This is a genomic window from Clostridium sp. D46t1_190503_E9 (assembly GCF_015555225.1).
GTDB lineage: Bacteria > Bacillota > Clostridia > Clostridiales > Clostridiaceae > Clostridium.
This window is the reverse complement of the sequence record NZ_JADNKB010000004.1, coordinates 233,979-291,649: the sequence shown is the minus strand read 5'-3', so window position 1 is coordinate 291,649 and position 57,671 is coordinate 233,979. Positions and strand designations below refer to the sequence as shown.

At 27.0% G+C, this 57,671-nt stretch carries 49 protein-coding genes (2 of these 49 cut by a window edge); 10 read left to right on the top strand and 39 right to left on the bottom strand.

Features of this window, described 5'->3' with window-relative positions; all coding sequences use genetic code 11:
* The 13 genes from I2E83_RS06685 to I2E83_RS06625 form a co-directional block, all read right to left on the bottom strand.
* Positions 1-541, bottom strand: the 5' portion of a protein-coding gene (locus I2E83_RS06685; protein WP_195263814.1) for a Crp/Fnr family transcriptional regulator. 113 nt of this gene lie to the left of the window's left edge; the window shows 541 of its 654 coding nt (coding positions 1-541); the start codon lies at positions 539-541; its stop codon lies beyond the left edge, outside the window.
* A 100-nt stretch (positions 542-641) separates the two neighbouring features.
* Positions 642-875, bottom strand: a complete 234-nt coding sequence (locus I2E83_RS06680) for a glutaredoxin family protein (protein WP_195263813.1) — start codon at positions 873-875, stop codon at positions 642-644.
* A 314-nt stretch (positions 876-1,189) separates the two neighbouring features.
* Positions 1,190-1,513: a hypothetical protein gene (locus I2E83_RS06675; RefSeq protein ID WP_195263812.1), complete on the bottom strand. Its 324-nt coding sequence runs from the start codon at positions 1,511-1,513 to the stop codon at positions 1,190-1,192.
* An 11-nt stretch (positions 1,514-1,524) separates the two neighbouring features.
* Complete coding sequence (locus I2E83_RS06670; RefSeq protein ID WP_195263811.1) at positions 1,525-1,935, bottom strand: YbaN family protein; 411 nt, start codon at positions 1,933-1,935, stop codon at positions 1,525-1,527.
* A gap of 31 nt (positions 1,936-1,966) precedes the next feature.
* Entirely contained in the window at positions 1,967-2,257 is a 291-nt protein-coding gene (locus tag I2E83_RS06665) for a nitrous oxide-stimulated promoter family protein (RefSeq protein WP_195263810.1), read from the bottom strand.
* 88 nt (positions 2,258-2,345) lie between these two features.
* The gene (locus I2E83_RS06660) at positions 2,346-4,016 is read right to left on the bottom strand and encodes an ABC transporter ATP-binding protein (RefSeq protein ID WP_195263809.1); all 1,671 of its coding nucleotides are present in this window, start codon (positions 4,014-4,016) and stop codon (positions 2,346-2,348) included.
* A 2-nt stretch (positions 4,017-4,018) separates the two neighbouring features.
* Positions 4,019-5,773, bottom strand: coding sequence for an ABC transporter ATP-binding protein/permease (locus I2E83_RS06655; RefSeq protein WP_195429182.1), 1,755 nt, complete (start codon positions 5,771-5,773; stop codon positions 4,019-4,021).
* Positions 5,774-5,899: 126 nt separating this feature from the next.
* Positions 5,900-6,178, bottom strand: a complete 279-nt coding sequence (locus tag I2E83_RS06650) for a DUF2325 domain-containing protein (RefSeq protein ID WP_195429180.1) — start codon at positions 6,176-6,178, stop codon at positions 5,900-5,902.
* 354 nt (positions 6,179-6,532) lie between these two features.
* A complete protein-coding gene (locus tag I2E83_RS06645; protein WP_195263806.1) occupies positions 6,533-7,171 on the bottom strand; it encodes a DUF3793 family protein in 639 nt (212 codons plus the stop codon).
* Between the two features lie 605 nt (positions 7,172-7,776).
* Positions 7,777-13,791 carry an alpha-N-acetylglucosaminidase TIM-barrel domain-containing protein gene (locus I2E83_RS06640; RefSeq protein WP_195429179.1) on the bottom strand — a complete coding sequence of 2,005 codons (6,015 nt, stop codon included), beginning with the start codon at positions 13,789-13,791 and terminating at the stop codon, positions 7,777-7,779.
* Between the two features lie 547 nt (positions 13,792-14,338).
* Positions 14,339-15,025 (bottom strand): metallophosphoesterase, encoded by a 687-nt coding sequence (locus I2E83_RS06635; RefSeq protein WP_195263804.1) that lies wholly within the window; start codon positions 15,023-15,025, stop codon positions 14,339-14,341.
* A gap of 132 nt (positions 15,026-15,157) precedes the next feature.
* Positions 15,158-15,412, bottom strand: coding sequence for an EscU/YscU/HrcU family type III secretion system export apparatus switch protein (locus tag I2E83_RS06630; RefSeq protein ID WP_195263803.1), 255 nt, complete (start codon positions 15,410-15,412; stop codon positions 15,158-15,160).
* Between the two features lie 66 nt (positions 15,413-15,478).
* Positions 15,479-17,524: a hypothetical protein gene (locus tag I2E83_RS06625; protein ID WP_195429178.1), complete on the bottom strand. Its 2,046-nt coding sequence runs from the start codon at positions 17,522-17,524 to the stop codon at positions 15,479-15,481.
* Between the two features lie 188 nt (positions 17,525-17,712).
* Between I2E83_RS06625 and I2E83_RS06620 the strand changes: the two genes are divergently transcribed.
* From I2E83_RS06620 to I2E83_RS06605, 4 genes are all read left to right on the top strand, one after another.
* Positions 17,713-18,735, top strand: coding sequence for an Ig-like domain-containing protein (locus tag I2E83_RS06620; protein ID WP_195429177.1), 1,023 nt, complete (start codon positions 17,713-17,715; stop codon positions 18,733-18,735).
* Positions 18,736-18,760: 25 nt separating this feature from the next.
* Positions 18,761-19,813 (top strand): tetratricopeptide repeat protein, encoded by a 1,053-nt coding sequence (locus tag I2E83_RS06615; protein WP_195429176.1) that lies wholly within the window; start codon positions 18,761-18,763, stop codon positions 19,811-19,813.
* A gap of 248 nt (positions 19,814-20,061) precedes the next feature.
* Positions 20,062-20,745, top strand: a complete 684-nt coding sequence (locus tag I2E83_RS06610) for a response regulator transcription factor (protein ID WP_195429175.1) — start codon at positions 20,062-20,064, stop codon at positions 20,743-20,745.
* Between the two features lie 2 nt (positions 20,746-20,747).
* Complete coding sequence (locus tag I2E83_RS06605; RefSeq protein ID WP_195429174.1) at positions 20,748-22,199, top strand: HAMP domain-containing sensor histidine kinase; 1,452 nt, start codon at positions 20,748-20,750, stop codon at positions 22,197-22,199.
* 107 nt (positions 22,200-22,306) lie between these two features.
* On the opposite strand, the gene tyrS is transcribed toward I2E83_RS06605, so the two are convergent.
* The 5 genes from tyrS to I2E83_RS06580 all read right to left on the bottom strand — a co-directional run bounded on the left by tyrS (position 22,307) and on the right by I2E83_RS06580 (position 28,734).
* Positions 22,307-23,527: a tyrosine--tRNA ligase gene (gene tyrS, locus I2E83_RS06600; RefSeq protein ID WP_195429173.1), complete on the bottom strand. Its 1,221-nt coding sequence runs from the start codon at positions 23,525-23,527 to the stop codon at positions 22,307-22,309.
* A 929-nt stretch (positions 23,528-24,456) separates the two neighbouring features.
* Positions 24,457-24,870 carry a hypothetical protein gene (locus tag I2E83_RS06595; RefSeq protein WP_195263796.1) on the bottom strand — a complete coding sequence of 138 codons (414 nt, stop codon included), beginning with the start codon at positions 24,868-24,870 and terminating at the stop codon, positions 24,457-24,459.
* A 126-nt stretch (positions 24,871-24,996) separates the two neighbouring features.
* The gene (locus tag I2E83_RS06590; RefSeq protein WP_195263795.1) at positions 24,997-26,076 is read right to left on the bottom strand and encodes a diguanylate cyclase; all 1,080 of its coding nucleotides are present in this window, start codon (positions 26,074-26,076) and stop codon (positions 24,997-24,999) included.
* A 127-nt stretch (positions 26,077-26,203) separates the two neighbouring features.
* Positions 26,204-27,322, bottom strand: a complete 1,119-nt coding sequence (locus I2E83_RS06585; protein WP_195429172.1) for a Ger(x)C family spore germination protein — start codon at positions 27,320-27,322, stop codon at positions 26,204-26,206.
* Positions 27,319-28,734, bottom strand: a complete 1,416-nt coding sequence (locus I2E83_RS06580) for a spore germination protein (protein ID WP_195429171.1) — start codon at positions 28,732-28,734, stop codon at positions 27,319-27,321. Before I2E83_RS06580 ends, I2E83_RS06585 begins: the two co-directional genes overlap by 4 nt.
* Positions 28,735-28,968: 234 nt before the next feature.
* On the opposite strand from I2E83_RS06580, the gene I2E83_RS06575 reads away from it, so the two are divergent.
* From I2E83_RS06575 to I2E83_RS06565, 3 genes are all read left to right on the top strand, one after another.
* Entirely contained in the window at positions 28,969-30,063 is a 1,095-nt protein-coding gene (locus I2E83_RS06575) for an endospore germination permease (RefSeq protein ID WP_195429169.1), read from the top strand.
* Between the two features lie 171 nt (positions 30,064-30,234).
* Positions 30,235-30,390, top strand: coding sequence for a zinc-ribbon domain-containing protein (locus I2E83_RS06570; protein ID WP_195263791.1), 156 nt, complete (start codon positions 30,235-30,237; stop codon positions 30,388-30,390).
* Positions 30,391-30,596: 206 nt separating this feature from the next.
* The gene (locus I2E83_RS06565; RefSeq protein ID WP_195263790.1) at positions 30,597-30,743 is read left to right on the top strand and encodes a hypothetical protein; all 147 of its coding nucleotides are present in this window, start codon (positions 30,597-30,599) and stop codon (positions 30,741-30,743) included.
* Between the two features lie 19 nt (positions 30,744-30,762).
* Here the strand turns inward: I2E83_RS06565 and I2E83_RS06560 are convergent, their stop codons facing one another.
* The 6 genes from I2E83_RS06560 to I2E83_RS06535 all read right to left on the bottom strand — a co-directional run bounded on the left by I2E83_RS06560 (position 30,763) and on the right by I2E83_RS06535 (position 37,305).
* On the bottom strand, positions 30,763-31,593 hold the full coding sequence (locus I2E83_RS06560) for an ABC transporter substrate-binding protein (protein WP_195429167.1): 831 nt from the start codon (positions 31,591-31,593) through the stop codon (positions 30,763-30,765).
* Between the two features lie 555 nt (positions 31,594-32,148).
* Complete coding sequence (locus I2E83_RS06555; RefSeq protein ID WP_195263788.1) at positions 32,149-33,078, bottom strand: prenyltransferase; 930 nt, start codon at positions 33,076-33,078, stop codon at positions 32,149-32,151.
* Positions 33,079-33,918: a carbohydrate ABC transporter permease gene (locus tag I2E83_RS06550; protein ID WP_243249584.1), complete on the bottom strand. Its 840-nt coding sequence runs from the start codon at positions 33,916-33,918 to the stop codon at positions 33,079-33,081.
* A complete protein-coding gene (locus tag I2E83_RS06545; RefSeq protein ID WP_195429165.1) occupies positions 33,899-34,780 on the bottom strand; it encodes a sugar ABC transporter permease in 882 nt (293 codons plus the stop codon). The genes I2E83_RS06550 and I2E83_RS06545 overlap by 20 nt, the downstream gene beginning before the upstream one ends.
* Positions 34,773-36,047 (bottom strand): extracellular solute-binding protein, encoded by a 1,275-nt coding sequence (locus tag I2E83_RS06540; protein WP_195429163.1) that lies wholly within the window; start codon positions 36,045-36,047, stop codon positions 34,773-34,775. The genes I2E83_RS06545 and I2E83_RS06540 overlap by 8 nt, the downstream gene beginning before the upstream one ends.
* A gap of 1 nt (position 36,048) precedes the next feature.
* Positions 36,049-37,305 carry an ABC transporter ATP-binding protein gene (locus tag I2E83_RS06535; protein ID WP_347708056.1) on the bottom strand — a complete coding sequence of 419 codons (1,257 nt, stop codon included), beginning with the start codon at positions 37,303-37,305 and terminating at the stop codon, positions 36,049-36,051.
* 393 nt (positions 37,306-37,698) lie between these two features.
* On the opposite strand from I2E83_RS06535, the gene trpS reads away from it, so the two are divergent.
* Complete coding sequence (gene trpS / locus I2E83_RS06530) at positions 37,699-38,709, top strand: tryptophan--tRNA ligase (RefSeq protein ID WP_195429161.1); 1,011 nt, start codon at positions 37,699-37,701, stop codon at positions 38,707-38,709.
* 53 nt (positions 38,710-38,762) lie between these two features.
* Here trpS and galU read toward each other — a convergent pair whose 3' ends face one another.
* From galU to I2E83_RS06505, 5 genes are all read right to left on the bottom strand, one after another.
* Positions 38,763-39,632 carry a UTP--glucose-1-phosphate uridylyltransferase GalU gene (galU, locus tag I2E83_RS06525; RefSeq protein WP_195429158.1) on the bottom strand — a complete coding sequence of 290 codons (870 nt, stop codon included), beginning with the start codon at positions 39,630-39,632 and terminating at the stop codon, positions 38,763-38,765.
* 219 nt (positions 39,633-39,851) lie between these two features.
* A complete protein-coding gene (locus I2E83_RS06520) occupies positions 39,852-40,742 on the bottom strand; it encodes a UDP-3-O-(3-hydroxymyristoyl)glucosamine N-acyltransferase (protein WP_195429156.1) in 891 nt (296 codons plus the stop codon).
* Positions 40,743-40,763: 21 nt separating this feature from the next.
* A complete protein-coding gene (locus tag I2E83_RS06515) occupies positions 40,764-41,870 on the bottom strand; it encodes a glycosyltransferase (protein WP_195429154.1) in 1,107 nt (368 codons plus the stop codon).
* Between the two features lie 30 nt (positions 41,871-41,900).
* On the bottom strand, positions 41,901-42,923 hold the full coding sequence (locus I2E83_RS06510; protein ID WP_195429152.1) for a glycosyltransferase family 2 protein: 1,023 nt from the start codon (positions 42,921-42,923) through the stop codon (positions 41,901-41,903).
* A 61-nt stretch (positions 42,924-42,984) separates the two neighbouring features.
* Entirely contained in the window at positions 42,985-44,139 is a 1,155-nt protein-coding gene (locus I2E83_RS06505) for a glycosyltransferase (RefSeq protein ID WP_195429150.1), read from the bottom strand.
* Between the two features lie 297 nt (positions 44,140-44,436).
* On the opposite strand from I2E83_RS06505, the gene brnQ reads away from it, so the two are divergent.
* Positions 44,437-45,708, top strand: coding sequence for a branched-chain amino acid transport system II carrier protein (gene brnQ / locus I2E83_RS06500; RefSeq protein ID WP_195429148.1), 1,272 nt, complete (start codon positions 44,437-44,439; stop codon positions 45,706-45,708).
* A 253-nt stretch (positions 45,709-45,961) separates the two neighbouring features.
* Here the strand turns inward: brnQ and I2E83_RS06495 are convergent, their stop codons facing one another.
* The 10 genes from I2E83_RS06495 to I2E83_RS06450 form a co-directional block, all read right to left on the bottom strand.
* Entirely contained in the window at positions 45,962-46,987 is a 1,026-nt protein-coding gene (locus tag I2E83_RS06495; RefSeq protein WP_195429146.1) for a hypothetical protein, read from the bottom strand.
* Positions 46,968-47,864 carry an ABC transporter ATP-binding protein gene (locus tag I2E83_RS06490; RefSeq protein WP_195429145.1) on the bottom strand — a complete coding sequence of 299 codons (897 nt, stop codon included), beginning with the start codon at positions 47,862-47,864 and terminating at the stop codon, positions 46,968-46,970. The genes I2E83_RS06495 and I2E83_RS06490 overlap by 20 nt, the downstream gene beginning before the upstream one ends.
* Before the next feature lies 1 nt (position 47,865).
* Positions 47,866-48,249, bottom strand: coding sequence for a GntR family transcriptional regulator (locus tag I2E83_RS06485; protein WP_195429143.1), 384 nt, complete (start codon positions 48,247-48,249; stop codon positions 47,866-47,868).
* Positions 48,250-48,270: 21 nt separating this feature from the next.
* Positions 48,271-48,879: a hypothetical protein gene (locus I2E83_RS06480; RefSeq protein WP_195429141.1), complete on the bottom strand. Its 609-nt coding sequence runs from the start codon at positions 48,877-48,879 to the stop codon at positions 48,271-48,273.
* A gap of 372 nt (positions 48,880-49,251) precedes the next feature.
* Positions 49,252-50,658 (bottom strand): O-antigen ligase family protein, encoded by a 1,407-nt coding sequence (locus I2E83_RS06475; protein ID WP_195429140.1) that lies wholly within the window; start codon positions 50,656-50,658, stop codon positions 49,252-49,254.
* A 4-nt stretch (positions 50,659-50,662) separates the two neighbouring features.
* Positions 50,663-52,003, bottom strand: a complete 1,341-nt coding sequence (locus tag I2E83_RS06470; RefSeq protein WP_195429138.1) for an ABC transporter substrate-binding protein — start codon at positions 52,001-52,003, stop codon at positions 50,663-50,665.
* A gap of 81 nt (positions 52,004-52,084) precedes the next feature.
* Positions 52,085-53,167 (bottom strand): Gfo/Idh/MocA family oxidoreductase, encoded by a 1,083-nt coding sequence (locus I2E83_RS06465; protein WP_195429137.1) that lies wholly within the window; start codon positions 53,165-53,167, stop codon positions 52,085-52,087.
* Between the two features lie 14 nt (positions 53,168-53,181).
* Positions 53,182-53,787, bottom strand: a complete 606-nt coding sequence (locus I2E83_RS06460; protein ID WP_195429135.1) for a sugar transferase — start codon at positions 53,785-53,787, stop codon at positions 53,182-53,184.
* Positions 53,788-53,804: 17 nt separating this feature from the next.
* Entirely contained in the window at positions 53,805-55,673 is a 1,869-nt protein-coding gene (locus I2E83_RS06455; protein ID WP_195429134.1) for a nucleoside-diphosphate sugar epimerase/dehydratase, read from the bottom strand.
* Between the two features lie 111 nt (positions 55,674-55,784).
* Positions 55,785-57,218 (bottom strand): oligosaccharide flippase family protein, encoded by a 1,434-nt coding sequence (locus I2E83_RS06450; protein WP_195429133.1) that lies wholly within the window; start codon positions 57,216-57,218, stop codon positions 55,785-55,787.
* Between the two features lie 177 nt (positions 57,219-57,395).
* On the opposite strand from I2E83_RS06450, the gene I2E83_RS06445 reads away from it, so the two are divergent.
* Positions 57,396-57,671: the 5' end (the start) of a hypothetical protein gene (locus tag I2E83_RS06445; RefSeq protein WP_195429132.1), read on the top strand. Its footprint extends 567 nt past the window's final position; 276 of the gene's 843 nt are visible here — the first part of the coding sequence; its start codon is at positions 57,396-57,398; its stop codon lies off the right edge, out of view.

Below are 57,671 nucleotides of genomic sequence, written 5' to 3'. Positions count from 1 at the left end.
CAGCAATTTTTTCATGAGTTGTATAAATTATTTTTCCACCATTATTATCATTCATTTTTTCTTTAAAATAATTTATAATTCTATTTTCTATACTGTCAAATGTAACTTTTTCTAATCCTTCTACTACGGTTTCAAACTTATTGTATAAATTTTTAAATATATATTTTAAGAAGCTACTATTATCTAATAAATGTCTCTTAAAAAAATCCATTGGTAATAAAGCAATCACTGCATTTTCTTCTACCTCAGAAAATGAAGTTTCTTCTGATTCAGTTAAAGCACATAATATTGTGTTAAAACAATTATCTCCCTTACCCAATCTATATAAAGTTATCTCTTTTCCATCATCACCAAGTTTATAAATTCTTATTCTACCATCTAATATAAAAGAAAATCCTATACAACTTTGTTTATTATTAAACATACTTTGTCCAACTTCATAGGTATTTACAATAACCCTCTTAAAAAATTCTTCTAATACTTCTTCACTTAAATCAGTTAAAAACGGATAATTTTCTATAACCTTTTTTCTTAACTCCATACTCTTACCTCATAAAATTCTTAAAAATAAAAAAAGTAAAACTAATTCTATTTTAGCTTTACTTTTTTTCTTTATCAATGTTTTTGATAATTATTTAATATTATAGTCCTAATAAATTATCTATTGTGTTTTTATCAAAACCAACAACTATTTTCCCGTTTATATCCAAAACAGGAACTCCCATTTGTCCACTTTTATTTACCATTTCCATAGCTGCTGCTCTATTTAATCCTACGTTAACTTCTTCATAATTTATATTCTTACTCTTTAAATAATTTTTTACTTTTGTACACCATGGACAAGTATTAGTTGTGTAAACTTTTATATTATTCATTTCTATTTCCTCCAATAATGTATTATTTACTCTATGATATAAGTATATTCTCATTCTTTAAATTTGACTGTAACAAAGTCACAAAACTAATTTTTCTATAAAAAAACATACTTTTCAGATATAAAAGTACGTTTCTATAAATGTATATTTTTCTAGCCTTAACCTATTTCTAAAATTAAAGCTATTCATATATAGCTTTAAAAATATAGTCTTCTTGAAATCTAAATATTTAAAGCTATTTAGATTTTCATAAACACTATACTTATTTTGATACCCCAAATTTAAGTAACATATTTATTTGTAATTATTTAAGATTATTTTAATATAGCTATAACTGTAAATAGATAAACAAAAAATCCTACAGTACAAATAATATGAGGTTTCTTATATGTCTTAGGCTTTTTAGTTGAAAAGTATCCTGTTACTCCAATAGCAATCATTATTCCAGTAAAACCAATATATTTTATGAAATCATCTTGACCTATTTTTTGTATTAATGCAAAGCACATTGCTAATACAGATATAGTCCCAAGATAAATATGCGTTTTTACAAAGTTTATCTTCTTTATTTTAAATATCTTAGGTATATAATAAAATAATAATGATAACATAAATAGCGATGATGATATTCTTTCCATTGTTCCTCCAACTAATTTTCTTGTGTTAATTTTCTTATTGCTTTTTCTTCTGCTGTTATAGTTTTTATTCTAAAGATGAAATAATAGAATTTAAATAGTATAAGTACTACTATCACACCCTTCATGAATAAGCTATCTATAAGTATTAAAGGAAATGCTAACATGAAATCTGCAAATGCTAAGATACATATTTTCTCCTTTAGTGTCATAGTTCTTTCTTTTACAAAGGATTCTAAGTGATTTTTATATAGCTTTGTTCCTATAAACCAAGTATTAAATCTATCTGATCCCTTTGCAAAACAATATGATGCTAATAGTAAAAACGGTGTTGTTGGAAGTATTGGAAGTACTACCCCTATAGCACCTAATACTACTGAAATTAGTCCTACTGTTATATAAATATATTTTTTTATTGACTTCATAATAATATCTCCTCTTCAATTATTATTTAAGTTAGTACGTAATATGCCTAATTAACTCTATTGGATTATATATAATTAGTCTTGGACCAGAAAACCTCATAACCCTCTTAATTTTCTCTTTCATATCCTTTTTATAACAATGTATTGGACATTTACCACAAGTACTCTTTTCTTCACCAAATTTACAATAAGTAAGTCTCTTCAAAGCATATTCAAGCAATTCGCTACATTCAGCGCATAACTCTTTTTCCTTATGCTTCTTTTTACAATATATTTTTATCATAAGCTCTATTGTCTTTTTTTCTCTTTCAATCTTAGTCATATATCCCCCATGAATTTAATAATCATTATCAAGTACTTCTTTAAATTAAGAGGACTTTTACATCCTCTTAAAATTAAATTTACTTACTTTAACTTATCTTAATTTGCTTATTTTCTAATTTATATACCTTATCACAAATAGCTGTTGTAGATTTTCTATGAGAAATTAATATAATAGTTTTTTCTTTACAATTTTCATTTATAGCTTTTAATATTTCCCCTTCATTTAAAGCATCTAAATTACTAGTTGGCTCGTCTAATACTAATACATCACTATCTTTTAAGAAAGCTCTTGCTAATCCAATTCTTTGTTTTTCTCCAGAAGATAAATTCCCTCCAAGTTCTGAAACCCTAGTTTCATATCCTTTTGGAAGACTTAATATAAAATCATGAATTGAGGCTTTCTTTGCTGCTTCTATTATTTCTGCTTCAGAAGCGTTTTTATTTCCTACTTTTATATTTTCTCTTATTGATTCATTAAATAAATATGTTTCTTGGCTAACTAATGTTTGAGAACTTCTTAGTGATTCTGTATTAATATCTTTTATATCTATATTATCTAATTTTATATCCCCGCTATTAACATCCCAAAATCTCATTATTAGTTTTATGAATGTACTCTTACCAATTCCACTTTCCCCTATTAATGCAATCTTGTCTCCCTTTCTTATGTTTAAAGATGCATTATTGAATATCATTTCTTTTCTATTTGGATATGAGAAGCTTACACTTTTATATTCAATATCATTTCCTTGTATGTCTTCTTTACCACTTACTTCTTCCACTTGAGGTTTTTCATCTAAAAGAGCAAAGATTCTTTCTGCACAAGCAAAAGTTTGAAGTAATGTATTTGATAAATTACTTAAAGCAACTACTGGTCCAAAAGATGAAGCTATTATTACTATTGAAACTATAGCAGTAGTAAAACTTATATTCCCTGATAAATATTCGCTTGTCCCAATTAGTACAAAAGTTAATATTGCAATCATTATTGTAATATCTGTTGTTGCTCTAATTACTCCTTCATGCTTTTTTATTTTTTCTAAACTCTTATTAAGTCTAATTGAATTTTCATTTATCTTATTTAACCTTTCTTTACCATTTTTAAATAATAATACTTCTTTTAATCCTCTTAATGAATCAAGAATATAATTATTACTTTCACCGAATATATTTCTATAATTTACTCCAGCTTCTTTTGCAAAACTTGATGAAGCATAAGGTATTACAAAACCAACTATTAAAAAGAATATAGCAGCTAACACACCAAATACTGGTCTTATATTAAATAAAATTATTGATATAATTGAGTTTGTAATTATAGCAATTGAAATTGGTGCTATTGTATGTGCATAAAATACTTCTAATAACTCTATATCAGAAGTTATTAATGCAATCAAATTTCCTTTTTCTTTTCCTTCTAATTTTGCTGGTGCTAATTTTCTTAATACAGTAAATATCTTATCTCTTAATATATACAGTATTTTAAAAGCTATATAATGCCCTGATAGTTGTTCTCCATATCTTAAGAACCCTCTAAAAAGTGCAGAAATAGCCATAACTATCATTGCTCCCTTGAAGCTTATAAAAGTTATATCTCCTATATATGCACCTAGTGCTACAGCGCCAAAAGAAGCTATAGAAATTGCAGCAAGGAAGCCTAATACTCCCATAAATATAGTAATTACCATTACAGGTGCTAATGGTTTTAACTCAACTATTAATCTTTTCATTATTTGGAAGCCTGATCTTCTTTTCATATCTAACAAACCTCCCTAATTTCTTCTAATTCATTTTGCTTATCAACCATGCTGTAGTAATATCTATTAAGCTTCATAAGCTCTTCATGAGTACCTTCTTCACATAATATTCCTTTATTCATAACATATATATTTTTAGCTCCTCTTACATTTGCTAATCTATGCGATATTACTAATATAGTTTTTTCTTTTGAAAGATCATATATAGATTCCCAAATAGCTTCTTCACTTTCTACATCTATATTAGAAGTTGCTTCATCAAATATTATCATCTTTCTATTTGCTAAAATAGCTCTTGCAAGTGCTAATCTTTGCTTTTGTCCCCCTGATAAAGCACTTCCGCCTTCACCTACATTTGTATTCAATCCATCTTTTAAACTATCTACAAAACTATCTAGTCTAGCAAGCTTTAATGCATTTTTTATTTCTTCATTAGTTGCATATTTCTTTCCTATAAGTAAATTATCTAAAATAGTTCCATTAAATATATAACTATTAGTTGATATTAAGGCTATATTTTCATAAATAGTATCTAAATCAATCTTTTCTATATCAACTGAATTTAATAATACTTTTCCTTTATTAACTTTATAGTTATTTAAAATTATAGATGCAATAGTACTTTTACCTGAACCACTTTCCCCTACAATCGCAACCATTCCCTTTGGAGTTATCTTCATATTTATGCCATTTAGAACTTCTCTTTCTCCATCATAACTAAAGCTAGCATTGTTTAATTCAACTGTGATATCACCAGCTATTTCTTTAACGTTAGTGTCTATGTCTTTTTCTCTTTCTTTAGCATCTAGTATTCCAAAAATTCTATCAGATGCTGCCATACCATTCATTGCTATATGGAAGTATGATCCTAAAAGTCTTAATGGTATAAAGAATTCTGAAGATAATAAAATTATTACAAGTAAACTTCCAGGATTAAGTTCCCCATTACTAAATTGAATTAGTGCAACTATTGTCCCAGAAGCTGCTCCACCAAAGGCTACTAAATCCATTATTGTAATAGAATTTAGTTGCATACTTAAAACCTTCATTGTTATCTTTCTAAACTTTTCTGCTTCTGTATTCATTTTTTGATGTCTTTCTTCATCCATATTAAAAACCTTTAAAGTTGTTAATCCCTGAAGATTTTCTAAGAATGTACCACCTAAATCTGAATAGCTCTTCCAATAATCTTTTAATATTCTCTTTGCAATTTTCATTATTGCAATTATTGATATTGGGATAAGAGGTACGCAAAGAATGAATACTAAAGCTGCCTTAAATGATATAAAACTCATAAATACAAATAATGTTACTGGAACTAATAATGAATAGAAAAATTGTGGTAGATACTTTCCAAAATAAATTTCTAATTGTTCTACTCCCTCTACCATTACTTGAACTATGGATGAAGTGCTTTCTACATTGCTGTATCCATTTCCTAACTTCAATAATTTTTTATAAACAAGCTCTCTTAAAGTCATTCTTGCTTTTGTTGATGCCAAATCTGAAAATTTAGCATATAAAATATTGCAAATAAATCTTAAACATAATAATAGGAATATTATTGCTCCAGATATAAAAATAGATTTATCTGCTATGATAGTTGTTTCACCAGAATAAATATTATTAATAAACTGTCCTATAAGCAGTATTATTATAATATTACAGATAATAGCAAGCCAATTCACAAATATAGTGAGGCCAATATACTTTTTAGAGTCATTACAAAGGTTTATAAGCCTCTTATTGATCATCATATTATAAATCCCCCATTTCATTGATATTAAATTTCATTTGATAATTACAGTACAAAAGTATACTGTAATTGATATTCATTTTCAATTATATATTATATTTTTATTGTTAATTTTTTATGAACATCGTTATATTATATTTTTTATAATTTCCTCTAAAGAATGAACAGTACTATTATGATTATTAATTACTCTTATATTTTTCCTTTCAGCTTCCTTTTTTGCTTTTATAGCCATTTTATGTGATACTATGTTTGTAAATAATATTATTACATCCGCGCCACCTATCTTATCATTTAGCCCAGCTTTCATTTGAGTAAATATTTTAGCCTTACATTTATATTTTTTACAGATATTTAAATAATCCCTACTCATTCTATCGTGACCACCAATTACAACTATACTCATTTAATATCCCCTCTTTCTTTTCAATTGTTTATAATAATAGTTACTCTTAATGATATGTATTAACTTTCCGATTTTTATATAATTTCGAATACATATCATTAATGAGACTAATTCATTTTTGGGTAATTTTAAGTAGCAAAATATAAGTTGGCGAAGATAAATAGACTGTGGAATAAGCATATAGCGAGCAATTAGAAGTACTTGGTGTTGGAGAAACTACTAGGCCTTGGTGTTGCTTAATTGTTTGAGCACAGCGAGTTAACCAAAACTCTTGGCATAGTAGTTTTTCCTAATTATTTATAGGAACATATCTATTTATCATAGCCTCTATATTCTCAATTTATAAAATTTTGCTTATATGCAAAACTTAATATTATCGTAGTTACTAAAAATTATATTGTTTACTATTGAATCAATAGGTTCTCCTTCTAGAATTTTATCCATTGTCTTTTCTCTTACATCATCATATATATCGAATATTTCTAATGCCTTTTCATAATTGCTATAAACTTTCCAATATCCACACCCTAAACACTTCTTATAACTACATTGCATAAAGCCTTTTACATCATTAATTGGAATTCCTAAAAATATACCAAGCTCATGAGGACATTTAAATTTCTCATATCTTTCTTTTAAGTATTCTATATAATAAGAAATATTATTATTTCTTTTATATCCAAGTTTAATTAAAAAATCCATATTTTCAGGCTTAAATATATGCTTTTTTAGAATATCATTATTATAAATTAGTATTATTGAGGCATTATCATCTTCTCTTAAATTAATAAAGCTTAAATTTATAGATTTTAAAAATGATTTCCCATCTTGAATCCAAGTTTTATATAACTTTTCTAACTTTTTATTTATAGTTACAGTTGCTGAAGGTTTAACGCCTGCTATCACCAAGGAACTATTATATAATAAGAACTTTTTTATAGATTCTTCATTTTCTATATTGAATAAGTCTTTATAAAATTCAATTTTATCCATACATAACACCACCTATTCTATTAATCAATATTGATATTCATTATCAATTAAATATTATTTTATTATATAATTTTTGTCAATCCTTACTTAATTATCTTTTAATCTACTATTCTTATTTTTAGGAATTTATATACGAATTATACATAAAAAATAGGAATGTCTCAGACATCCCTTAATTTATATTTTCTTCAAACTACTTTGTAGTACATTTTATCTTCATTTTACATCTTTCATTTTAAATTTTTAATTGCATAATAAAATAGTTTTTTAGCTCTTATTTTACTAAATTAGCTGTTCCACCTACTGTTTCCTTATTAAAGTGTTTTACTAAGATTATAATACTATTTCAATAATACCTATTATAACTTCTTTAGTAGCAAGGCCCGTTAATATTGGTACTCTAGCTTCCTATGTTTCAAAACCTAATGATTCAAATATTGGTGCTACGAATCCACCAATAATGGCAAAGAAACTTGTACTTATTTCATTATTCTATCCATAAGGAATGTAACTATTGACATATATTTGTTTAAAAATATTTTTTAATAAAAAAATCTACACCTTAGTTTTCACTAAGATGTAGATTCTTTTGTTTTACACCAATATTACTTTTTCTTTTTTAAGAATAGTCCACCTACTGCTGCAACTGCACTTCCTAAAACCAAAGTTACTATAGGTGAAGCACCTCCTGTTTGTGGTAAATTATTATTGTTACTACTATTATTGTTTCCACTGTTATTGTTTCCACTGTTATTGCTTCCACCATTATTATTACTTCCGTTATTGTTGCTTCCACTGTTATTGCTTCCGTTACTATTACTTCCGTTGTTGCTTCCACCGTTATTATTTCCGCCATTGTTATCTTGATTAATCTTAACAAGATTATTCATAGCATTATTAATTCTAGCTGTAGCTGCATCAACCTCACTTTGAGTAACATCATTTTTACTTATAAGTTTTTTAGCTTCTTTAATAGCTTCTTCTAGGACAGAATAACTATTCTTTGTATAATCCTTCTTATTTAAGGCTTCAGCTTTATCTATAGTATCTTGAAGCTCAGATTTTGAAACTGATTCAAATCCTTTAATACTATCATTTGCCTTTCTAATAGTATCTTTTAAAGAATTAATTACTTCTGCAATTTGTTCTACTGTTGCATCTTCATTTTCAATAACAACATTAGCATTTTTTATTACACTAGATAACTCTTCCTTTAAATCCTTTAAGCTATCATATGCTTCAAGTTTCTTAACTAAAGCATTTGCATCATTAACTAAACTCTTTAGCTCTGTTTTATCTGGAATAATTGACTCTAATAACTTAGCTTGTGCGTTTAATAAAGATTCAATAGCATTATTTACTGATGATTGACTAGAATTTTCATCATTAAAAATAGCCTTAGCATTATTTATTTCATTTATGAATACTTCAATTGCTGAAGCATAATACTTTCCATCTGCATCTTTTGCTATTTCTTCAGCATCTGATATTGCATTAGCTAATGATTCTTTATTAACTACTATAACCTTCGCCTCAAAATCTTTTACAGATTTTATTAATGATTCCGTAATAGAATTTACTTCTTCCACAGTTTTAGCTATTTCATAATCTGATTTTGACTTTGTAATACTTGCTTTTAAAGCATCAATATCTGATTGTAAATACTGACCATCACCTTCACCAGCAACTGCATTATTTACTCGATCTTCTGCTATAGATAACTCTACCTTATATTTATTATGAGCATCTAATTCTGCATAGCCTTCCTCAATTAATATTTTAAGCTTAGCTTCAGCTTCATTTAATTGTCCTTGAGTTACAGACTTAGTTTCATGAACTCCATTTGCTTCTGCTATTCCTGCTTCTAACTTAGCTATTCTATCATCTATTATAGCTTTACTTTCTACTTTTTCCTCTGCATTTAAACTATCTTTTAAAGCATTTAATACTATATTTGCATCACTAATTGCTGTTAATAGCGGTCTTCTATTAATGGTAACAACTTGTGAGTAGAAACTATTTAACGCAGTTTTAAGCTTAACTATCTCTTGGTCTACTTCCATAGAATTAATTCCATTTTTTGAAGCAGCCTTTGCATTATTTATTGCTAATAATAATGCATCTTTAGCTTCTTGTGGATATTGTCCTGAAAGATCTCCAACAATAGTACTATTATAAGTTTTTTCTAATTCACCTATATAAGTTAATAGCTTACCTGTTGCATCTGCCTTATAAGCTTTAAATTCATTTATAGTAAATGACTCATTAATAAATTTAACTTTCACTGCATTTGTAGTAATTGGATTCTTTAATGCAGTTAGTAATTTTTCTGAAGCATTAGTGTTAGCACTCTTATCAAGGAAGCTTATCCACTCATTTTCATCTTCCATACTTCTATACTCAACTGTGTATTTTAATCCACCATCTGCTTTACCTATTGTTTCAATTGTGTTAATATCCACTATCTTACCAAAGTCTATAATATATTCTTTAACATCTCCTGATCTTATTGTAATTCCATTTGTTTCATTTCCATCTACTAATGCTGCTCCTGTATCTGGATTTACAGTTGCATTTAAAGCTACATTTTCTGGCTTTGAGTAAGCCTTAACTTCTGCTATTGCTGGCCATGCTAAGTAAGAAGTTCCTTGTCCATTATTACCAGTTATTTTAACATCTATAGCTTTTATATTTTTTCCTACAGGTATTGTATATTTATGATCTATAACAGTATCATTTTCTCTCATATCTAATACTGTATGAACTACATCATTTGAGTCAATTACATCAACATGGAATTGGAATGGTAAACCTTCCTTTTCAAAAATTAACTCAATATTTTCAACGAAGTAAGAGTTAATTAAATCAATTTGAGCATTTGCTGGCATTACTCCACCGTTTGATATCCATAATGTATCTTCTTTTCCATCTGTTATATTTGAAAGAGGCTTTCCGCTTTCTGCATCACTTCCTGTTACAGGTTTATCTAAAGCTACATTGATGGCTTCAACTACAACTTCTTTTTCTCTTAAAGCCTTTATTTCAGCTAAGGCTGCCCATGCACCTGGAAAATCACCAGCACCACTTTTACCTGTTAATATATATTTAATACCTTTTATTTCTCTTTCTACAGGTATTTGATATCTTCTTTCTAATGCATTTGATTCTGATTTTTTATCCAGAATAGTTGTTTCAGTTCCATCTGCTTCAATTGCTCTCACTTCAAATTGGAATGGTAATTTTGCCTTTTCAAAAACAATCTCTACTAAATCAACCATTTCATTCTTTTCTAAATCTACAGTTATCTCAGCACCTATTCCTTCACTTGTTGCAGACCAGAATGTATTATCGTCTCCATCTGTAATATTTGACGCAGGTCTATCTGTTCCTACATTTTTTACATCTACTGGCTTATTAAGTGCAACATTATCGTATTCTACTTTTTCGCCTGCATTTTCATATACCATTAATTCTCTCATTTCTGGTACTAGAGTTGAATCAGTACTATTAAAAGTAAATCTAACTGCATCAGCAGTTCCTTTATAATCTATTGATATAGTTCCTGTAATAGTACCGTCTATAGTTTCTGCAACAGTACTCCAAGTAGCTCCATTTCTAACTTCTACTTTATAAGTTATTGGGAACCCACCTGCTGCTTGATTTGGAGCAAAGGCTATACCATTAAGATTCTTTTCCTCTTCTAAATCTATAGTCATTGTAACAGGCCATTTAGCTTCTGATGCCATCCAGGCACTTCCTGTAGTTCCATCAGTTAAATTAGATGCTGGGAATCCTGAAGCTGTTTCAACGCCTTCGATTACTACGTTTTTACCTAGTGCAATATTAACTTTTTCTACTGCACTTGATCCACCTTCTAAAAATGCTTCCATATTAGTTACAGAGAATTTATCCATAGCTTCTTTTGCAAGAGCTCCTAAATCTTCTCCTGAACCTGTCGTTGCATATCTATTATTTTCAGTAGTTTTTTCATTAGCCCACTTATATTCAACTTTATGCCAATTTATATTTTGAGTAGGTTTTCCTTCTAATTCATTTGTTACGTTATTAACCCACATTTCCCATCTCTTATAATATAAATCATTAGTTAAACCAGCCCATTGTCTATTTGAGTAATCCTTTAAAGAACCATTTTTATAATCTCCCCATGTAGTTATTAAAGCTCTTGCATTGAATTCAAATAAATCCATAGTCCAATCATCTGCACCTTCAAGCATAGTTCTAGCTTGCTCTATCCATGTTCCTACTAAGAATTCTGGACTAGTAGATAAAACATTTTCTTGAAGCTTTATTAACTCTAAGAAATGAGTAGAAATCTTTTTGAAGTTATTTATATCTCCGTTATCATAAGCAGCAACCATTTCTTTATGATATTCTTGTGCAGAGTTTGCTAAAACTTGTTTTGTTACATCTAAGAAATCATATATAAATGCTTCACTACCTTTTAAATCATCATATGCATTTATAAATAGCTCTAAAGCTTTTTCTAATTCTGCCTTATCATAAGGTATTTTACTATGTCCCCATGTTGAAGCACTATTGATTTGTTTAGCTGGTCTTGCGTTTATTACTGATTCTGCTGCTCCTTGATAGTAATCATTTGTCTTTTTATATGCAGTTTCTAATAATATTTTCCATGCTTCTTGAATATCAGCATTTTCCTTACCATATCTTCTTTCAATATAATCCATGGTCCATTGTCTAAAATCTATAGAATCTCTTGTCCAAATCATATCGCCAATTAACTCATAAACTATTGGACTATTATTTATTGCTTCTGGAGTAATACCTATCCCCTTCATGTTTTCTGAATTTGCATAGGCACTTGGGATATTATTAGCTAATATCTCTGGCTGTCCATCTAATCCCATTCTTCCCCCAAAGTTATGAAGCATATTCCATACCCAAGGTAAGTCTTGATTATCAAATCTTTTCCAATCTGGATTTAAGTCTGAATTAAGATCTAATATTAATGAGTGCTCTTTATTAAGACCTGAAAGCTTTGCATTATCTGGATTTCCTTGCCAGTGCTGAATTACCCATATTGCATCTTCGTCATGCTCTAACATTTTATTTTGAACTGTTGAATAAATTCTGCCATTATCTAATCCTCCAGTATTTCCACCTTCATGGAATGGATCAACAGCATAATAATCACTTACTTCACCAAAAACTTCTTTTTGTGCTTCATAAAATGCATCTGCAACTTTTGCAAAGTAATCCTCTTCACCTTCAGCCACATAGGTTCTAAGCATGTCAGGTCTATCAAAACCACACCATTCACCTTGTTTAATAACTTGAGCATCTGGATTTTTCTCAGTAAAGTCTAAAGGAACTCCACCTGAATATCCTTGAAGTACTGGTGTTATACCTAAAGTCTGCATTCTATCATGCATTTTTCTTCCAAGCTCTGTTCTATCTTCAAACCAACTATTTGGTAATGGTCCTCCAAAGCTTGTCATGTTTTGCATATAGAACCATGCAAAATAACCTGGACCTGATATATATTCTTTTATTTCTTCATCTGAATATCCAAATTTATTTAAAGTTCTTCTTAATACTTCCTCTTGTCCAACAATATCTAAAATTAGATTATATCCATTCATTGCTGACCAATCTAAAAATGCTTCATACTCATTCCAATCCCAAAATGCCATTGTATATGAATAAGTACAGAAATTTAAAGAATATCTTTGTTCATAAGGTGTATCTATGACAACCTTTTCTCCAACACTAGGTAAAACTTCTGGCATATTTAAATTTGATCCCATTATAGGATTGTACATAACCTTTGCATAATTTTTTAAATAGTAATTAAATCCTGATGCAAGTGAAACACCATCATTCCCTCTTACTACTACTTTTCCATCAGCTCCATCTTCAACCTCAAAAACATCTGTTCCTGATGAAGTTTGGCTTATTAATTCAAATTGGAATTTATCTTTGTATTCATCTCCAATAACTCTTCCAACCATATCATACATTTCTTGTATTGTCTTTTGAGATGCATAATTTACATCGTTTTCAAATTTACTATACTCTTCTTCCCATTTTGTTTCACTAAAGTTCTCTACACTTATAGCTTTTTCTTCTACTCTTTCATCTGAAATCTTTTCACCATATAATTCGATTTCAGCTATATTTGAATCATTATTATCTGAACTAAATGTAACATCTATTCTTATTTTAGATGCCTTTACATTATTTAAATTATATAAATCACCTTCAACTGTTGCATTTTCTTCATTATCTTTATATGCAACTTTTGTATAGTTTTCCCCATCAGTTGTTACATAAATATTATAATTATAATACCCATTAGTTTTATTAATTAACTTAATTGCTGATAAGTCATACGTTCCATCTAACTCTAGTTCTACCCATCTGAAATGATTTGATGATTCCCAATAAGTACTTGGATCACCATCAATAGCAAGTTCTACATCATGTCCCGAAGTATTGCTTTTTGCTGATATCTTTATATTATCAGCGCTTATTTTATTACCTACAGAAGCTTGTACTTCAAATGGTATAGAGGTAAGCATACTTGAAGTAATTGTTATAGCTAGGGCTTTAGCTATATGCTGTTTAACGTTTTTCATTAATAATTTCCTCCTTGAAATGTATGTATTTTTACTAATTTAAACGAATACATAAATTCTAAAAATAAAAAAAGCCAAAAAGAGACAATTCCCTTTTCAGCTAATGCCTATTTTCATAGTTACACGCCAATATAATTTGTATTCATTTACATAGAAATTTTAACCTAATTTACTTAACTATGTCAATAACAGTTATTGTACTTTTTTTAAACTTTTTATGAACAAAAATACACTAAACAAATATACTTTTAACCAAATTTACTATGAAAAATAAATAGAGAAGTCTTAGGAATCTATTTAATATAAATTTATTCAATTTCAAGTAATCTTTATTGCCAAAAAAAGTTAATATCTTATTTTTATAAAGGGCCTCGCGAAACGCGAGCCCCTTTTAAACCATTTATTCTACTTAAAGACGCTTTTAAACTTAAATAGAAATTTTGTATATTATTTATATATGCGCAAAGTATGCAAAAAAAGAGAAGCTCTAATTAAAACTTCTCTTTTATTGGCTAATATCAAAATTTATTTTGATACAGCCCCATCTTTAAAGTATTCTTTTTGGATCAAAGTTTAAAAAATCACATGATGTCATTAAGTATTCAATTCCTTCATGCTCTCCATTTAGCACATTTGCTAATGAAGGTCCATGTAGATGTCCATATATTACTTTCTTAACCCCATATTCTTTAAATAAATCAATAAATGCTGAATTCTCTCTTTTCTCATTCATTGGAGGATAGTGTATCATAACTATTATATTTTCATATCCTGCTTCTTTAGCTTTATCTAAGGAAAGTCTTAATCTTATAATCTCTCTATCAAATATTTTTTTATCCTTTTCTGTAAATCTATCACTGCCTTCTAAAATCCATCCTCTTGATCCGCAAATAGCATAGTCCTCGTAAGTATAAAAATTATTTTGAAGAAATTTCGTATTTTCATACATTCTATTAAGCTTTGATATTCCGCCCCACCAATAATCATGGTTTCCCTTAGAAATTATTTTTTTCCCTGGTAATGCATCTATCCAATCTAAATCAACTTTACTTTCATCTGATCTCATTGACCAGGATATATCTCCAGCTATAAGCACTGTATCTTCATCTGTGATTTTTTTTATCCAATTTTCTTTTATCTTTTCATCATGCTTAAGCCACTTTGCTCCAAATATGTCCATTGGTTTGTCTGTTGTAAAAGCAAGATGAAGATCTGAAATAGCATATAAAGCCATTTAATCTACTCACCTTTCTGACATAAATTTCTTAACATTATATATTAGTTTACCTATATAATATTATTTATTAAACTAATATGAAAGCCCATATTTCAAAAGCATATTCAGTATTTATTTACTTTCATACATCTAAAAACTATCTAAGTCTGTTACATATGCAATAATATGAGCTACTGCTTCATAAAGATCAGATGGTATATAATCACCTATATCAACATTACAAAGCAGGTCTGTTAATTCCTTATTATACACTATAGGAACATCATTTTCCTCTGCTTTTTCAAGTATTTTATCTGCAATATGTCCCATACCACTTGCAGTAACAGTTGGAGCCATTAAATTTTCTTCATATTTTAAAGCTGCTGCTTTTTTTCTATACTTCATTTCTCCTCCTAAAGATAATAACTCTAATTTCTATTAAGTGATATTCCTAAATTTATAAATGCTTATTTATACTCTTCTATCAAGTGATACTCCTGAATTAGAATTAAAAAATTCTCTACATGATGTTAATGAAACTTCATTTTCCTTCTTAGATACTTTTACATTAACTAAAAAACCCATGCTTTCTATATTATTAACTAACTTGCTCTTTGTCATATCAATTATTTTAACAAATTTTTCTTCACACTTTAATTCTATATTTATTTTTTTATCTAATACTTCCATATATCCATCTACTGTACCTAAATTCTTAGTTTCCACTGTTACTACCATCTTAACGTTTGTACTATCTATCTTTTTACCTTCTTTTCTATTGTCCTTTACTATTATCTTACAAGGATATTCTCTTTCCTTTATACTAACTGGAATATCTGCATAATAATATTCTGAGCTTATCTTATTAAATACTTTTATATCACTAATATTATTTTTTATAATATCTAAAATCTTCTCTGATATTAAAGATTCGCTTTTTAAATTAGATATTAAATCTTTAATTATTTCTTTACTTCCTTCTGTTCCTTTATTTAGGGAAACTTCTATTAATTCTTTTGTTGGAATACTTTTAGTTAGATTTTTATTTATTATATTATTATCATTTAATTTATCAATATTATTACTATTAGTACCAATAATATTATCTTTAGTTAGTATATCTTTAGCTAAATCATTTATCTTTTGACCTTGATGTGTATCATTGTCTATAATTTCTTGATTTTTTAAATTAATAACATCTTTTAATTTTGAAAATTCCTCTTCTGTTAATGTTATACCTCTTCCCATAACATTTGAAAGTACCTTTTCTAATTGTCCTTTACTAAAATCTAAGGATTCTTTTACACCTAAAGTTTCATTATTAGTTTTATTCAAATAATTACTAAAATCATCTACTATATTTTGAGCACCAATATCATTAAATTCAAATATAGTTTCTTTAATCTTATTTATTAATTCTTCTGGCTTAATAGTATTTATTAAATTGAAAACTCTATCAAATTCACTACTTGTAAATTCCATTCTTCTATTAGCTAATATATCTTTTAAAGATGTGTTAAGTAAATCTTCATTTTGACCTGAAATAGATTTAAGAAGAGATAACATACTAACTTTTGCATTTCCCATATCACTCTTTTGATAAACATCATTAGCTAATTTATTATTAATACTTGTCTCTTGCTCATTAATAAGTTGAGGTACTTTTGTAATTTTTTGTTCTTCTACATTTTGTCCTTCTACATTTTGTCCCTCTACATCTATAGATTTAGGACTTATGGTACTAATATCTAAATTTTCAATACTTTGCTTTGAATTACTTTCTAGCATATGTTCCTTTGTAAATTTATTAAGTTCAGGTATTGAATTAGAAATTTTATCAAGTACTTTTAATATGCTTTCTTTTCCTTTAAATAAATTATTATATCCTTTTATATTTTCTTTATTAAATTCCATATCATTTTCGATAAACAATAAAATATCATCATGAGATAAAGTTTTAAACTCTCCTAAAAACTCCTTTAATACATTATTAATTTTTGTTCCTTCTTCACTATTTTGAGATATTCCCTTCCCCATTAAATACTTAGATATAAATTCATCTATTTCCTTTGGATTTACCTGTATTTTATCTAGAAATTGAATTAGTCCCTTAATTTCTCTTATATTTTCCTTAGTAAGAGGAATATCAAATTTTAACATTGATTTTAATAAAGCAACGTCATCTTTACTTAAGCCTGAACTAGAAATTATATCATTAAACTCACCTTGAGCTAATTCATCACCTTTGATATTCTTAGCAATAACTTTTAACTTTAATTTTCCGTCAACAAAGCCTTCAACTTGAAATCTTTGTAATCCATTTTCTAATCCTTCTATATCTCCGTCTATTTGTGCAGAAAATTCCCAACCATCTATTAGCTTTATAGTAACTTCATTTTTATCATCTTTTTTAATTATTTTTCCTGAAAACTTCTCACCAGAATCAAAAGTTAGCTTACTAGATATTCTTTTATTATTTGTATTATATGAATTACCTACATTAAAAACTCCTGGCATAACTCCACCTCATATACATCTATATTATTTATAATGTCGAATACTTTATCTAACATCTTAACATATATAAATTTATAAACTCTATGATTAAATAATTTTCACTTGGAAATATTTTAGAAATAACTATATAATCTTTAGAAATTTTTACCTTATATGATATAAATATAGAATTTACATGGAGGTTAAAAATGAATAAAAAACTTTTTTCTAAAATAATGATTATATCTGTTATTACTATATCATCGGTACTTGTATCTTGCCAAAATACTTCTAAAAAAATAACTATATCGGAAGATACTAAAAATGAAATTTCCTCGGAAGAAAATGAAATAAATGAAGCAATAAAAATTGGTGAGGAATATCTTGCTCAAAATAAATTTAATGAGGCTAAGGAATCTTTTAATAAAGCTATATCCTTAGACAAAAATAATAAGGATGTTTATTTAAAAATTAAGGATATATATATGTCCTTTAATAGATTTGATGATGCCTATTTTATTATAAAAACAGCTTTAACAAATACTATAGATATTGAAAATATGAAATTAATTTTAAAAGATATTTCATCTAAATTTGAATCTATAAACATGAATTTATCTATATATCAAGATACTAGCTACACCTTACCAAATGAAGTAAAGGCCGTAATTTCAGGTGAATCTATATCAATTCCTGTAACTTGGGATAATCAAGTAGTTGACTCCTCAACTGCAGGGACATTTGTTTATGAAGGCTTTAATGAAGATTATGGTAGAAAAGTGAATATGGAAATTACAGTTATGGAGAATGTTTATGATAAGCAAATTGGATGGGTAAAAAATTTTTATATGGACAATGGAAAATTATATATTAATTTAGATTTAATTGAATTTTATTTAGGAAGAGAAGAGGCCCTTAGAGAAGCTATTAAAGATGGAAAAGCCGGAATTGATGAAAATGGAGAATACTTTTTACCAGCTCCAGTTTGGATAAGAAATAACTCTGAAGATATTACTACCTACCAAATAAATGATGATTGTTTATATTCTTTATGTGCAGCTACTCTAAACCTTGAAAATTATGAAAGTAGCGGAACACTAGTAAATTCTTCTTATGATAATTTTTCAAAAACATTTAATGATACTAAAAATAATAATGCAAGAATACTACTGGTTTGGGTTGATATAAAGAATGGCTCGGTTTATAAGATTTCTGAACAATACTTACCATAAAAATATTTTAAAAGGAGACTTTACAGTGAATAAAAAATTTATAAAACTAACTATTATTCCACTTTTTTTAATACTAAGCACTTCTCTTTTTGCTTGTACTGACACAACAAAAAAAGTAACAGTTTCTAATGATACTCAAAGCGAAATTTTAGTAGAAGAAAATGAAGTTGATGAAGCTATTACCAATGCTAAAAAGCTTCTAACTGATAATAAATATGATGAGGCAAAAGCCTATTTTAATAAAGCAATTTCTTTAGATAAATCTAATATGGATTTGTATTTAGAAATAAAAGATATCTATATGGATTCTAATAAATATGATGATGCTTACTTTATAATAAAATCTGCTTTAGCCAATAATGTTGATACTGAAAATATGAAATCAATAGCTAAAGAAATTTCATCTAAATTTGAGGTAATTAAGCTTGCAGATTCTATTTATAAAGAATCAGAATATAACCTTCCTGGAAGTGTATCTACTGATATAAATGGAACCTCGGTTTCACTTCCTTTAACTTGGAATGTAGCAACTGTTGATACTTCAAGCGCTGGCACTTTCACTTATTATGGCACAAATGAAGAGTATGGCAGGCAGGTAGAATTTACTTTAACAGTTTTAGAAAATGTTTATGATAAACAAATTGGATATATTAATAAACTTTATTCATCTAATGGAAAAACTTATATTGATGTTGATTTAGTTGAATTTTATCTTGGCAGAGAAGAATCTCTTAAAGAATTTCTTAAAGATAATGCTGATACAGATAAAATAGACCTTCCTATTAACGATAAAGGAGAGTATTATGTTCCAGATGGTTATTATATAAGAAATAAATATGATAAGATAACAACTTATGAAGTTTCCAATAACTGCACCTTCCAACTATTAGATTATGATCTAATTTATTTAGGATATGATGTTACACCTAAAAATAACTCTTCAATTCCTGAAGCTGTCTCACTAGAAACCTTTAAAAATTATATAGATAACCCTATATCAAAAGGTAGATCAGTTATGTGTTGGATAGAGTTGAAAAATGACGTTGCTTATTCTATCTACAGACAGTATACACCTTAATGTAAATTGATAATGGACAATTTATAATGGATAATTAAGGATGTTTTGCACAGCAAAACTTAAATTAAATTAGTGCGCAGCACCTTTTATTTAAAAATCCTTAGTATTTTTTTCCTTAATTGTCCATTGTGCATTATCAATTATAAAAATGTTCGCATTTTTATACTAATAGTTTTATCCCACTATTTATTATTTAAAATATATTTAATATAATTAAATTATAATATCCATATTAAGGAGAATATGTAATGAATGCTCAAGTTCTTATTATTGAAGATGATAGATCAATAAATGATATATTGTTCCATACTTTGAAAGCTGAAGGCTATTTACCTTATAGTGTCTTTTCTTTAAAAGAAGCTAATGATTTTTTAAATACCACTTTACCCGATTTAATTTTGTTAGACTTAAACTTACCTGATGGAAGTGGTTTTGACTTTTGTAAAGATATAAACTCTAAATACACTATTCCTATTATAATTCTTACAGCTAAAAATGATGTATTTGATAAAGTTCTCGGCCTTGAACTTGGAGCTGATGATTATATCACTAAACCATTCCATATAAAAGAAGTTACAAGCAGGATAAAGGCTGTATTTAGACGTATTGAAAAGTCTGCTTCTAAAGATAATAAAAATTTCATTAAGATAAATTCAAATATAAAGATTAATTTTAATAACAGAACTGTTTTAAAAAATGATGAAGTTATTCAATTAAAACCAAAGGAATATGAACTTCTTGAATTCTTTGTTCAAAATAGAAATAAAGTTTTTTCTAGAGAACAACTTATAGATAATATTTGGGAGTTTTCTTATGATGGCGATATAAGAACTATAGATATTCATATAAGAAGAATTAGAAGCAAACTTGATACAAACGGACAACCCTCTGTGATTGAAACAGTTTTTGGTGTTGGATATATGATGAGGTAAGTATGAAAATTAAATTCAAATTCACTTTAATTATTACTCTTACAATTGTACTACTAGGAATTTCATTAAATATATCTGTTAGAAAAATATTAAAAGATAATATGGAAAGCACAGTTACCTCTTCATTAAAAGAAATAATGAAAAGTACTCGTGAATCTGTTAAATATACATTGTCAGTTAGAAATTATCTATACAAAGATAAAGCTTTATCTCAAGAAAGTAAATATTTAATAGAATATATTTCAATTAACTATGATAGCAACCTTCAAATATGCGACATAGATGGTAACGTGCTTGCTTCTAATTTAGAAAAAGCTAACCCTGAATTCGCTGAAAATATTCCTGATATTAAATCTGGTAAAACTATTGTTGATATAAAATATAACAATAACAATCTTATTGGAATGCTTTCCTATCCAATAATAATTAATGAATCTTACATTGGAATAATCAATTTAACTAAGGACTATACTTATCTTTATTCAGACTATATGAAAGCTACAAGCATATTAACTTTAATTGAAATATCACTTATCATTTTTATATTTGCTATTTCTTATAGATTAACAAATAAAATAGTTAGTCCAATAGAAAAATTAACTTCAGCTTCAAAGGAATTAAGTGTAGGAAATTATGAAATAAATATAGATATCAATGCCAAAAAAAATGATGAAATATCTATATTATCTAGAGAATTTATTAATATGAAATCTAAAATTCAAGAGCAAATTTTAGATATTGAAAAAGAAAAAGAAAAGGTTGAAAAATTAGCCTTAAGCAGAAAAATATTTTTTGATACTGTTACTCATGAACTTAAAACACCTTTAACTTCAATTATTGGATATTCAGAAATGATTTTAGAAAATGTTGTAGATGATGAAGAATTTAAGTATCGTGCCATTGATAGAATTCACTCAGAAAGCGAAAGATTAAATACATTAGTACTTGAAATTATAAAAATTTCAAAAGGATTATCCTCAATAAAAGATACTTATGAATATATAGATATTTCAGAAATTATTAATCAAACAATTTCTGATTTAAACATTAAAGCAGAAAAATATAACTTAAAAATAAATTCAAACATATTAAACGAAATAGTACGCTTTAAACCAAATAAAATAAAAGAAGTTTTAATTAATGTATTAGATAATGCAATAAAATATTCTAGCAAAGATTCTATAATTACTGTAAACTCTTACACTTCTGATGATAAATATAATATAGAAATTACTAACATTGTTGAAAATCCTATACCTGAAGATGTTTATAACCATATTTTTGAGCCTTTTACGAAGTCAAATTTTTCTAATGATGAGTATAGTACAGGCTTAGGATTATACTTATGTAACGAAATTATTAAAGATCATAATGGTTCAATTAGTATAGTTAATGGTAATGAAATAAAAGTAAAATTAACTTTACCATTAGAAAATAATAGTGATCTCTCATAAATAATATATGAATATTCCTTATTATATAGTTATCTAAATTTGATTAAAAATAGTATTTTTTAATCAAAAGCTTAAGGGAGTCGCGTAACGCGACTCCCTTAAGTTTTTTATTCTACAACTATCTTATTATAGTTTTTCTTCCCTCTTTTAAGTAATGCTGAACCATCTTCTAAATCTGATTCTTCTAAAGTTCTAGTAACTTCAGTTACTTTTTCTCCATTTAAAGATAATCCACCTTGTTGAATTAATCTTCTTCCTTCTGCTTTAGATGGAACTATTTTATTTTCAGCCATTATATCTAAAATAGCTGATCCTAATTTTTCCTTACTTATAGTTACTGTAGGAACATTGCTCATATCAACTCCACCAGAGAATAAAGCTTCTGCTGCACTTTTAGCTTTAGTTGCTTCTTCTTCTCCATGAACTAGCTTTGTAACTTCAAAAGCAAGACGCTTTTTAGCTTCATTTATAGCTGCTCCTTCTACAGAACATATTTCTCTAACTTCATCCATTGGAACAAATGTTAATAATGATAAGCATTTTTCTACATCTGCATCATCTACATTTCTCCAGTATTGATAAAAGTCAAATGGTGAAGTCTTTTCTGGATCAAGCCATAAAGCTCCTCCTACTGTTTTTCCCATCTTTTGTCCTTGGCTATTAGTTAATAAAGAACAAGTCATTGCCATAGCTTGACCTTGAGCCTTTCTTCTAACTAATTCAACACCAGCAATCATGTTTGACCATTGGTCATCTCCACCTAATTGCATTTTGCAACCATACTTTTGATTTAATACGTAGAAGTCGTATCCTTGCATTAACATATAATTAAATTCTAAGAAAGAAAGTCCTTTTTCTAATCTTTGTTTAAAACATTCAGCTGTAAGCATTCTATTTACAGAAAAATGAACTCCAACTTCTCTTAAAAAATCTACATAATTTAAGTTTAATAGCCAATCTGCATTATTAACTAATATTGCTTTATCATCAGAAAAATCTATAAATCTCTCCATTTGCTTCTTTATTGAATCAACATTATGTTGAATTTGTTCTTTTGTAAGCATAGTTCTCATATCAGTTTTTCCTGATGGGTCTCCTACCATTGCTGTTCCACCACCAAGAAGTGCTATTGGTCTATGTCCTGCCTTTTGCATATGTGCCATAAACATTAACGCAATGAAATGTCCAACATGTAAACTATCCGCTGTTGGATCAAAGCCTATATAAAAAGTTATTTTCTCCTTTTCTAGCAACTCTCTAGTTTCATCCTCATGAGTAAATTGCTTTATGTATCCACGATCTAATAACTCGTCTAAAACATTAGCCATTCTACGTAACCTCCTATTTATTTTACTTATTATAGTATATCTTTTTATTAAAATATTATCAACAATAAAACAACTAATGATACCATTGTTATGTTTTGAGAATATAATGCTACGATAACTAGATATGTTCCACAAGCTAACTAGCTGCGCAGGCATTGAATACTTAGTGAAGTTGAGCGCAGTTACAGCTGAGCTTAAAATTATCAAATGAAGAATTAGCCTCATTAATGATATGTATTAAATTTAGAATTGTATTCGAAATTATACGAAAATCGGAAAGTTAATACATATCATTATGTTTAATTCTCATAAATTTAAAAGGAGCAATTCAATATATTTGAACCGCCCCTCACTACTAATTTCATGCCAATTATTATTAATTCTGTTCATCTAAATTATAGCTAGAATTCTCTTATTCACTATTCAAAATTCAAGCTAAAATACAAATCTAAATTTTAAATAATATCTATACATATAACCTCTTAATTCGCATAATTCAGATTCCCAGACTACTTTTCAATCATTTATTACTTATTCACTCTAAAATTCTAAATAATTCAGTATCCCTGAACTATTACCCCAACCTTTCCCTTCTTTCACACTATAATTTTTTAAACTAATCTTCTCTCAGTTATGGACTAACCCCTTAATTTTTATTTATTCCCATTCAACACTTGGGCTCTCCTGAGCTATCCCCATAACATTTTCACTCTTTTATAATTCACCGAAGGTGAATTATTTCTTTAATTCTTTCATTTTTCATTTTTCATTTTTCATTTTTCATTTTCAATAACTCAGCTAGCCTGAGTTATCTCCTTAATTGTCCATTCTCCATTGTCAATTATCCATTGTCAATTATCCATTGAATTTCAGCTCTCCTGAGCTATTTCATTAATTGTCCTTTCTCCATTGTCAATTATTAATTGATTTTATGCCACATATTCCCTTATGAAATCTGGTAGCTCATCAGTACATTCACAATTTAAATTAATATACAAATTTAAATTAAATTTTTGAGAGAATTCCTTTAACTTTCCAAACAGTTTAGTAGATTCAGACATATTTTTAGTAACTATACTCGATAAAGCATCTATATATATATTTTCTACATCATAATTTTGAGATATAACGCCACAAAGTAACCCATAAAAGCTATCACAATCTATTACGCCAAGCTCATTAGTATTTATAAACCTTATCTTACCTTTAAGTTGCATCATACGTCTGCAATCATCATCAATATAAACTGAATCTCCTTTTGCTTCACTTAAGTGTTCATTTGCAAGTTCTATTAATCTTTTAGTTTTACCTGCTCCTCTCTTTGCGCAAAAAACTTGAATCATTGGAATCCACTCCTTTTATAGAATTTTTTATTCTCTTAATTTATATATATTCTACTCTTCTGAAAATATTTACAATATAATATAAAAAAATAATAAAAGATAGAGAAACTTCTTAATCTCTATCTTTTATCTAAAAAAGTGTGAACTCATAACTTTATTTTTTCCTGCATGCTTTGCTTTGTAAAGACATACATCTGCACAATTAATAACAGCTTCAAGGGTATTTCCATCATTAGGATAAAAGCCTACTCCAAAACTTGCAGTAATGCTTCTTTCATTCTTTTCATTTGAAACCAAATTACTTGATACAGAATCTCTTATCTTATCTATTCTTTTATATATCTCTTCGTTATCACTATTGCAATCTATATATAGTATTATTTCTTCCCCACCATATCTTGCAATTATATCTTTTGGCTCTAGCATACTCCTAATTAAATTTGCAGTTTCTATTAAAACTTTATCACCAAATTGATGTCCTAAGGTATCATTTACCTTTTTAAAGTTATCTAAATCAATCATTACTATAGCATATTTATATATGTTTCCATTAGATAACCTTTCTTCTATAATTTCGTAAAAAGTCTTTCTATTATATATACCTATTAATGAATCATACTTAGCTGCCTTTTCTATCTTTTTATATAAAATAGAATTTTCTAAAGCTATTGCAATTTGGCTTGCTATTGAACTTAAAAATATTTCATGAAATTCTGTTAAAAAATTATAGTGGGTATGGTCGACTACAATATATCCTATATATTTTTCAGCAACTTTTATTGGTACTCCCAGCCTTGAATGAATATATATATTATTTAATTCATCTTTTACAATTGGTTCTTTTGAGTTTAAAATAAATGTTTTATTTTTACTTACGTATTTTATACACTCTTCTGTAAGAACTATACTATCATTTGTACCATTAGTAGCCTTAATGACAAATTTAGAGTCTTCTAACAAATATATTGTAGATTGAGTTACCCCTATAATACCTATTATCATATCATTTATCATAGGTATTATATTTTTACTACTTAAATTTGAATTTATATAATTACTAATTAATATTACATTTGAAAGCATATCAAGGTTTTTTTCATGCTGAACATTAACAGCACTTAATTCTTGTATTTTTTCTTCTGTGATTTTCTGATATCTTTCGTACTCTAACTTAAGTTGCTGATAACTTGCTTTATAATCGTCCATACTCCCTCCCCATCTCATCTTACATAGTATGAATCGAATTCAGATAATCTATAACTTAATATTACTTTATTTTCCTTTTAATATCAATAGCTTTTTGCCCTCTAAATCATTTTCATTGTAGTATTTATTACAGGCTATCTTTGACTAATCCAGTTCCTTCAATTATTAGATTAACATTTACTTCTAAATTTGTATCTGCAATTGGATTGTATACAGCTGCTTTAGGATAGTATATATCAAAAAGTCTTTCAATCTCAAAAACATCTATTTCTTTTTCCTTATACTTATTAAATATATCTTTCAAATAACTTTCTATTTCTTCTTCTTTAACATCTTTAATATACTTCAAAAGTTCATTATCAACTATAAGCCTACCTTGTATTTCTGCAACTGAAGCTTTCATTTCTAGATTTTTAACTAAAGTAATGTTTTCTCCATCATACTTAAGTTTACTTTCTGTACTATTATCCAAAATATCTAATGTAATAAATCCTTGTTCTGATTGTGGATTAGAAATTTCAAGCGTTCCTCTTCTAATATTATTCATAAATAAATTATAGCTCATAGCATCTTTTGAATCTATTTTTTCAACTAATTTATTATCTTTGATTATTGCTCCACCGCCAATTTCTATTTTTTTATCCAATGCATCTTCTCTTATTTCTATAGCACCAACAATATATGTATCACTAGCTGTAATAGAATTACTTAAATAATCATTTATATTTGCTCTCATTGCTCTAGGATTTCTCTTATTTTTATGAACTAACTCTTCTAAATATAATCCTAAATATTCTTCATCACTTGATGTAATTTTAAGCAAATCATCCACTTCACCAAAATAAACAAACATATAAGGTTTTATTTGAAACTCTTGATTATTATTTATTAAATCAACATATCTTTTTATTCCATCTCTTGCAGCCTTTTCAGTAAATATATATGCCCTATTTTGTGAATAATTTAATTCATAACTTGAAGCTAAATTTACATCTCTTAAAGCTTCCAAGGCTGTTTTTCCTATACCTTTATATATTATTCTTTTTCCTTTATCTGAACTTTCATTAGTACTTCTATATGGTTTAACACAGTCAACATAAACTACTGCTCTTCCAAAATCATCTGTATCAAAAATCACACTAGTTGCAAAACTAACTTTATTTATATCTCTATAATTAAAACAACCAACTAGAAATAAAGGAATAAAAAATACTACTAAAATCTTACTTAATCTTTTTAATCTCATTTTTCATCCCCCTTTTTTATAAAATCCTTTGAAATCTTACCTAAGCTTCCTCTTAGTACAACATCCTTAAATCTATATTCATTAATACTTCCAATTGGAAATAAAAATTGATATCCAATTGAATCTAACTCAGCTAACTGTATTAATAGTAGTAAAGCTCCACATAAAAATCCCGGTATACCAAATGCAGCCGAAAATCCTACTAAGACTATTGCCCAAAATGAAACAGCTCCATAAAGCTTTGGAATTAAAAAGTATGATAATGTGCTTAAAGCTACAACTATTATTGTTATTCTTGATGCTATCCCTGCTCCAACTGCCGCATCTCCTAAAATTAAAGCTGAAACTATACTCATTGCACCACCGATTGGTTGTGGAAGTCTAAGCCCGGCTTCTTTTATAAATTGAAATGCCAACATCATTAATATCACTTCAATAAAGGTAGGAAATGGTACTCCTGCCCTAGATACTGCAAGTCTAAACATAAATAATGATGGTATCATAGAAAAATGATACGTTATTATTGCTACATATAATCCTGGTACTAATGTTGCTATAAAAAATGCAAACCATCTTAATATACGATTAAAATTTGTATAATACTTATTTAAATAATAATCATCTGGCATTTGGAAATTTTCTAAAAAGAAATATGGTACAGTAATAACAAATGGCGTACCATCAACTATTACAGCTACCCTTCCTTCTAGTAACTTAGCACTAACTTCATCTGGTTTTTCAGTATATCCTACAGTATCAAAAAAGCTTTTTTGATTTTTTAGGGCATCTTCAACATAATTAGTATCTAGAATAAATCTCAAATCTAAATTATTTACCTTCTCTTTAACATTTTCAACTAAATCCTTTGGCGCAACACCATCTAAATAACATACAGCAACTGCTGTTTGAGATTTTTCTCCTACAACTATAGCTTCAAACTTTAAATCTGGATTTTTAATTCTTCTTCTAATTAATGCAACATTATTTACTATTAATTCATTAAATCCTTCTCTTGGTCCCTTTAATACAGATTCTGTTTCAGGAGTCCCAACCCCTCTTACAGGAAATCCTTTTGCTTCTACATATAATACTTGTTCTAAGCCTTCAAATATTACTGCTGGGTCACCAGATAATATATGCATTATTGCATCATCTAAATCTTTAGCTATACCTGCTGCATTAATATCTAATGAATTTTCTATTAATTGCTCTAGAGTTTCAATTTTTCCACTCTCCGGTTCTATTTCACCAGTGCCACGTAATGGAGAAACCACATATTCACTTATCATTTCTGCATTACATAAGTCATCAATGAAAACTACTGTTGCCTTTCCTAAAACTGTTTGGACTGGCCTATACTTAACATCAAAAGAGTTTTTTAATTTCTCTTTCACATATTCTAAATTATTCATATACATCACCTGATTGTATTATTTGTTGAAAAACTGTTTAATATTCATTTTTTTGCTAATACTAAAAAGGAATAAGAAACAATTGGATAATTGATAATGCATAATGGATAATTGAGGTTTAAACTCTTCCAGAGTTTATTTTTATATTTTTCTAATTTAGCTAAGCTAAATTATTTCATTAATTGTCCATTATCAATTATCCATTATCCATTAACATAAGAAGGGTGGTTAATAATGAATAAAATTTCTAGTAAACATTTTATATTATTTGTAATTGGGGTGGCTCTTATATCTGTTAAAACATATCCATCTATATTCATAGATATAGGGGGAAGAGATACTTGGCTAGCTTCTCTTATAGCGTCAATTATATTTGTTATCTTTTTAATGTACATAATTAATATTTGTGTTTCCACTAAGACTTTTGATATAAATGATATTTTTGCTCGTTCTATGCCAAAAGCTATTAGTATTATTTTAATGCTTATATTTGTACTTACTTTATTTATAAATGCTATTGAATCAGCTGCTGTTGAAGCTAATGTATTACACTCTACATTATTTCTTGAAACTCCAGTTTGGTATGCATTAATATTTTTTATACTTCCATCACTTTTTATTTTTAATAAAAGGTTACGTACTATATTAATATTTGTTTTAGTAAGTGTTTTTGTAGTTATAATTAATGGAATAGTCTTTTTTGCATTAACCCAAAGTTATAAGGATATAAATAATTTATTACCTGTACTTGGAAACGGTATATCTTCAGGCTTTACTGTTTCTCCTTTCCTAATTTTAGGTGGATTTTCCTCATTTATGATTGCAATACCATTTTTAAAGTATATAAATGAATTAGAACATATAAGAAAACATACTCTTTATGCCGGAGTTATAACTTCTGCCTTTATCGTTGTCTCAATAGTTGGAGTAATTACAGCTTTTGGTCCACTAAGATCAGCCAATATTTTTTATCCAGAATTTATATTAGGGCAAAGAATTGAAGTTGCAGGATTTTTAGAATTTGGTGAATTATTTTTCATAATTCAAACAGTATTAGGTTTCTTTATTAAGTATGTGTTGGCTACTTATAGCATATTGCTAATTCTAGGCAAGTATATTAAAAATAAACGTCTTTTCATAGGTATATATACTTTTTTAATATTTGTTTTATCAAGCTTTTTAGGAATGAATAACTACATACTTTATGACGTATTAAAGTATTTACAAATAATTAATTTATTTAGTTTTGTTTTAATACCACTTATAGTATTTTCTACTTATTACTTAAAATTTAAATCCAAAGAGAAATTATCTAAAAATTCTAAATAAACCAAAAACTTTTTAATATTACTTATTGAATTTATCTTAGTTTATGGTATAATTATTTTGAAAATTTAAATGATTAGGAAAATCTCGATACATTCTTTCCTTAAAGTTCAACTTACTTAAGAAAAGAAACCTATCAAGTTTATACCTATGAATTTTAAGGAGGATTTTAAAATGGAAGATAAGAAAATAATTTGTAAAGATTGTGGAAAGGAATTTGTTTTCACTGTTGGAGAACAAGAATTCTACAAAGAAAAGGGATTTGACAATGAACCAGTAAGATGCCCTGAATGTAGAAAGGCTAGAAAAGCTCAAAACAACAGAAGATAGTTTCTGTTTTAAAGACTAACCATTTAATGGTTAGTCTTTGTTTATTTATAAGATTTTTTTTTGCATAATAAGTATTTTTTTATTAATTTTGTACAAACTAATAATCTATACATAATTTATATAATAGCAATTAGTTTTAAAGTTGCTAATTGTGATTAATAAGCTAATAATCTGTATATAATTTATATAATAGGAGGACATATATAATGAAATCATTAAAAATATTTTTTACTGTATTAATTTTGCTGGTGCTAGTTTCTTTAATATTTAAATTTTCATTTTGGGCTATAGATGCTATACTACTTTCAGCAATATTTTTATTACTAATAGATATTTTTTATGTTAAAGCTTAAGATTGGTTATAAATTAATTTTATATTATATTTTTTATTAAATTACTTGCATTATATACTTTTTTAATTTCTCCCTCTCTATACATCCATTCTTGGCATAAGTCAAAATCTTCTTTTTTATAATTGTCGCTTATTTCAAATATAAAATCTTTAAATCCTTCTGCTAATTCTTTTGAATATCCGCAAAATTCCATGAAATAATTAGCCTTATCTTCTTTTGAAGAATTATTAAATATTCTAGCTGCTTCGTTTAATGCCTTATGAAAATTTTTAACTCCTTCTGAATTGTTATTATAAAATTCTTCATCAAAGCACCACATAACTAAATTTTTATCACTGTTTCTTGAATCCCAAATTATTTTGCCACCATCATTGGTTATCTTTGATACAAAAGGTTCAATTGCTACTAAAGCATCTATTTCCCCCTTTTTAAGTGCCTCAATTCTCTCGTATGTATTATTAATCCAAACTATCTTAGGATTCTTTATCATATCTTTTAAATCATTTTCTAAAAATAATCTAAATAGTCCAGATCTATTTACTCCAACTCTTATTCCTTCCAAATCCCCATTAATGTCTTTGCTTCCAACTAAATTAATAGTTCTTGTTAAATTTGAAGTTATAACAGCTTTTTTTCCTTTTTCAAGCATATAAAAGAAAAATGTTGTGTCTCCCATCATAGCATCTGACCTTCCTTCTAGAAACTCAATATTTCCCTTAAAGAAAAAATCTTCATCTAAATATAAATTCATATCTATACCATACTTTTTAAATATTCCTTGCCTGTCTGCTAATATTGCTGTTAAGCTTAATGGATTATTCTTTATTAAGTTTAAATTTATTTTTACCATGTTTACCCCTCCACATATTTTTTCTTGAACTAGATATATTTCAAAATATACGCTTGATATTATTAATTCAAATACTAATAACTACAATAACTTATATATAAGATAATTTTGTATTTAATAGATCAATTTATTTTTATAACTTTAACTATAAAAATGTAGTTACTTAATTATTCTATATAGTAACTACATTTATATAATCAATTTATCTTTATTTTAAGTAACCACATTTATATAAATATTTTATTATTTAACTATATTAACTTCATTTATGTAGTTACTTTCTCTTTAATTATAGTAACTACACTTTTTTTTTATTACTTTAACGTTTAATTATAGTAATACACTTTCGTAGTTACTTTATCATTTATATATAGTAACCACATTTATGTAATTACTTTATATTTATCTATAATAACTAAACTTGTAGTTACCTTATCTTTAAATACAGTAACTACACTTTTATAGTTACCTTATTATTTAAATTAGTAACTATACTTAAACTAGCCCTTTAATAATTTTAAAATTATATCTTTAAGTATTATTTTAAAATCTAACTTAATTTATGATGATGCATATTAAAAATTCTAGTGAAATTATAAAATGAAAACTATATATAAGAAGTAGTGGTCTTGGTCCCCACTCTCTTCCCATTTCTTTATAGACCTCTTGTATTTTATAATAATCCTTATACCATTTCACATATCCATAATAATAAAATATCAATATACCTGATATAAATATTAGTAAATTTATTTTCGATAGCGTTAATAATATTATCCATGATATAACCATTATTATTGCTTCTGGTATTATTATCTTGATGGAGTTTCTAAATCCAATAACATGAGGTAATGTTACCCTAACCCCTTTGTCTTTTTCATAATCTGAAGTATTGTTAGTAGACATTAAAAATACAGTCATTATCATAGCTATAAGTGAATATAAGAATATTTCTATACTCATCTTTCCTTGCTGTATATAAGCCGATACAAAACTACTTATTCCTCCAGCAAATATTCCTGATACTAATTCTCCAACTGGGTAAATTATATATGGCTTTGGCCCTAAAGAATAAGTTAATGCAGCAAGTGCACTTACTATTCCTATAATTAATATATTTATATTATTAGTTATAAAAACTACTAAAAGCCCACTTCCTCCACCTAAAGCCAACATGAAAAGTAAAGCTATTACTGCATCTAAAAACTTCGCATCTCCTCTTACTAAGCCTTCACTACCTAAATGACCTGTAAATGTATCTTCATTTTCTTCATTCTTTAAAAATGCTCTTATTTCATTTGCTATATTTGCCACTATATTTAAGCTAAAGCCTGCAATAAACATTAAAACTAGTGGTAATATTTTTATATCTTTTGCTAAATAAGCTCCAAATAATCCACCACTAAGTGCTGGAAGTCCAGTTGCAAATCCCGTTCTTAGTTCCATTACTGTATAAATTCGTTTTAAAAAATTGTTCTTTTTCATTTATCTAATACTCCCTGAAGTTATTCCTTCGTAAATATGCTTTTGCAAAAATATGAAAAATAATATCATTGGTATCATGCTTATTACAATGGCTGCACAAATTACTTGCCATTCTGTTGATGCTGGTCCTATAAATTTAAACAAAGTTGTTGATACAGTGTTTAACCCTTCCCCTGGCATATATAAATATGGAACATAAAAATCATTATATATTGTAATTATCTTAAGCATAATTGCTGTTGCTGTTGCTGGTTTTAATAAAGGAAATATAACTTTTTTGTATATTTTAAAATATCCTGCTCCTTCAAGCATTGCAGCCTTATCTAAATCTCTAGGAATCTTTTCTAAAGCTTGTATATAAATATATACCATTAAAACATCTGCTCCTAAATATATAATTATAGGTGCAAGTCTAGTATTATATATTCCTACAGCATCAATTATTTTAAAAGTTGCAACTTGAGACATCTCCATTGGTACTATTGATACAAACAAATACATAAATAATATTATCTTTTTGAACTTAAAATCAAATCTGCTTATAACAAAAGCCACCATAGATCCTAGGATTACACTTCCTATTGCGCCAAAAAATATTAAGATAAATGTATTAATAAAACCAATTAACATTTTTCCATCTACAAAAGCTCTTATGTAATTTTCAAAATAACTAAAGCTACTAGGCATAGTTATTCCACTAGTTCTTGTAAATTCATCATAGGTTTTAAAAGAACCAAAAACCACAGTAATTATAGGTAAAAAAATTACTATAGTCCAAAGTATTAAAGTAGTGTATTTTAGCACTTTTAATAATATAGATTTAATACTCATCTTCATCATTACTATACACCTTCTTTTGAATAAGAGTTGCAATTACAATTATTATTGTAATTATTACTGCCATACTAGCTGCAAGTCCTATTTTCTTTTGCTCAAATGCAGTTTTCATAGTTTGTAATAAAAATGTACTCGTTCCATTTGAGCCATTAGTCATTATCATAGGTATTTCAAAAACAGAAATTGCACCTATAATTAGTAATATAAAATTTATCTTAACTATTGTATGTATATTAGGTAATATCACATATCTAACCTTTTGCATTACAGAAGCTCCTTCTATTTCTGCTGCCTTTATGTATTCCTTTGGTATAGATTGAATTGCTCCAAAATACATAATAAAACTTCTACCTGTAAATCTCCAAAGTGATATGCTAGCTAGTGTATAATTAACAAACCTAGGATCTCCAAGCCAATAATGTATAAATTCTCCAAGCCCCAAAGCTCCTAATGAGGCATCAAAAGTTCCTCCTGGTTCAAAGAATATTCTAAATATCATCGATATAGCAACTCCACTTATAAGAGTTGGAAATACAAATGTAGCCTTAAAAAAACTTTTAAATTTAACTTTAAAAGATAACATTATAGCAAAAAACATTGCTATTATAATTTGAAGGATCCCTGATAAAAAGTAATATAAACTATTTTTAAATACTTGAAAGTAAGATGGATCTGTTAAAACCTTTATGTAATTGTCAAAACCAACGAACTCCTTAGTCTTTGATATACCATTCCATGAAGTAAAACTATATATAAATAGCTCTATTATAGGTAAAAATCCAAATAAAAATAATAATAAAAGTGGAAAAAAAAGAAAGAGAAAAATAATTTTTCTTTCTTTTTTTCTTAAGTTTATATTATTCATTTGCTTTTACTGCTGCTTCCCATTTAGCTTCTAATGAATTGATATAATCACTATAACTTTCATTTTGATTTGGATACATTCCTATATTAATAACCTTTTGAAGTACATCTGTTAATCTACCAACACCTACTTCATTAGCTATTGCAGTGTATTTTGCATCAACTTCTGGTGTTTCAGTTGGTACAGTTAATATTATATTATTGTTTTCAAACATTACTTTTTGTTCGTCAGTTAAATCTTCTTTGCTTGGTGACATTCCACCTAAATCATCTGCATATCCACTTTTAGCTGAAATAAAGAAATCTAAAAATGCTTTAGCTGTTGCTTTATTTTCACTATTTTTATTTATTCCTATTACTGATGGTGCTCCAAATGCAATACTTGTTTGTCCATTAAACTTTACTGGTAGTGGAGCTATGTTTATTTTGCTATTGTTTGTGCTTAGACCTTGAATCATCTTTGCATCTTGAGAACCCTTCATTATCATTGCAACTTTACCATCTGCAAGCATTTGTAGTGACTTAGCAAAATCACCTGTGACTGGATCCTCTTCTATAAGTCCATTTGAAGATAATTCATAAAATAAATCCATTATTTCACGTATTGGTTGACCTTCTTTAAAGGCTGTTCCTACATTTAATATTTCTGATCTATATTGCTCTCCGCCATAAGATGTTAAAGTTCCACCCCAAGTACCTAGTGTTTTATTATAATTTGTATAGAAAGGTATAGCATCTGTATTTTCTTTCACTTTCTTTGCTGCTTCTATCATTTCTTCTGTTGATGTTGGCATAGATTCTACTCCTGCCTTTTTAAGAACTTCTTCATTATATATAATTCCTAGTGAATTTACAGCTGCTGGTAATCCGTATGATATACCATCATAATCTGCTTCTGTAACATCTATGTACTTTTCTTCTAATTCATCAACTTTTCCTAATGGTTCAAAATAATTTTCATATTCTTCTGGAGTACCATTCATAGTGAATGGAAGAAATAGAACATCTCCATAATCTTTAGTATTCATTCTAGTCATTATGTAATTGTCATAATCTGCAGCTGATTCCCATATTATATCCTCAACACTTGGATATAACTTTTTAAAATCCTCCTCTATTTTTTCAAATAGCTTGTCTGCATCCGTTCTAGATGTAACCACCTTTATAGTTCCACCTATTTCATCATTTTTCTTTTCTTCAGCCTTAGCGCATCCAACCATAAGTATAGGTAACATTAATAAAGTACTAATTATTTTCCTTGCCTTCATCTTACTTACTCCTTATATTTTTTTGTGTTAATTTATTAAAAATATTAGCCTTAGTAAAGTTAAAACTAATATTAACCTTTTCATCTATCTTTAAATCATTCATATCATGAGATTTCCATGTAAATCTTATTCCTTCATATAAAAGATGATAAATAGTTTCACTTCCTAAATACTCGATTTTCTCTATGGTAGCTTCTATAAAGTTTTTATTTGTATTCTCCTTATAATCCTTATTGCTACAATCTCTATCATATTTATTTACATTATCTGCATTATCATCAATTTTATTAGATTCATTTGTATCCTTTATACAATCTTTATTTTCATTCTTATCTACATGATGTAAAATATCTTTATTGTTAATGTCTCTATTTATATTATCTATATTTTTAATATCTTCTGCTCTTAACCCAATTATATATTCACCTATATCTAAATCATTAAACTCTATTGGTTTAATAAATTTAATAGAATCATTTAGTAACATATAATCTTCCTTTATAGATAAATTAAATAAATTCATTTGAGGCCTTCCAATAAATGTGGCTACAAAAACATTACTAGGATTTTTATAAATTTCTAAAGGAGTTCCTATTTGCTGAATTTCTCCTTCATTTAATATAACTATTTTATCTGCCATTGTTAAAGCTTCTACTTGATCATGTGTAACATATATAGTAGTTGCATTTAATTCCTTATGTAAATTTGTTATTTCATTAGAAGTTGATGTTCTAAGCTTTGCATCTAAATTAGACAATGGTTCATCCATTAAAAATACCTTAGGATTCCTTACCATTGCTCTAGCAAGAGCTATTCTCTGTCTTTGTCCTCCAGATAAATTTTTAGGCTTTGATTTTAGACAATCTTCAAGATGTAATATCTTAGCTGCCCACATTACCTTTTCATTTATTTCACTCTTCCTTACTTTTCTTATCTTCATTCCAAAAGCAATATTTTCATATGCTGTTAAATGAGGATATAAAGCATAGTTTTGAAATACCATTGAAACATTTCTGTCTTTTGGTTCTATGTTATTAATTATTTTATTATCTATTTTTATATTTCCTTCAGTAATGTCCTCAAATCCACAAATTAAATCTAATAGAGTTGATTTACCACTACCACTAGGCCCAACGATAACTACAAACTCACCTTTTTCTATTGTGAAATTTATATCTTTAATTGCATATTTACCACTATTTTTATATTTCTTTGATAAATCATTAAATTTTATATAGCTAATATAAATCACCTCCACAGTAGGCTTACATAAAACACATAAAAAACCTATATAATTCTAACTTTTAATTCTGATTTTGTCAAACTTATAACAATATCATTTTAATAGTAATATTATACAATTAAACTTCCTTATAAAGCTACAAATATAAACTTTTAGGGTATATTAATTTTAAATCTATAGTTACAAAATTGAATCAGAAAATTAAAGTTATATAAGACTTTTTATATCTCATTAAAGGACTACATATATAAACTTTTACTACTTAAAATCACTACCATATCCTATACATAAAATTTATTAAATCTTGTATAATGTCATTCTTTGTTGACATGAGAATTTTCCAAATCTATAATTAATACTATAGTTAAACGTTATATATAACATGCACAAATGAAAGGAGTGCTTTAATTGGAAAATAATACAGAACAAAAGAAGGTTATTTTTAGTGGAATCCAACCTTCTGGACAATTAACTTTAGGAAATTATTTAGGAGCAATAAAAAATTGGGTTGCCCTTCAAGATGAATTTGATTGTTATTTTTGTGTAGTTGATTTACATGCAATAACTGTTAGACAAGAACCTAAGGATTTAAGACAAAGAACTCTTGAAGTCCTTGCAATATATATAGCTGCAGGTATAGTTCCTGAAAAGAATACTTTATTTATTCAATCACATGTTCCTGCTCATAGCGAATGTGCATGGCTTTTAACATGTAACACTTATATGGGTGAACTTAGCAGAATGACTCAATATAAGGATAAATCACAAAGATACGGTGATTCAATAGGGGCAGGCCTATTTACTTATCCAGTTTTAATGGCTGCTGATATTCTTTTATATAATGCAGATTTAGTGCCTGTTGGCCAAGACCAAAAACAACACCTAGAAATAGCTAGAGATATTGCTAACAGATTTAACAATACTTATAGCCCAACATTTAAAATTCCAGATCCTTATATTCCAAAGGTTGGAGCTAAGGTTATGAGTTTACAAGATCCAACTAAAAAGATGTCTAAATCAGATGACAATCCAAATGCTTACATCTTAATAATGGATCCACCTGAAGTAATAAGAAAGAAAGTTTCCAGAGCTGTTACTGATAGCCTAGGAGTTATAAATTATTCCGATGAACAACCAGGCGTTAAAAACTTACTTGATCTTCTAATAGCAATTAATGGTTCAACAGCAGAAGAACTTGTAGCTTACTATAAAGATAAAGGCTATGCTGATTTAAAGAAAGATGTTGCTGATGCTATAGTTAGCGAATTGGAACCAATTCAAAATAAGGTTAAAGAAATCCTTAAAGACAAAAAAGCATTAGAAGATATCTACAAACTAGGTGCTGAAAAAGCAAACTATATTTCAATGAAAACACTTAGAAAAATGCAAAAGAAGATTGGGTTTATTCCTAGAGGATAATTAAAAAAGTTGGATGAGTTAATTTCATCCAACTTTTTATATACCCATATTAATTATTTTTTCCAATCTCTATTTGTTAAATATTGAATAAACGGTTCTCTAAGCTCTTCTCTTTTTAAAGCAAACTCAACAGTAGCTTGTAAGAAACCAAGCTTATCTCCTACGTCATATCTTCTTCCTTCAAAATTGTAAGCATACATAGCTTCATTTTCAATTAAAGTTTGCAATGCATCTGTAAGTTGGATTTCTCCCCCTTTACCTGGCTTTGTATTTTGTAATATATCAAATATTTGAGGAGTTATTATATACCTTCCTAAAATAGCAACATTGCTTGGTGCCTCATCTATAGCTGGCTTTTCAACTAATTTTTTTACTTTATAAACTCTATCTTCAATATGAATTCCATCTACTATACCATACTTACTTACATCTTCATGAGTTACAGTTTGAACTCCTAAAATAGATGTCTTGTATTCTTTATAACAATCCATTAATTGCTTTAAACAAGGAACTTCTGAATCTACTACATCATCACCTAATAATACTGCAAATGGCTCATTGCCAACGAAGGCTCTTGCGCATAATATTGCATGTCCTAATCCCTTAGGTTCTTTTTGTCTTATGTAGTGAATATCAACCATATCTGATATCCCTCTTACAAGTTCTAAAAGATCCTCTTTATGATTTTTCTCTAGTTCCATTTCTAGTTCTATTGATTTATCAAAGTGGTCTTCAATACATTTTTTATTTCTTCCAGTTATTATTAAAATTTCTTCAATTCCTGAAGCTACAGCTTCTTCAATAATGTATTGTATAGTTGGTTTATCAACTATTGGAAGCATTTCCTTAGGTTGAGCCTTTGTAGCTGGTAAAAACCTAGTTCCAAGCCCAGCTGCTGGTATAATAGCTTTTCTTACTTTCATATTTATCCCTCTCATTCACATATCTTTACATAATATTTATAATTAATTTTAGCATATTAATAAAAATAGTTCAATTTATAGCTTATATAAATTGAACTATTTTACAATTTTAATTAAATTTGCCAATATATATCTTTTATATATTAAATATTATTTTTTAATATATCTTTTAGGATACTAACTTCTAATTTAACATTTTTAAGGTATAAAAATAATTGCCTATCTAATACTTTTTATAAAATCTATAAATTTATTATGATCAATTGCAAAGTTACCAGAAACCTTACTGTTTTCTTTTAAACTTCTTGTAACAACAGCTCCAAGGCTAACACTTGAATTACTTCCAATTATAAGTCCATTTGAAACAGTTGCTCCTAATCCAAACCAACAATCATCTCCTATTACAGTTCTTCCACCTATAGTTGTCTTAGATGTAATAAAACATCTCTTGCCTACTTTTACAGCATGAGATATCTGAACAAGATTATCTATTCTACTATATTCACCAATTATAGTATTATCCCAAGGATAAATTGCCTTATCTATGCAAGAAGAATATTGAATTTCAGCATTTTCTTCAATTATTACCCCACCAATATGAGCAACTCCCATTGTTTTATTATTATATCTCTTGAATTCGTAACCTTCTCCACCAATTACAGTATTGGCCCGAATTATGCAGTTATCCTTAATTGTAGTATTTTCACGAATAATTACATGTTCTTCAATTACAACATTATTTCCTATTTTAACATTTTTATTACTTATAATTGCATCTTTAGAAATACTACAGTTTTCACCTATTTCAGTTTCAAAATCTTCTCTTTTATAACCTTTATTTTCAATTAACTTATTATGTAAATTGAAGAAATCTATTCTTGGAACTTCTGAAATTATAACCCCAATACTTTCTGGAATCTTACTTGCCATTTCTTTTGTAGTAATAACACATGAAATACTCTTACTTAATTGACTTAAAAATTTCTCACTTTCAATGAAAGATAATAATTTTTCATTCGCTTCAGAAATATTTAACCCTAAAGATGAAAAATAACCATCTCGAAAAAGTTTAAAGTGGCTATTTAAAGTTAGAATTTCGCTTAATAACATATTGTATCCTCCACTAATTCTTTATTTTAATAACTTTTTATATAATTCTAATAGCTTCTTTTCTTCTCTATCCCATGAAAAATTATTAATAAAGTTTTCTTTATTCTCTTTACCTATATCTTCTATCCTACTTCTATCTTCATAAAAATATTTGATTCCCTCTTTAATGCTATTAATATCTAAAGGATCTACATACTTTCCTATATTTCCAAAGAACTTTTTCCAAAATTCAAAATTAGATAATACTAATGGTTTTTCACAAGCCATATATTCAAGTACTTTTATTGGAATACTTTCTTTATAATTTTCAGTAGGATATAATGTGCACATTCCTAAATCTGCTGCTTTTATATATGAATAAACATCTTTTACAGGTAATGCTCCAAAATACTTACAATATTTATATCCTTCTAAATTCATACATTCTTGCTTTAATTCTTCACTTTCAAAAGAACCTAATATCCAAAGTTCAACTTTCCCTTCGAATAGTTCTGTTACTTGTATAAGTTCTTCAATTCCCCTAATCTTAGTAATTGAACCAACATAAATTATAACAAATTTATCATCTTCTCTTTTTATTGGTTTTGCATTTTCTATTACATCTCTAATAGCAAAATTCTTTACTGAAATACTATTTTTATTATCAAACTTAGCTGCTAATTCATCAGTTGCTGATATAATTGCATCAAAATTTTTGCTTCTATTTTTCTCGTAAAAATTATATCCTCTAGAAACTATTTTTCTTACCCACATAGGTCCTAAATAGCTTTTAGCTAAAATTTGCTTTGGAACATCTTCATGAACATCATAAATTACTTTCTTTCCTTTTTTCTTTAATGCCATTCCTAATTTTATTAGTTCTGGATCATGAAAATGATATAAATCTGCATCTAATTCAATAGCTTTATCTAAGGCTACTCTACTCTTTTTAAATAGTCTATGTAATCTACCATTATTACTATTATCTAAAGCCTTTATATTAGTTCCGTATATTTTTTTATCATTATCTGAATTTATTATCAAAGAAACGTCATACCCTGCTTTACTTAAACTCTGACACTCCTTTAAAAGTATTCTACTATCATTTTCTTTATGTGCAGTAGAAATATGACAAATTTTATTTTTCATTACTTATCTCCTCAAAAATAAATTTAATGTTTATCTTGAAATTTCTTTATTTTTTTCCTCTATTCTTTTGCTCTTAAAAATATAAAAATTAAATACACCTAGTATAAATCCAATCCCATAAGATAAATGTAATATTGGGAAAGTAACAAATAGATATGGGAAGTGTTTAAAGCTTTTCTTCTTAGACATTTTAACACTAAATAAACAATCTAAAATTAAATACAAAAGAATAGTAGCAAAATAACCTATTCTAATTAATTTAGAAAAAATACTAGCAACTCCACCAAACAATAAAAATAACACAAACATAAGTGGTATTAAATGTCTAATTGAAGCTGGCTTTTTATGTTTTTGTATTACTCTAACCTTCCAAAACCCATATTGATAATATTGTCTCCATAATTTTTTAAAATCACCTCTACTATAATAAGTTGATTTAATCTTTGGAGTCAATAAAATCTTCTTCCCAGTCTTTTGAACTCTAAAGTTTAATTCATCATCTTGATTTCTTACTAACTCTTCATCAAAAGCTCCAATACCAAGAACAAACTCTCTATCGTAAGCTCCAAAGCCTACGGTATCAACATAACTTTCTTTATCTGCATATCTAAACAATGCATTTCCTACTCCAAAAGGACAACTCATTGCTTCTGCAATAGCTTCACCTTTTATACTATCATTAATAGTTGTTATAACTCCTCCAGCACAACCAACTTCTTTATTTTCTAGTGCTAAAACATTTTCTTTAACAAAATCCTTATCTGCATATGCATGTGCTCCAAATATTATTACAATATCAGATTTACTTTCCTTTATTCCAAGGTTCATCCCTGAAGGAGCTGAAAGCTTTTTATTATCTAAAATCCTAACAGAAGGATTCTCCTTTATTATTTCATTAATAATAGCTCTTGTATTATCTGTTGACATTCCATCAGCTATTAATATCTCAATTAATTCTTTAGGATAACTTTGATTTAATAAAGAATCTACGCATTTCTTTATATAATTTTCCTCATTCCTACATGGGATAACAATTGATACCGTCTTTTTCACAATTACAACTCCTATCAAACTTATTAGCTCTATAAACTATATTAATATTGCATCCATAAGATTATTTAACAATTAAATTATAAACATTTTCTAATTCTTTAACTATTACTTTTCTACTAAATCTATTTTTAATATATTCAGAAATTTCATTTCCATTAAATTTAGAATTATTGTTTATAATCTTTTCCATAGCATCATAAAGTTCATTTAATTTTCCAACATTAATCATATAACCAAGATTTTCATTAAAGAAATCTTCTGGTCCACCACACTTAGTTGCTATAATAGGTACCCCGCATGCTAATGCTTCTATATACACAACACCAAAAGTTTCATACATACTTGGCAATACAAAACAATCAGAATTTCCCATTACAGCTGGCAAATCTTCTCTTAAAACTTCTCCTAATAAATGAACATCTTCATTTAAATTATACTTGTCAATTAATTGTTGTATATTTGTTCTTTCTGGACCGTCTCCACCAATATATAGTTCTATATCATTATACTTTTCTTTAAGTTTATTAAAACCTTCAATAACAAGATCTATTCTTTTATTTTTCTTTAAATATGCTACTGTTACAAATCTAAATTTTTTTCTTTTATGCTCTTTATCAACTTTAAATCCATCTGTATTAACAATATTAGGTACAACTACTATATCATTATTAGTATAATTTTTCATTGAAGATTTAAGTTTTTCACCTACGCTTATTAATTTATCTGCATTATTATAAGCTACAGTTAAAACTTGTTTATTATAATCATTTAAAGAATTATTTAATATTGTAGATGAATGTTCTGTTATAACATATGGAATGGAATATTTATCTTTAATAACTTTCGCTGCTAAACCTCCATATAAACCACAATGAACATGTATTACATCTGGTTTACCATACATTTTTACGTACTTTTCATATAAACTTAGTGTTTGCTTTACCCATAAGTTTACACCAAGAAAATTTCTCATCATCAATATATTCCAGCCATGTAATCTTACAGTATTTACACCTTCTTCATCATTAAATGTAATTTGAAAATGATTTTGTTTAAAATTTCTATAATTAATATTAGTCATTCTTCTTGTCTCACTATAAATTACACCTACTTTATGCCCTCCATCTTTTAAGGCAAGAGCTTGCTCTTTAAAAAATATACTTCTTAAAGGCTCTTCTTTAGTAGGATATCCAGAAGGTAATATCAAAATATGCATAAAAATCTCCTTAAAATTAATAAATATAATTTATTAATAATTATAACATATAGATAAGCTAAAACAATAAAGGAAATCTACAAATTTCTTAATAAATAGTTCTCTTATAAATAGATATCTATAAAATACCATGCACTTTTAATTGAATATTTTGTCGTATTATGATAATATAGAGCATAAGTATTTAACGTTTATTCAAAAAAATCGTTATTTACTTATTAATTTATTAACTTTTGTTATATTTTATGAAATTATTAATTAAAGCATATATTAAATTTAAACGGAGGAAATTAAATAATGAAAAAAAGTACAAAAGATTCAATTGTTGTTGGTTTTGCTCTATTCTCGATGTTTTTCGGAGCAGGTAACTTAATTTTCCCTGCTTTCCTTGGAAATAAAATAGGAACTGAGTTCATTCTTGGAATTATTGGTTTTATATTCACAGGAGTAGGTTTACCTCTTTTAGCAATATTAGCGTGTTCTAAAGGAGATGGAACATTTAAGACTCTTTCAAGTAGGATAGGAGTTAAATTTTCAGTAATTTTTACAGCTATACTTTTTATAGCAATTGGTCCAATGCTTGCTATTCCTAGAACAGCAGCTACAACATTTGAGCTTACAATAAACCCATTTTTCCCTAATATATCGCCATTTATAGCTATGGCAGTATATTTTATTATTAATTTATTTTTTGTTTTAAGTAGTACATCAATAATAGATGCAATCGGTAAATATTTAACACCAACATTATTGATACTTCTTGTATTCCTTATTATAAAAGGATTTATAAATCCTATAGGCTCTGTGGTAGAAACTAATGCTATAAATGTATTTTCATCCTCATTATTAGAAGGATATCAAACTATGGATGCTATAGCAGCACTTTTATTTGCTGGGATTGTAACTACTTCTTTAAAAGACAAAGGATATAACTCAAAAGAAATGCCAAGTATGATTTTAAAATCAAGTACTGTTGCTGTTGTAGGCCTTGCTTTTATATATGGAGGTTTAACATACATAGGTGCGCAAACAGTTAACCTAGCACCAGCTGATATCGGAAAAACAGGACTTTTAATATTAATATCCAAAAGTATTTTAGGTAATATTGGTCCTGTAATAATTGGACTTGCTATGGGACTTGCTTGCTTAACAACTTCTATTGGTTTATTAACTGCAGGAGCTAATTTCTTCGAAAAAATATCAAACGGAAAATTACCATTTAAGGTCAATGCAGTAGTTTTATCTATTATTAGTTTAGGTCTTGCTACTTTAGGTGTTGATAATATAGTAGTTTTATCTGTACCAATTCTTAATATTTTATATCCAGTTTCAATTACATTAATTGCAACTACTCTTTTATCTAAGGTATTAACAAATCTAAATGCTATAAGAGTTGGAGTTTATACTTCATTAGTATTTGGAATTTTATTTGCAATACCAGGAATAAACTTAAATTTTATTCCTCTAGCAAGTGTAGGATTTGGTTGGGTTATCCCAACAGTAATTTCAATTATAATAGGATATATTATATTTAATCCTAAGGAAAGTGAAGTTCCTCAACTTGATTAGTAAGTTAAAGTAAACTATGTAACTAAAGATTATATTATATAATTTAAAACATTTCTAAATAATAATTAAAATATAAAAAATAGCTGTATTATTAATATTAATACAGCTATTTTTTATATTTAATCTACCATGTGTTTATTTTTCTTTTATTAAACTAATTTTTCTTCTATTAAACTAACCTATACTACATTCTTAATATAAGCCTTATATTTTTTTATAATAAAAATTTTCATAAATTTGCTCTTTTATTACTTTAAAAATAATACTTGTCTTTTTTTATCTTTTGAAATTTCTTTAATGACAAGTTAACAAAAAATGATATCATTATTGTTATTATTAATATAATAAAGAACAAATGTGACTCACTCATTGTATAATTAAAATAAAATTTATTAATTAAATTACTCAATATAGGAGCTAATATAATCCCTGGAAAAGTTATTAACATAAACTTAGCAATTTTTCTAGGAAGATCAAAAATTATACCTTCATTCATATTTTCTACTAACATTTTATTAGTTAGTTTTTTAGCTATAATTATTATCACTATTCCTGTAATTATAAAAAATATTGATATGCATGCAATTTGTAAATTACTTATTTCATTTATAGTAGAATATCCACCTAAATATTCCATTATTCTATTATATATGTATCTAAGTCCCCTCTCACCATCGTACAAATAAATATATCGACTTACTTCAAAATTAATTAATACAGAAAACATATATATGATAATAAATATTAATGATCCAAATAAATAGTATATATTAGAAAAAATAGAATCTAACAAAGCTAATCCGCCTATAGTAATTGTAGATATACTAACTATTCTAATTAAATCAATTATTATAACTTCTTTAAAATTCCCTATATAATTTATTATTTCAGTATTTTGAAAAGCTTCTTGTCCAACTATAATTAAATAACTTAATAAATAAAAAAGAGCCGACATAACTACTATTATAAATTCTCTACTTCTTATATCAATTCTTGAAAAAGGACCAGATAATAAAGTTGACCACTTTTTTCGTTTAAAAATACCTACTGATATTACATATACTATTATTAAATATAATATTAATATCACAACACCATTAAAAGGCAAAATAAATAATTTGTGATACTTGCCATATAGCATATCCCTTATTTCCCAATCAAAATATTGACTTAGACTAATTTTATTAAATAAAGTTACTCCTATATAAGCTATCATTAATGGAAGTATTATTTTGTTATCTCCTTGATAAAATAAACTTTTATTCAAATATTTCTTCATAATCACACTTCCCTTCTAGCCTATGTATAAATACTTCTTCAAGACTTAAATTTATTTCCTCCATAAACAATGGTTTAAACTTATTCAATCTTTCTTTAAAACCATCATCATATCTTTCAGTTATAATAGTAAATACTCTTCCAACTTGAGAAATGCTAAATATACCATCTATATTTAAATCCTCTTCATATACTGGCATATCAAATGCAACTTGTATCTTTTTAATATTGCGTTTTATATTTTCTAAAGAATTATGATATTCTATTTTCCCATCATTAAGTATAAGTATTTCGTCACATATTCTTTCAAGTTCTCCTAAATTATGTGAACTTATTATAACTGACTTTTCCTTAGTATATACTTCATTCATTATTATTTTTAGAACTTTTTCCTTTAATATTGGATCCAATCCTGATGTAGGTTCATCTAATACTAACAATTCACAATTTAATGAAAAGGCAATCATTAAATTCACCCTCATTTTCATTCCTTTTGATAATTGTAAAAACCTTTTATTTAGAGGAATTTTAAAAATTTTATTAATCTTATAAAACTTATCTTCATCAAAATTAGGATATATACTTTTGTAGTAATTCAATATTTCTTTTAATGTTATTAAATAAAAACTACTATGCTCATCAGGAACAAAGGCTATTTTTCTCTTCACTTCTGGATTATCATAAATTTCTTCTCCATCAAAGAGCACATCACCAGATGTACCTTTATAAATACCAACCAGCCCTCTAATTAGAGAAGTCTTTCCTACTCCACTTGGCCCAATAATACCTAATATCTTTCCTCTCTCTAAAGAAAAACTTATATTATCTAATATCTTACTATCTCCATACTTTAAGGAATAGTTCTTTAATTCTATCATTCTATATTCCTCCTCTTATTTCCTTAAAACCTTCATCTAATAATAAAATTAAATCATTTTCCTCAAGTCCTAAATAATTTGCTTCTAATATTAATCTTTTAAAATCTAAAATTAATTTACTTACCTTTTCCTCTGACACTACTTTTCTGTAATCACCAGATACAAAAGTTCCCTTCCCTTTTATAGTTTCTACAACATTTTGTTTTTCAAGCTCTATATAAGCCTTACTTACTGTATTAGGATTTATAGTTAAAATAATAGCCAACTCTCTTACAGAAGGTAATTTATCGCCAGCTTTTATTACATTTTTCAATATTAGTTCCTTAATCCCAATTATAATTTGTTCATAAATAGGTGTACTACTTCTTGAGTCAATTATTACCATAAGCTCACCTCTTCTAAAAGATTATTTATACATTATGTCGTAGTAATCAACAACATATCCTTCCCCTTCATCAACTACTACTAAATATATTTCCACTGGAGTTTCTTCAATATCCTCAACTTTAGTTTCTTTCATATAATTAACTTTATCTACAGTTCCATCTTCTTTTACATAATTTTTATCTATATTAAAATTGTATGAAGCTAATGCATCTAACTTATACACTCTAATTTCACTTGGACTTTTATAATTCCTCATTTCTTTAAAAGAATCTTCATAATTCATTTTTAAATTTTTTAAATCATCTAAATTTACTTCTTCTAACTCATAGCTATGAACTACAGGTACTTGTTCATTTATATACCTGTTGTTTATATTACCTTCTCCTAAATATAATCTATATCTTTTAGATAAACTTTCTAAAAATTCATTTGGAGTTACTTGATAGTAAACATTTTTTGATTTTACTTCTTCATAACTATTAATATAACCAATAAACTTTACTATTGCTTCCTCTGGAGTATTGTATATTTCTTGCTTTTCATATACATTTGTTCTGTTGCCTAACGATGTAACTATAAGAAAAATAATTATAATACCACTAAAGGCTAAAAGTGTAGATTTCTTCATATAAAATCCCCCTATTTTTCAAACTTTATCCTATATTGTAAAGCTATTTTTCAATTATTATTTAAAATTGACTACAATTTATTTTTCATACGAAACTTTACACTATCTTTTGATCAATAAATCATATTGTAGTTACTTTATTTATATATAAAGTAACTACTAAATTTGCTAAAATAAAAAAATACTAAGTGTATTACTTAACATAGTACACTTAGTATTATATGGAATATATTTTATTTTAACAATTAATATTTTCTTAATATGTGAATATTAATCTTAAAGTTTTCTTAAGTCTGTTTATTAAATATTCATTAAACTAATTTACATTTAGTAAATCATTCAAAATTCAAAATCTACTTAATACTTAACAATTTATTTGGTAATATCTAGTTTATTATCATTTTTATCTATTAATAAAATCATTGCAAATAGTAACCATAATATATAGGTATTTGTAACTACTCCTTTATGGTTAAGTTGTATTCCTGTAGTCACACCTATAAATATGAAAAGAATCAAAGAAACAAATATTCCTCTACTTTCACTATAATTACTAATGGATTTTCTTATCTGAATTATAAAGATTCCTAATATGGCAATCAATGCAAATATTCCAAGTTCAACTCCAACATTTAAGAATAAATTATGTGCATGCTCCATTGTATATAATGGAGTAACCATATTCTTTCTAACCTCATAATCTATACTCATATATGCATCATCTGCATTTAATCTATAACTTTCATTAAAATTACCATATCCAACGCCAAAAACATTATCTAGCATTATATCTTTACTTGCTATTATTGATAAAACTCTAGCTGTATTAGATGTGTTTTGTAAGAAATGGCTTGAACTATCTCCTCTACCCATTATCTTAGGTAATACAAAAGGAGACATCAATCCACCAGCTATAACAATTGCCATAAATACATATCTATATTTTTTACTAAATAAGATTAAAACAACTACTAAGCCTAAAGATAACCATGCACCTCTAGAAAATGTTATAAAAGTACTTCCCATTTGCAATATAGCAGATACTATAAGAAAAATATTTTCTTTAATAGTATTTTTCTTATATAAAATTTCATTTAAAAGTAAAGGAAATACCATTAAAACTACATTAACAAATATATTAACATTATGATATCCAAAAGTTATCATTTCTCTAGAAGATTTTATTGCATCAATGCTAAGTCCGATGCCTAAAAGTTGCACTAAACCATATAAACAACTAAAATTTACTGAGATAATTAAAGAATAAACTATTCTTTTGATATCACCCTTATTAAAAACTGCTAAAGCTAATGCTGCTAATAATACAGGTACTAATATTGATGTAGTTGTCAACTCTAAAGATAATATAAAATTAGTTGAAAACATACAGCTTATATAACTTGAAAAACATAATAATATTATAAAGTAAAATAATTTTTTATTTCTTTCAAATAATTCTACTATTTTTAATTTTATTTGTTTGTAATTGCATATAAACAAATATAGAATTATAATACTTTCAAAATTTAGCTTTATTATAAATAAATCTAAATATAAAAGTTTTCTAGCCGTTACTAAGATTGGCATAGACATAATAAATAAATACATACACCTTTTAATATTTTTCTTTGCATTAAAAAGAATATATAATGTTATAATTAATGATAATGTGAAAGTAAACCCATCTTTAATTCCAGCTACCTTTACTGAGGCTAAGGCACAAACTACAACAAATATACTTATTAATAACCATTTAAAATATTGTTTCTTATCCTTCATAGTGCTACTCCTTATACTTACCTAATTCAACATCTTTATTTCTTTCATTATTATTAATAAAATTATTCATTTCAGTTTTAAGATTCACTATTCCATTTTTAATATCAACTTCACCTTTTATCATAGCAAAGATATTTTTCTTTACTATATCAGAGTTTCCTACTAAAACTTCTGTTGGATCTTTTAAGGAATGCTCATAACCTTTATTTTCATTCAATCCATCATACATGTCATTATGAAAATAATTATTACCAAAGCTTGCAAAATTATTATCATTTTCTACTAAGTAATTTGTTACATCTTCACTTAATAGCCATTCATAAACTTCTTTTACAGCAGCATTATGCTTTTCTTTCACTTTAGCATCTATATCAGACATATCCTCACTTTGATTATTAGCAATAACTAATGTTCTTGGATAAGTATAATAATATAACCTTCCATTATTTTCACTAGCAAAAGGTATGTTACTAAACCTAACATCGATTCCCTCTAGTCTATCTATAACACTATACTTTTGATAATAGTTAGTTATCATCATTGCTGATTTTTCATTTTTAAAATCATTAAACATATCTTCTGTTGTTCTAGTATCAAAATTTAAAGTTATAAGATTTTTATCATACATTTCTTTAAATTTTTCAATAACTAAAGCTAAGCCACTATAATCATATTCACCCGTTTTATAATTCCAAAATGTGGGATAAGTAGAATTTTCAGATGTTGATGCTGTGCCTATTATACTAAATATATCATGAATGTAATTTAAAGATAAATCTAGTGGTACTATATCAGGACAACTGCTCTTTATCTTTTCTAATATATATATAAGCTCATCTAACGTCTTAGGATTAAATTCCGGATCTATTCCAGCCTTAACTAGCAACTCATTATTATACATGATTTTCGGCATAGCTGAACCATATTTCACCCCGATTATTTCATCATTATATAGAAAAGTAGCATTATCCTTTACATTTGATAAATCGATATCTAGATTCTTTAGTGGTTGTATAAAGTCCTTTTCTAACAATGTCTTTCCCGAATACTCAAATATATCAATTTGATCATTATTAGCTAACTTAGTATATAATAAATTTGTATAATCATCATTAGTTAATATTAAATTAATATAAATTTTATCATTATTTTTGTTATATTTTTTTACAACTTCATCTATTCCATTTTTTATCTCATTATTTTTTAATAGTAATGTAACTACCTCTTTATTTGTATAATTTGCTCTAGCATCTATAATTTTATATCCCTTATACAATATAGCCGTTAAAACTAATATTAATAATAAAATTGAAAATTTTTTATTTTTTTCTATAAAATTTTTCATTATCTCACCTTTACATATACCTTAAACTATATAATATTTCTTAATTAAACAAAACTCCGCTTTTATGCGGAGCCTTTATTACTATTTCATATCTGAACTTGAAAAATTATTTAATGGGAAGTTTACAGGCATTCCTGTTTTTCTTGATTTATAAGCAGCTAAAATAATTGATAAAGGAACTATAGCATCTTCACCACTTATATATGGCTTTCTATTTTCATTTATAGCATCTACAACATCTCTAAATAATGGAGTGTGTCCTTTTCCATATACGCTATCTATTTGAACTTGTAAATCCTTCTTAGCAGCTTCTTCATCTTCGCCTTCAAATCTCCAAGTTTTAAGTTCATTCACAGCAAGGCCACCTATTACAACTGTTCCCTCTGTACCAAATACACTTAATGTTTCTTCTAAGTTCTTTGGATAAACAACTGCACTACCTTCTACAATTCCAATAGATCCATTTTTAAATCTAATAACTATGGCTCCAAAGTCTTCACCTTCTATAGGATTTCTAAAAGTATCACATTCTGCATATACTCTTTCAACCTCTGAGCCAATCATCCATTGTAATAAATCTATATTATGTATACATTGATTCATTAAAGTACCGCCATCTAAATCCCAAGTACCTCTCCATGGAGCTTGCTTATAATAATTGTCATCTCTTCTCCAAAGGACCCTAGCTGTACCATTCATTATTCTTCCTAGTTTTTTATCTTCTACAGCTTCTCTAAGCTTTTGTATTGGCTTATTAAATCTATTTTGATGAGCAACTGAAAGTTTAACATTATTTTTCTTTGCAACTTCAATCATTTCATTTGCATCATCTATTGACATTGCCATTGGTTTTTCAACTATTACGTGTTTACCTTTATTCATGCAATATATCGCAATTTCTGCATGATATCCACTTTCTGTTGCTATTGTAACAACATCAATATCTTCATTTTCAAGCATTACTTTATAGTCTTCATAAGCTCCAACTTTTAATGATGAATCATTCATCTTAGTTAAATATTCTTCCTTTTTAGCTTCTGCAAGATTAAGTTTTACATCACACGTTGCTACTAATTCTGCAACATCTTTATTTTCAACTAAACCTTCTACATGCTTATATGAAATTCTTCCACAACCTATAATTGCAAATTTTAGCTTTTTCATTTATTTAACCACCTTTATAAACATTTTATTATTGTTTTAAAAATTAAAGAAATATCAAAAATCAAATTACTTTTTTCAATATATTCTAAATTTAACTTAAGCTTATCTTTCATAATTACATTTATATAATATTCTTCTGGATTATCTACATTACCTAAAATATCATTTTCATCTTTATATCTTAAAGATGCTAAATCAGTTATACCAGGTCTAACCTCTAATACCCTTTTTTCTGACTCTGTATATAAATCAACATATTTAGGAACTTCTGGTCTTGGTCCAACTAAGCTCATATCACCCTTTAAAACATTAAATAATTGAGGAAGTTCATCTATTTTATATTTTCTTAAAAAGGCGCCTACTTTAGTAATTCTATTATCTTTTCCTACTGTTATTTGCTTTCCAAGCTTTTCTGCATCACTTACCATTGTTCTAAACTTATAAATATAAAATGGAACTCCATTTTTCCCTATTCTCTTTTGCATAAATAGAATATTTCCTTTAGAATCTATTTTTATAGCTATTGCTACTATTAATAGTATTGGTGATAAGATTATTATCCCTAACAAAGAAGCTAAAAAATCAAATATTCTTTTTATAATCTCATTAATCTTTTTCATTTTTTCTCCCTTTACAATTAATCTGATGTTTCATTATTAGTTATTGCAACTTCATTCACTTCACTGGGCTCTTTATAAGTTGGTACTATTTGCTTTAACTTTTCTTTTACTTTTTCTTCATCGTTTTCTTCTAATATATCTTTTAAATCAAATAACTTCTTTCTTAAATTATCAATACTATCAAAGGTTGGTCTTCCTATATATATCTTTTTATGATTTGTATTTAAGAGTCCTTCTTCGCTCATTAATAATTCTTCATATAGCTTTTCTCCAGGTCTTAATCCAGTAACCTTTATCTTTATATCCCTATGTGGCTCTAATCCAGATAGCTTTATTAAATCTATTGCTAAATCATAAATTTTAACTGGTTCACCCATATCTAAAATAAAGACTTCTCCACCTTTAGCAAACCCACCTGCTTGAAGTACAAGTTGTGCAGCTTCAGGTATAAGCATGAAATATCTTGTTATATTCTTATGAGTTACAGTAACTGGACCACCATTTTTTATTTGCTTTTTAAACAAAGGTATTACAGAACCATTACTTCCTAATACATTTCCAAATCTAACTGCAACAAATTCAGTATTACTAATTGTGTTATATGATTGTATTATCATTTCACATAATCTTTTTGTTGCTCCCATTATATTAGTAGGATTTACAGCTTTATCAGTAGAAATAAGAACAAACTTTTCAATCCCTTTTTCATGTGATATATCAACTAAATTTAATGTACCAAAAACATTGTTTTTAATTGCCTCTTTTGGGCTATCTTCCATAAGCGGAACATGCTTGTGAGCTGCTGCATGAAACACTACATTTATGTTGTACCTGTCAAATATTTCTCTTAACCTATCCTTATCTCTTACAGATCCAATTAATACTTTTATGTTTAAGTTTGGATAATCATGTCTTAATTCATTTTGAATGTCATAAACAGTATTTTCGTATATATCAAAAAGAACTAAAAGTTTTGGTCCAAACTGAGCTATTTGCCTACATAATTCTGATCCTATTGACCCCCCAGCACCTGTGACTAAAACTACTTTATTGTTTAAATAATCAGAAATCCCCTTGTTATCTAAGACAACAGGGTCTCTTCCAAGTAAATCCTCAAGTTCAACATCTTTTATCTTATTAACCGTTGCTTCTCCTGATATAATTTCATAAATACCTGGTATTATTTTTATTTTACAATTAGCTTTTTTACAAATATCTAAAATTTCTCTTTTATTTTCATTATCAATAGATGGAATAGCAATAATTATTGTATCTATTTCTCTTTCTTCTGCTAACCTTACTATATCCTTTCTTTTGCCTTCTACCTTTACACCACTTATTCTTTTGCCTTGCTTAAAATCTGCATCATCAATTAAAAGAATTGGATTTAGCTTAAGATTTCTTCTTGCAAGCATTTCATTAATAATCATTGTCCCCGCTGAACCAGCACCAATAATCATTACTCTTTGCTGATCCTTTGCATACTTATAAGGAACATATAATAATGTTCTTCTATAAACTCTATATAACACCCTATATCCAAGAACAAAAATACATGTAAGCATAGTACCAATAACACAAACATTTAATGGTATAGTAGCACCTATACTTCTAGTATACAATATAACTAAAGCTCCAGCTAAAATTCCTCCACCAGCACCTAGTAAAAATTCATCCGTTCCTGTTAGATGCCAAAGTGAGCTGTACATTTGAAATAAGGTGAAACACACTAAATATATTATTGTAACTACAACAACATCTTTTTGATATATAGTAGATATTTCAGTAAATCTTTCATAAAAAGTAATATTTATTGATAATAAATACGCCATATTTACCATAAAAATATCTATTATTACTAATATAAAAGTTCTAAGCTTATTCATATTTTTCTTCTCCCAACATTTATTTAAATAATTTCCAAACATCTCTTAACTTCTACAATTATACTACTAATAGCAATATATTGTCCATATTGCTAAACTTTCATTAACTTATTATTTATTTTTCCCTTTAAGCATTGACTTTATTATAGTAAAAATATCTTTTATAACGTTTTTGTACATAAACAATACAACGGATGTACTTAATATAGTAAATACCAATATTATAGTATTAAACTTATATATACTTGATATAGTAGCTAAAATATAAACAGAAATAACACTTACAAAAAACTTAGCATATTTAACTTCTACCTTGTATAATTTATTACCAAAATAACTTCTAGTTACAAAAAATACAACGTAAGCTAATCCTGTTGAAATAGCTGCACCTTTTGCTCCTAAATGAGGAACTAGAATTAAATTTCCTATTATATTTGCAATTGCAGATGCTACTGCTATGTAAATATGATATTTAGTCTTCTTCTTAAAATTAATTCCTAAAACAGTTGTTTCAGATATTGTGTACATAATTGGCATTAAAACTAAGAATGGGAATATAAATTGAGCTCCTTCATACTTTTTGCCTAGTATTATTATTAATAAATCCTTTGTAGCTATTAAACCTATGGCTATAATAAGCATAAAGAATGATACAATTTCATTAATATTACTAAAAAACTTTCTATCCTCAGGATTATTATGATATTTATCATAAGCAACTGGGACCCAAAAAGTAGTAAAAGCTCCCTGTACAGTATTTAATATAGAAATTATGTACATTGCTCCACCATATAGTCCAAGTTGGGTATAATCGCTAAAAAGTTGAATTGATATCCTATCGATAGATTGAAACACCCAAGTTATAGCCATTGAAAAAATAAATGGTGTTCCGTATTTAATTAATTCTTTAGTAGATGTTCTTACTTCAACACCTTTTCCCAAACTAAACCAATCTTTTCTTTCTATTAAAACTGCCATTATTACCATAACTAAATTTCCTAAAACAGTCGCTAAAACTAAAGTCATGTAGTTATTTCTAAACACATAAAATAATGATACAATAAAAATAATAAATGCTACTTTATTAATAACACCAAGCATTGAATATGACTTAGCCTTTTGCTTCATTCTAACATTAATCATTGCAAAATTACTTATTATGCTAACAAAGCTATGAAATGCAAATAAAAATACTAAGAAAAAAGAAGTTTCTTCAACCATATAATTTGAAACTTGTTTGTAAAATATTAAAAGTATTGCACCTAAACAAAAGTTTAATATTATTGGAACCTTTACAGCTCTTCTTAATAAAGCTCCTCTTTCATTTTCTTCATTTTCTTCATTAAAATATCTTATATATGCTTGATCTAAGCCCATAGTTAAAATAAGAACTATCAAGCTAGTATAAGTTATGAATATATCAGCTCTTCCTTTTTCATAAGGCTCAATCATCCTTGAAACAATTGGTGTCGAAACAAGGCCTAAAATCATAACTAAGCCATTTCCTATTGCAAATTCTATAAATTTTTTAAATAATCCACTCATTTATTCACCTATCAAATTATAATTCTTTCATTTTTATATAATTATAGCATATGATGTCTAATTAACAATAAAGAAACCTTATACTTTTCTTAAGATTTCTTTACATATATCGACTAAAATATGTATTTGTTATATAATTAACCATAATATATATTCCATTTTTTAGGAGGATTTAATATGAAAGTAATTGTATCCCATGATGTTGATAATTTAACTAGAAAGGAGCATAAGAAAGATTTAATAGTTATTAAAATGATTATTCGTGCATTTCTGGAATTGTTTCTCTTTAGAATAAATCTATCGACATTTCTTTCTAGACTAAATTGCATAATTAAAAATAATTTCACAAACATAGACAAGCTAGTTCAATTTGATGTAACATACAATACAAAGGCTACTTACTTTTTTGCTACTTCAAACGATAATACACTTGCTTATAAAGCTGAAGCAGCT

Coding starts and splice junctions, on each gene's coding strand:
- I2E83_RS06680 (WP_195263813.1), bottom strand. CDS start 875: ATGAATAATATAAAAGTTTACACAACTAATACTTGTCCATGGTGTACA.
- I2E83_RS06675 (WP_195263812.1), bottom strand. CDS start 1,513: ATGGAAAGAATATCATCATCGCTATTTATGTTATCATTATTATTTTAT.
- I2E83_RS06670 (WP_195263811.1), bottom strand. CDS start 1,935: ATGAAGTCAATAAAAAAATATATTTATATAACAGTAGGACTAATTTCA.
- I2E83_RS06665 (WP_195263810.1), bottom strand. CDS start 2,257: ATGACTAAGATTGAAAGAGAAAAAAAGACAATAGAGCTTATGATAAAA.
- I2E83_RS06660 (WP_195263809.1), bottom strand. CDS start 4,016: ATGAAAAGAAGATCAGGCTTCCAAATAATGAAAAGATTAATAGTTGAG.
- I2E83_RS06655 (WP_195429182.1), bottom strand. CDS start 5,773: ATGATGATCAATAAGAGGCTTATAAACCTTTGTAATGACTCTAAAAAG.
- I2E83_RS06650 (WP_195429180.1), bottom strand. CDS start 6,178: ATGAGTATAGTTGTAATTGGTGGTCACGATAGAATGAGTAGGGATTAT.
- I2E83_RS06645 (WP_195263806.1), bottom strand. CDS start 7,171: ATGGATAAAATTGAATTTTATAAAGACTTATTCAATATAGAAAATGAA.
- I2E83_RS06640 (WP_195429179.1), bottom strand. CDS start 13,791: ATGAAAAACGTTAAACAGCATATAGCTAAAGCCCTAGCTATAACAATT.
- I2E83_RS06635 (WP_195263804.1), bottom strand. CDS start 15,025: ATGGCTTTATATGCTATTTCAGATCTTCATCTTGCTTTTACAACAGAC.
- I2E83_RS06630 (WP_195263803.1), bottom strand. CDS start 15,412: ATGAAGTATAGAAAAAAAGCAGCAGCTTTAAAATATGAAGAAAATTTA.
- I2E83_RS06625 (WP_195429178.1), bottom strand. CDS start 17,524: ATGCCAGGAGTTTTTAATGTAGGTAATTCATATAATACAAATAATAAA.
- I2E83_RS06620 (WP_195429177.1), top strand. CDS start 17,713: ATGAATAAAAAACTTTTTTCTAAAATAATGATTATATCTGTTATTACT.
- I2E83_RS06610 (WP_195429175.1), top strand. CDS start 20,062: ATGAATGCTCAAGTTCTTATTATTGAAGATGATAGATCAATAAATGAT.
- I2E83_RS06605 (WP_195429174.1), top strand. CDS start 20,748: ATGAAAATTAAATTCAAATTCACTTTAATTATTACTCTTACAATTGTA.
- tyrS (WP_195429173.1), bottom strand. CDS start 23,527: ATGGCTAATGTTTTAGACGAGTTATTAGATCGTGGATACATAAAGCAA.
- I2E83_RS06595 (WP_195263796.1), bottom strand. CDS start 24,870: ATGATTCAAGTTTTTTGCGCAAAGAGAGGAGCAGGTAAAACTAAAAGA.
- I2E83_RS06590 (WP_195263795.1), bottom strand. CDS start 26,076: ATGGACGATTATAAAGCAAGTTATCAGCAACTTAAGTTAGAGTACGAA.
- I2E83_RS06585 (WP_195429172.1), bottom strand. CDS start 27,322: ATGAGATTAAAAAGATTAAGTAAGATTTTAGTAGTATTTTTTATTCCT.
- I2E83_RS06580 (WP_195429171.1), bottom strand. CDS start 28,734: ATGAATAATTTAGAATATGTGAAAGAGAAATTAAAAAACTCTTTTGAT.
- I2E83_RS06575 (WP_195429169.1), top strand. CDS start 28,969: ATGAATAAAATTTCTAGTAAACATTTTATATTATTTGTAATTGGGGTG.
- I2E83_RS06570 (WP_195263791.1), top strand. CDS start 30,235: ATGGAAGATAAGAAAATAATTTGTAAAGATTGTGGAAAGGAATTTGTT.
- I2E83_RS06565 (WP_195263790.1), top strand. CDS start 30,597: ATGAAATCATTAAAAATATTTTTTACTGTATTAATTTTGCTGGTGCTA.
- I2E83_RS06560 (WP_195429167.1), bottom strand. CDS start 31,593: ATGGTAAAAATAAATTTAAACTTAATAAAGAATAATCCATTAAGCTTA.
- I2E83_RS06555 (WP_195263788.1), bottom strand. CDS start 33,078: ATGAAAAAGAACAATTTTTTAAAACGAATTTATACAGTAATGGAACTA.
- I2E83_RS06550 (WP_243249584.1), bottom strand. CDS start 33,918: ATGATGAAGATGAGTATTAAATCTATATTATTAAAAGTGCTAAAATAC.
- I2E83_RS06545 (WP_195429165.1), bottom strand. CDS start 34,780: ATGAATAATATAAACTTAAGAAAAAAAGAAAGAAAAATTATTTTTCTC.
- I2E83_RS06540 (WP_195429163.1), bottom strand. CDS start 36,047: ATGAAGGCAAGGAAAATAATTAGTACTTTATTAATGTTACCTATACTT.
- galU (WP_195429158.1), bottom strand. CDS start 39,632: ATGAAAGTAAGAAAAGCTATTATACCAGCAGCTGGGCTTGGAACTAGG.
- I2E83_RS06520 (WP_195429156.1), bottom strand. CDS start 40,742: ATGTTATTAAGCGAAATTCTAACTTTAAATAGCCACTTTAAACTTTTT.
- I2E83_RS06515 (WP_195429154.1), bottom strand. CDS start 41,870: ATGAAAAATAAAATTTGTCATATTTCTACTGCACATAAAGAAAATGAT.
- I2E83_RS06505 (WP_195429150.1), bottom strand. CDS start 44,139: ATGCATATTTTGATATTACCTTCTGGATATCCTACTAAAGAAGAGCCT.
- brnQ (WP_195429148.1), top strand. CDS start 44,437: ATGAAAAAAAGTACAAAAGATTCAATTGTTGTTGGTTTTGCTCTATTC.
- I2E83_RS06495 (WP_195429146.1), bottom strand. CDS start 46,987: ATGAAGAAATATTTGAATAAAAGTTTATTTTATCAAGGAGATAACAAA.
- I2E83_RS06490 (WP_195429145.1), bottom strand. CDS start 47,864: ATGATAGAATTAAAGAACTATTCCTTAAAGTATGGAGATAGTAAGATA.
- I2E83_RS06485 (WP_195429143.1), bottom strand. CDS start 48,249: ATGGTAATAATTGACTCAAGAAGTAGTACACCTATTTATGAACAAATT.
- I2E83_RS06480 (WP_195429141.1), bottom strand. CDS start 48,879: ATGAAGAAATCTACACTTTTAGCCTTTAGTGGTATTATAATTATTTTT.
- I2E83_RS06475 (WP_195429140.1), bottom strand. CDS start 50,658: ATGAAGGATAAGAAACAATATTTTAAATGGTTATTAATAAGTATATTT.
- I2E83_RS06470 (WP_195429138.1), bottom strand. CDS start 52,003: ATGAAAAATTTTATAGAAAAAAATAAAAAATTTTCAATTTTATTATTA.
- I2E83_RS06465 (WP_195429137.1), bottom strand. CDS start 53,167: ATGAAAAAGCTAAAATTTGCAATTATAGGTTGTGGAAGAATTTCATAT.
- I2E83_RS06460 (WP_195429135.1), bottom strand. CDS start 53,787: ATGAAAAAGATTAATGAGATTATAAAAAGAATATTTGATTTTTTAGCT.
- I2E83_RS06455 (WP_195429134.1), bottom strand. CDS start 55,673: ATGAATAAGCTTAGAACTTTTATATTAGTAATAATAGATATTTTTATG.
- I2E83_RS06450 (WP_195429133.1), bottom strand. CDS start 57,218: ATGAGTGGATTATTTAAAAAATTTATAGAATTTGCAATAGGAAATGGC.